At 63.0% G+C, this 56,987-nt stretch carries 49 protein-coding genes, 4 tRNA genes and 1 pseudogene (1 of these 54 running past the window's edge); 34 read left to right on the top strand and 20 right to left on the bottom strand.

Going from position 1 to position 56,987, the window contains the following annotated elements; all coding sequences use genetic code 11:
• The 8 genes from KO539_RS27250 to KO539_RS27215 all read left to right on the top strand — a co-directional run.
• On the top strand, window positions 1–453 hold the end of the coding sequence (locus KO539_RS27250) for a winged helix-turn-helix domain-containing protein (RefSeq protein WP_219313241.1). It extends 831 nt beyond the left edge of the window; only the last 453 of its 1,284 coding nucleotides appear in the window; its start codon lies off the left edge, out of view; the stop codon is at window positions 451–453.
• Window positions 450–1,442, top strand: a complete 993-nt coding sequence (locus KO539_RS27245) for a DUF2804 domain-containing protein (RefSeq protein WP_219313239.1) — start codon at window positions 450–452, stop codon at window positions 1,440–1,442. Before KO539_RS27250 ends, KO539_RS27245 begins: the two co-directional genes overlap by 4 nt.
• Window positions 1,443–1,555: 113 nt before the next feature.
• Window positions 1,556–4,222: a bifunctional acetate--CoA ligase family protein/GNAT family N-acetyltransferase gene (locus KO539_RS27240; protein WP_219313237.1), complete on the top strand. Its 2,667-nt coding sequence runs from the start codon at window positions 1,556–1,558 to the stop codon at window positions 4,220–4,222.
• A 116-nt stretch (window positions 4,223–4,338) separates the two neighbouring features.
• Window positions 4,339–5,019 carry a hypothetical protein gene (locus KO539_RS27235; protein WP_219313236.1) on the top strand — a complete coding sequence of 227 codons (681 nt, stop codon included), beginning with the start codon at window positions 4,339–4,341 and terminating at the stop codon, window positions 5,017–5,019.
• A 193-nt stretch (window positions 5,020–5,212) separates the two neighbouring features.
• On the top strand, window positions 5,213–7,798 hold the full coding sequence (locus KO539_RS27230; protein ID WP_219313234.1) for a DUF349 domain-containing protein: 2,586 nt from the start codon (window positions 5,213–5,215) through the stop codon (window positions 7,796–7,798).
• Window positions 7,795–8,268, top strand: a complete 474-nt coding sequence (gene moaE, locus KO539_RS27225) for a molybdopterin synthase catalytic subunit MoaE (protein WP_219313232.1) — start codon at window positions 7,795–7,797, stop codon at window positions 8,266–8,268. Before KO539_RS27230 ends, moaE begins: the two co-directional genes overlap by 4 nt.
• Before the next feature lie 121 nt (window positions 8,269–8,389).
• Window positions 8,390–10,996 (top strand): ATP-dependent chaperone ClpB, encoded by a 2,607-nt coding sequence (clpB, locus tag KO539_RS27220; RefSeq protein ID WP_219313230.1) that lies wholly within the window; start codon window positions 8,390–8,392, stop codon window positions 10,994–10,996.
• Between the two features lie 162 nt (window positions 10,997–11,158).
• Complete coding sequence (locus KO539_RS27215) at window positions 11,159–12,280, top strand: polyamine ABC transporter substrate-binding protein (protein ID WP_219313228.1); 1,122 nt, start codon at window positions 11,159–11,161, stop codon at window positions 12,278–12,280.
• A gap of 81 nt (window positions 12,281–12,361) precedes the next feature.
• Here the strand turns inward: KO539_RS27215 and KO539_RS30445 are convergent, their stop codons facing one another.
• From KO539_RS30445 to ppk1, 3 genes are all read right to left on the bottom strand, one after another.
• Complete coding sequence (locus KO539_RS30445; protein ID WP_255206302.1) at window positions 12,362–12,487, bottom strand: hypothetical protein; 126 nt, start codon at window positions 12,485–12,487, stop codon at window positions 12,362–12,364.
• A gap of 298 nt (window positions 12,488–12,785) precedes the next feature.
• Complete coding sequence (sixA, locus tag KO539_RS27210) at window positions 12,786–13,244, bottom strand: phosphohistidine phosphatase SixA (RefSeq protein ID WP_035817346.1); 459 nt, start codon at window positions 13,242–13,244, stop codon at window positions 12,786–12,788.
• Window positions 13,245–13,269: 25 nt separating this feature from the next.
• The gene (gene ppk1, locus KO539_RS27205) at window positions 13,270–15,363 is read right to left on the bottom strand and encodes a polyphosphate kinase 1 (protein WP_219313226.1); all 2,094 of its coding nucleotides are present in this window, start codon (window positions 15,361–15,363) and stop codon (window positions 13,270–13,272) included.
• A gap of 271 nt (window positions 15,364–15,634) precedes the next feature.
• Here ppk1 and pstS point away from each other — a divergent pair, with 271 nt between their 5' ends.
• The 16 genes from pstS to KO539_RS27125 all read left to right on the top strand — a co-directional run bounded on the left by pstS (window position 15,635) and on the right by KO539_RS27125 (window position 31,016).
• Entirely contained in the window at window positions 15,635–16,684 is a 1,050-nt protein-coding gene (pstS, locus tag KO539_RS27200; protein WP_099380133.1) for a phosphate ABC transporter substrate-binding protein PstS, read from the top strand.
• A gap of 293 nt (window positions 16,685–16,977) precedes the next feature.
• Window positions 16,978–17,949: a phosphate ABC transporter permease subunit PstC gene (gene pstC, locus KO539_RS27195; RefSeq protein WP_233516317.1), complete on the top strand. Its 972-nt coding sequence runs from the start codon at window positions 16,978–16,980 to the stop codon at window positions 17,947–17,949.
• Window positions 17,946–18,833 carry a phosphate ABC transporter permease PstA gene (pstA, locus tag KO539_RS27190; protein ID WP_099402744.1) on the top strand — a complete coding sequence of 296 codons (888 nt, stop codon included), beginning with the start codon at window positions 17,946–17,948 and terminating at the stop codon, window positions 18,831–18,833. The genes pstC and pstA overlap by 4 nt, the downstream gene beginning before the upstream one ends.
• A gap of 38 nt (window positions 18,834–18,871) precedes the next feature.
• Window positions 18,872–19,654: a phosphate ABC transporter ATP-binding protein PstB gene (gene pstB / locus KO539_RS27185; protein ID WP_010396817.1), complete on the top strand. Its 783-nt coding sequence runs from the start codon at window positions 18,872–18,874 to the stop codon at window positions 19,652–19,654.
• A gap of 50 nt (window positions 19,655–19,704) precedes the next feature.
• Window positions 19,705–20,415 carry a phosphate signaling complex protein PhoU gene (gene phoU / locus KO539_RS27180; protein ID WP_034778131.1) on the top strand — a complete coding sequence of 237 codons (711 nt, stop codon included), beginning with the start codon at window positions 19,705–19,707 and terminating at the stop codon, window positions 20,413–20,415.
• A gap of 5 nt (window positions 20,416–20,420) precedes the next feature.
• Entirely contained in the window at window positions 20,421–21,110 is a 690-nt protein-coding gene (locus KO539_RS27175; RefSeq protein ID WP_034755074.1) for a response regulator, read from the top strand.
• Window positions 21,111–21,121: 11 nt separating this feature from the next.
• On the top strand, window positions 21,122–22,438 hold the full coding sequence (phoR, locus tag KO539_RS27170) for a phosphate regulon sensor histidine kinase PhoR (protein ID WP_099402745.1): 1,317 nt from the start codon (window positions 21,122–21,124) through the stop codon (window positions 22,436–22,438).
• A 76-nt stretch (window positions 22,439–22,514) separates the two neighbouring features.
• A complete protein-coding gene (senA, locus tag KO539_RS27165) occupies window positions 22,515–23,711 on the top strand; it encodes a selenoneine synthase SenA (protein ID WP_257626506.1) in 1,197 nt (398 codons plus the stop codon).
• Window positions 23,712–23,744: 33 nt separating this feature from the next.
• On the top strand, window positions 23,745–25,691 hold the full coding sequence (locus tag KO539_RS27160; RefSeq protein ID WP_219313224.1) for a UvrD-helicase domain-containing protein: 1,947 nt from the start codon (window positions 23,745–23,747) through the stop codon (window positions 25,689–25,691).
• Window positions 25,692–25,786: 95 nt separating this feature from the next.
• Window positions 25,787–26,701, top strand: a complete 915-nt coding sequence (locus KO539_RS27155) for an NAD-dependent epimerase/dehydratase family protein (RefSeq protein ID WP_219313222.1) — start codon at window positions 25,787–25,789, stop codon at window positions 26,699–26,701.
• A gap of 394 nt (window positions 26,702–27,095) precedes the next feature.
• Window positions 27,096–27,479: a LiaI-LiaF-like domain-containing protein gene (locus KO539_RS27150; RefSeq protein WP_225240719.1), complete on the top strand. Its 384-nt coding sequence runs from the start codon at window positions 27,096–27,098 to the stop codon at window positions 27,477–27,479.
• Window positions 27,469–28,284 carry a LiaI-LiaF-like domain-containing protein gene (locus KO539_RS27145; protein ID WP_219313220.1) on the top strand — a complete coding sequence of 272 codons (816 nt, stop codon included), beginning with the start codon at window positions 27,469–27,471 and terminating at the stop codon, window positions 28,282–28,284. The genes KO539_RS27150 and KO539_RS27145 overlap by 11 nt, the downstream gene beginning before the upstream one ends.
• Before the next feature lie 6 nt (window positions 28,285–28,290).
• Entirely contained in the window at window positions 28,291–29,367 is a 1,077-nt protein-coding gene (locus tag KO539_RS27140; RefSeq protein ID WP_219313218.1) for a sensor histidine kinase, read from the top strand.
• Between the two features lie 11 nt (window positions 29,368–29,378).
• On the top strand, window positions 29,379–30,107 hold the full coding sequence (locus tag KO539_RS27135; protein WP_219313374.1) for a LytTR family DNA-binding domain-containing protein: 729 nt from the start codon (window positions 29,379–29,381) through the stop codon (window positions 30,105–30,107).
• A 57-nt stretch (window positions 30,108–30,164) separates the two neighbouring features.
• Window positions 30,165–30,566, top strand: coding sequence for a type II toxin-antitoxin system RelE/ParE family toxin (locus KO539_RS27130; RefSeq protein WP_176389755.1), 402 nt, complete (start codon window positions 30,165–30,167; stop codon window positions 30,564–30,566).
• A 33-nt stretch (window positions 30,567–30,599) separates the two neighbouring features.
• Window positions 30,600–31,016 (top strand): XRE family transcriptional regulator, encoded by a 417-nt coding sequence (locus tag KO539_RS27125; RefSeq protein WP_219313216.1) that lies wholly within the window; start codon window positions 30,600–30,602, stop codon window positions 31,014–31,016.
• A gap of 7 nt (window positions 31,017–31,023) precedes the next feature.
• Here KO539_RS27125 and KO539_RS27120 read toward each other — a convergent pair whose 3' ends face one another.
• The 3 genes from KO539_RS27120 to KO539_RS27110 form a co-directional block, all read right to left on the bottom strand.
• Window positions 31,024–33,288 (bottom strand): ATP-dependent DNA helicase, encoded by a 2,265-nt coding sequence (locus KO539_RS27120; RefSeq protein ID WP_219313214.1) that lies wholly within the window; start codon window positions 33,286–33,288, stop codon window positions 31,024–31,026.
• Window positions 33,285–34,937, bottom strand: a complete 1,653-nt coding sequence (locus KO539_RS27115) for a VRR-NUC domain-containing protein (protein ID WP_219313212.1) — start codon at window positions 34,935–34,937, stop codon at window positions 33,285–33,287. The genes KO539_RS27120 and KO539_RS27115 overlap by 4 nt, the downstream gene beginning before the upstream one ends.
• A gap of 94 nt (window positions 34,938–35,031) precedes the next feature.
• Complete coding sequence (locus KO539_RS27110) at window positions 35,032–35,736, bottom strand: SMI1/KNR4 family protein (protein ID WP_219313210.1); 705 nt, start codon at window positions 35,734–35,736, stop codon at window positions 35,032–35,034.
• A 160-nt stretch (window positions 35,737–35,896) separates the two neighbouring features.
• On the opposite strand from KO539_RS27110, the gene KO539_RS27105 reads away from it, so the two are divergent.
• Window positions 35,897–37,114: an MFS transporter gene (locus KO539_RS27105; protein ID WP_219313208.1), complete on the top strand. Its 1,218-nt coding sequence runs from the start codon at window positions 35,897–35,899 to the stop codon at window positions 37,112–37,114.
• A gap of 2 nt (window positions 37,115–37,116) precedes the next feature.
• Window positions 37,117–37,740: a metalloregulator ArsR/SmtB family transcription factor gene (locus tag KO539_RS27100; protein WP_219313372.1), complete on the top strand. Its 624-nt coding sequence runs from the start codon at window positions 37,117–37,119 to the stop codon at window positions 37,738–37,740.
• A gap of 55 nt (window positions 37,741–37,795) precedes the next feature.
• Here KO539_RS27100 and phaP read toward each other — a convergent pair whose 3' ends face one another.
• The 4 genes from phaP to KO539_RS27080 form a co-directional block, all read right to left on the bottom strand.
• Window positions 37,796–38,407, bottom strand: a complete 612-nt coding sequence (gene phaP / locus KO539_RS27095; protein WP_219313206.1) for a TIGR01841 family phasin — start codon at window positions 38,405–38,407, stop codon at window positions 37,796–37,798.
• A gap of 107 nt (window positions 38,408–38,514) precedes the next feature.
• Window positions 38,515–38,709, bottom strand: a complete 195-nt coding sequence (locus KO539_RS27090) for a hypothetical protein (protein WP_219313204.1) — start codon at window positions 38,707–38,709, stop codon at window positions 38,515–38,517.
• 47 nt (window positions 38,710–38,756) lie between these two features.
• Window positions 38,757–40,997, bottom strand: a complete 2,241-nt coding sequence (locus tag KO539_RS27085; RefSeq protein ID WP_219313202.1) for an ATP-binding protein — start codon at window positions 40,995–40,997, stop codon at window positions 38,757–38,759.
• Window positions 40,998–41,099: 102 nt separating this feature from the next.
• Window positions 41,100–41,525, bottom strand: coding sequence for a helix-turn-helix domain-containing protein (locus KO539_RS27080; protein ID WP_219313200.1), 426 nt, complete (start codon window positions 41,523–41,525; stop codon window positions 41,100–41,102).
• A 116-nt stretch (window positions 41,526–41,641) separates the two neighbouring features.
• Between KO539_RS27080 and KO539_RS27075 the strand changes: the two genes are divergently transcribed.
• Window positions 41,642–42,493: an SDR family oxidoreductase gene (locus KO539_RS27075; RefSeq protein WP_219313198.1), complete on the top strand. Its 852-nt coding sequence runs from the start codon at window positions 41,642–41,644 to the stop codon at window positions 42,491–42,493.
• Between the two features lie 91 nt (window positions 42,494–42,584).
• Here KO539_RS27075 and KO539_RS27070 read toward each other — a convergent pair.
• The 3 genes from KO539_RS27070 to KO539_RS27060 form a co-directional block, all read right to left on the bottom strand.
• Window positions 42,585–42,669: transfer RNA gene (locus KO539_RS27070), tRNA-Leu, on the bottom strand.
• A 68-nt stretch (window positions 42,670–42,737) separates the two neighbouring features.
• Window positions 42,738–42,822 (bottom strand) — tRNA-Leu (locus tag KO539_RS27065).
• Window positions 42,823–42,891: 69 nt separating this feature from the next.
• Window positions 42,892–42,976, bottom strand: a tRNA-Leu gene (locus KO539_RS27060).
• 107 nt (window positions 42,977–43,083) lie between these two features.
• Here KO539_RS27060 and KO539_RS27055 point away from each other — a divergent pair.
• On the top strand, window positions 43,084–43,248 hold the full coding sequence (locus KO539_RS27055) for a hypothetical protein (protein ID WP_219313196.1): 165 nt from the start codon (window positions 43,084–43,086) through the stop codon (window positions 43,246–43,248).
• Window positions 43,249–43,277: 29 nt separating this feature from the next.
• On the opposite strand, the gene KO539_RS27050 is transcribed toward KO539_RS27055, so the two are convergent.
• Window positions 43,278–43,362: transfer RNA gene (locus KO539_RS27050), tRNA-Leu, on the bottom strand.
• A 388-nt stretch (window positions 43,363–43,750) separates the two neighbouring features.
• On the opposite strand from KO539_RS27050, the gene rnr reads away from it, so the two are divergent.
• The 4 genes from rnr (at window position 43,751) to KO539_RS27030 (ending at window position 48,663) form a co-directional block, all read left to right on the top strand.
• On the top strand, window positions 43,751–46,300 hold the full coding sequence (gene rnr / locus KO539_RS27045) for a ribonuclease R (RefSeq protein WP_219313195.1): 2,550 nt from the start codon (window positions 43,751–43,753) through the stop codon (window positions 46,298–46,300).
• Between the two features lie 15 nt (window positions 46,301–46,315).
• The gene (rlmB, locus tag KO539_RS27040; RefSeq protein ID WP_058048541.1) at window positions 46,316–47,059 is read left to right on the top strand and encodes a 23S rRNA (guanosine(2251)-2'-O)-methyltransferase RlmB; all 744 of its coding nucleotides are present in this window, start codon (window positions 46,316–46,318) and stop codon (window positions 47,057–47,059) included.
• Between the two features lie 133 nt (window positions 47,060–47,192).
• On the top strand, window positions 47,193–47,942 hold the full coding sequence (gene cysE / locus KO539_RS27035) for a serine O-acetyltransferase (protein WP_046684715.1): 750 nt from the start codon (window positions 47,193–47,195) through the stop codon (window positions 47,940–47,942).
• A gap of 10 nt (window positions 47,943–47,952) precedes the next feature.
• Window positions 47,953–48,663, top strand: a complete 711-nt coding sequence (locus KO539_RS27030) for a YceH family protein (RefSeq protein WP_128139835.1) — start codon at window positions 47,953–47,955, stop codon at window positions 48,661–48,663.
• A 207-nt stretch (window positions 48,664–48,870) separates the two neighbouring features.
• Here the strand turns inward: KO539_RS27030 and KO539_RS27025 are convergent, their stop codons facing one another.
• Both KO539_RS27025 and KO539_RS27020 read right to left on the bottom strand, forming a co-directional pair.
• Complete coding sequence (locus tag KO539_RS27025; protein ID WP_219313192.1) at window positions 48,871–49,059, bottom strand: hypothetical protein; 189 nt, start codon at window positions 49,057–49,059, stop codon at window positions 48,871–48,873.
• 7 nt (window positions 49,060–49,066) lie between these two features.
• Window positions 49,067–49,516, bottom strand: a complete 450-nt coding sequence (locus tag KO539_RS27020) for a DUF4240 domain-containing protein (RefSeq protein ID WP_219313190.1) — start codon at window positions 49,514–49,516, stop codon at window positions 49,067–49,069.
• A gap of 193 nt (window positions 49,517–49,709) precedes the next feature.
• On the opposite strand from KO539_RS27020, the gene KO539_RS27015 reads away from it, so the two are divergent.
• Together KO539_RS27015 and udk are read left to right on the top strand one after the other, a co-directional pair.
• The gene (locus KO539_RS27015) at window positions 49,710–50,213 is read left to right on the top strand and encodes a DUF2199 domain-containing protein (RefSeq protein ID WP_219313188.1); all 504 of its coding nucleotides are present in this window, start codon (window positions 49,710–49,712) and stop codon (window positions 50,211–50,213) included.
• 59 nt (window positions 50,214–50,272) lie between these two features.
• Window positions 50,273–50,917 carry a uridine kinase gene (gene udk, locus KO539_RS27010; protein ID WP_034756921.1) on the top strand — a complete coding sequence of 215 codons (645 nt, stop codon included), beginning with the start codon at window positions 50,273–50,275 and terminating at the stop codon, window positions 50,915–50,917.
• A gap of 12 nt (window positions 50,918–50,929) precedes the next feature.
• On the opposite strand, the gene KO539_RS27005 is transcribed toward udk, so the two are convergent.
• The 4 genes and pseudogenes from KO539_RS27005 to KO539_RS26990 form a co-directional block, all read right to left on the bottom strand.
• Window positions 50,930–52,099 carry an HlyD family type I secretion periplasmic adaptor subunit gene (locus KO539_RS27005; protein WP_099402763.1) on the bottom strand — a complete coding sequence of 390 codons (1,170 nt, stop codon included), beginning with the start codon at window positions 52,097–52,099 and terminating at the stop codon, window positions 50,930–50,932.
• Window positions 52,096–54,228 (bottom strand): ATP-binding cassette domain-containing protein, encoded by a 2,133-nt coding sequence (locus KO539_RS27000; RefSeq protein ID WP_219313186.1) that lies wholly within the window; start codon window positions 54,226–54,228, stop codon window positions 52,096–52,098. Before KO539_RS27000 ends, KO539_RS27005 begins: the two co-directional genes overlap by 4 nt.
• Before the next feature lie 28 nt (window positions 54,229–54,256).
• A complete protein-coding gene (locus KO539_RS26995) occupies window positions 54,257–55,528 on the bottom strand; it encodes a TolC family protein (RefSeq protein ID WP_219313184.1) in 1,272 nt (423 codons plus the stop codon).
• A 139-nt stretch (window positions 55,529–55,667) separates the two neighbouring features.
• A pseudogene (locus tag KO539_RS26990) lies at window positions 55,668–56,987 on the bottom strand (hypothetical protein); the annotation flags it as partial.

The raw sequence follows: 56,987 nt of genomic DNA, 5'->3' as shown, positions 1-56,987 counted from the left end.
GACCATGCGCAATTGCTGCGCGACGCGGCCGCCGGCAAGCTGGCGCCCACCCTGACGACGATTTTATCTCCGTTCGATCCTGTCGTCTGGGACCGGCGCCGCGCGCTGGAATTGTTCGGCTTTGACTACCGGCTCGAATGCTACACGCCCGCTGAAAAACGCCGCTATGGCTACTTCACCTTGCCGATCTTGCGCCGTGGCGCGCTGGTGGGACGCCTGGACGCCAAGGCGCACCGCGCGCAGGGGCGCTTCGAGATCAAGTCGCTGGCGCTGGAAGTGGGCGTGCGTCTCAGTGCCCGCCTGGTGCAGGACGTGGCCGGCGCCGTGCGGCGCCTGGCGCTCTGGCATGTCTGCCCGGAGATTGATATTGCGCAGACACAGCCTGCAGCCTTCGGCGCCCAGCTGGCCGAGGCGCTGCACGACGGCGGCGCTGCCGCAAGGCAGGCCGCATGACGCTGCCAGCTGCTCCTTCCCACCTGCTCGACGCTGATGGACTTCCATGCTTCGGCCGCTACACGGGCCAGCTGGACGCCTTCGACTGGGCCGCGCTGGCGCCGCCCTACGCGCGTGGCGCCCTCTGGCGGCAGTTCCATCACAAGCGCTGGCATTACGTGGCCCTGTCCACGCCCACCCTGTTTTGCGGCGTGGCCATCGTCGACCTGGGCTGGACCAGCACGGCGTTCGCGTATGCCTTCGACCGCCACAAGGGCAAGATCGTGGCGGCCTTTTCGCAGGATGGCGTGCCGGGCCTGTCCGCTACTGTCGCGCCGCACGCGGGCGCCAGCAGCCGTTTCCGCTTTCTTTCGCAAGTGATCTTCATCGAGGCCCTGCCGCAGCAGCGCTACCGTTTGCGGCTCGATTGCGGCCATTTCGGCATCGACGCGGAATGCGGCCCGCCCGTGGCGCCCACCCTGCTGGCCGTGGGGCCCGTGGGCGAGGGTGGCAGCGTGCATGCGACGCAAAAGTCGGGCGGCTTGCCCTTGTGGGGCACCGTGCGCTGCGGCGCCATGGGCTACAGCCTCGATGACGGCGTGGCCAGCTTCGATTATTCGAACGGGCTGCTGGCGCGCGAGACGGAATGGCGCTGGGCCTCGGCGCACAGCCTGGACCTGGGTTTCAATCTGCAGGCCGGCTATTTCGGCGCGCATGAAAACGCGCTGTGGCTCGATGGCCAGCTGTATCCGCTGGGCCGCGCGCATTTTGACTTCAATCCCGACAACCCGCTGGCGCCGTGGCATGTGTGGACGGACGACGATTTGCTCGACCTGCACTTCAAGCCGGAAGGCGCGCGGCGCGAGGATAAAAACCTGTGGATCGCCGCCAGCCGCTACATCCAGCCGATCGGCACGTTCAGCGGGTGGGTGCGCGCCAGCGCGGAGTCGCCCAAGCGCATCGTGGCGCAATTGGCCGGGGTGACGGAAAGCCACCGCTCGCGCTGGTAGTAGGCGCATGGTTTTTTGTGAAACGCATCGCAAGGTCAAATTTTTTTGGCAACGCATCCTTTACACTGGGGCGTTACCAAGCAAGCCACTCCGGCAATCCATGAGGCCAGAACATGAGCATCCGTAATCTCGACAAGCTGTTCAAGCCGGCCTCGGTGGCCCTGATCGGCGCCACGGCGCGCGAGCGCAAGCTGGGCGCCATTGCCCTGTACAACCTGCTGGGCGGCGGCTACCAAGGGGAAATCTGGCCCGTGAATCCCAAGTACGACGAGCTGATGGGCCTGAAATGCTACCGCAAGCTGGCGCACTTGCCCAAGGCGCCGGACCTGGCCATCATCTGCACGCCGCCCGCCACCATCACGGCCCTGATCCGCGAACTGGGCGCGCTGGGCACGCGCGCGGCCATCGTCATGACGTCGGGCCTCGACCCCGTGCGCGAGCAGTCGCTGCGCCTGGCCATGCTGAAGGCGGCCAAGCCGCATTTGCTGCGCATCCTCGGTCCCAACAGCATGGGGTTGCTGGTGCCGAAACTGGGCTTGAACGCCAGCTTCGCCCATGTCGGCGCGACGAGCGGCAAGATCGCCTTCGTCTCGCAATCGGGGGCGCTGGTGTCGGGCGTGCTCGACTGGGCCAACGCGCACGGTGTGGGCTTTTCCAAGTTCATTTCGCTGGGCGCCAGCTACGATATCGATTTCGGCGACTTGCTCGATTACCTGGCCGGCGACATCGACACGGCCGCCATCCTGCTGTACATGGAAGACATCCAGGCGGCGCGCAAATTCATGTCGGCGGCGCGCGCGGCCGCGCGCAGCAAACCCGTCATCGTCCTGAAAGCGGGGCGCGAGGCGGAAGGCGCGGCCATGGCGGCCTGGCATACGGGCGCGCTGGCCGGTTCCGACGCCGTGTACGACGCGGCCATCCGCCGCGCCGGCATGCTGCGCGTGTATTCGGCCGAAGAACTGTTCGACGCCGTGGAAACCCTCACGCACATCCGCTCGCAACGCGGCGAGCGCCTGGCGATTTTGTGCAACGGCGGCGGCCTGGGCGTGATGGCCACCGATGCGCTGGTGAGCAGCGGCGGCAAACTGGCCGAACTGTCGCCCGATACCGTCATCGCGCTGGAAAAGGCGCTGCCACGGGGCTGGTCGCACGACAACCCCGTCGGCTTGCCCGGCGACGCGGCCGTGCAGCGCTATGCCGACGCAATCAAGCCCTTGCTCGACGAGCCGCAGGCGGACGCCTTGCTGCTGCTGCATGCGCCCACGGCCATGGTGTCGTCGATCGACATCGCCGAAGCCGTCACGCCGCTGATCAAGGCGACCTCGCGCACGGTGCTGTCTTGCCTCTTGGGCGGCACCACCGTGGCGCCCGCGCGCCAGGTCTTCAACCGGGCCGGCATTCCCACCTACGACACGCCGGAAAAGGCCGTGCATGGCTTCATGCAGATCGTGCAGTACCGGCGCAACCAGGAAACCCTGATGCAGGTGCCGGCGCAACTGCCCATGTCGGCCACGCCGCGCCGCGCCAGGGTGCGCGAAATCGTCGCCGCCGCGCTGGCGGCCGGCCAGACGGTGCTCGGCGAATGCCGCTCGAAAGAGATTTTGGCCGCTTACGGCATTCCCGTCGCCACCACGCGCATGGCGGCCGATGTGGAAGAAGCGCTGGCCGTGGCGGCGGACATCGGCTATCCCGTCGCGCTGAAAATCCATTCGCCCGACATCGCCCACAAATCCGACGTGGGCGGCGTGGCGCTCGACCTCGACACGCCCGACATCCTGCGCACGGCCGCCGCCGCCATGCTCAAGCGCGTGCGGCGCATGCGTCCCGACGCGCTGATCGACGGTTTTACCGTGCAGCAGATGGCGCGCCGGCCGCAATCGCATGAATTGATCGTCGGCGTCACGACGGACGCCGCCTTCGGCCCCGTCATATTGGTGGGGCAGGGCGGCATCGCCGTGGAAGTGACGGCCGATCACGCCATCGGCCTGCCGCCGCTGAACATGGTGCTGGCGCGCGACATGCTGGCGCGCACGCGCGTGTCGAAACTGCTGGCCGGCTACCGCAACCAGCCGCCGGCCGACATCGACGCCATCTGCTACACCCTGATCCAGGTGGCCGAACTGGTGGCCGACATCGGCGAGCTGGCCGAACTCGACATCAACCCGCTGGTGGCCGACGCCGACGGCGTGATCGCCCTCGACGCGCGCATCCGTTTGCAGCCGGGCCAGCAGCGCGACCGCCTGGCCATCCGCCCGTATCCGCAGGAGCTGGAAGAGCAGGTGACGTGGATGGACCAGCCGATTCTGCTGCGTCCCATCCGCCCGGAAGACGCGCCGCAGCACATGGACCTGTTCCACGCGCTGGACCCGGACGACGTGCGCCTGCGCTTTTTCACGTCCATGCGCGAGCTGCCCGTGTCGCAGCTGGCGCGCCTGACGCAGATCGATTACGACCGCGCCATGGCCTTCATCGCCACGCACACGGGGCCGGACGGCAAGCCGGAAACCCTGGGCGTGGTGCGCGCCGTGGCCGACCCGGATAACATTCACGCCGATTTCGCCATCGCCGTGCGCTCGGCCCTGAAGGGCAAGGGGCTGGGACACATCCTGTTTGAAAAGCTGGTCGACTACTTCCGCAGCCGCGGCACGGAAGCGCTGGTGGGCGAGGCCATGGCGCGCAACAAGGGCATGCAGCGGCTGGTGAAAAGCTTTGGCGGCGAAGTCACGCCGTCGGAAGAGCCTGGCGTCGTGAACCTGCATATCGGCTTGCGCGCGCCGTAAAAGAAAGCGCGGCTGGCCCGCCACGGGTTTGTGCAGGATCAAGCCCACCCCTGTCGGTAGTCTTTACACTTTCACTTCCAGGATCAGACATCCAGCGCGTTTTCGGGAGTGAGTGCATGCTTACGGCAACATATATATTGGTTTCCCTGTCGGTGGAACAGGCCAGCATCCGCATGAGCTTGCTGGCTTTTCAGAAGTACATGCATGTGCAGCTGCGCCATCAGAGCCAGCTCAGCCTGGCGCAACTGCAATATGCGGGCGACTGGCTGAACCGGCTGTACCAGGGAGGCTACTGGCGCAAGGTGGAGATGTATCTGATCCCCGCCATCCGCCAGGCCGCACCGCATGCCGACGGCTTGCTCAATGAGCTCAATGGCTTGAACCATGCGGCGCTGGAAAGCATCAATGTGGTGCAGCAGCGCGCGGGCGCCGCCATCGACCATTCCGAATTGCAGGCCGGGCAGCTGTGCGCCGCCATCGACGCCTTTTGCGCGGCCTTGCTGCAGCGCCTGGAAAAGGAAGAGCGCGAGCTGTTCGCGCTGGCGCGCAAGGTCATCGTCGGCGAAGCGTGGTTTGCCATCGCCTACCAGTTCCTCGCCCACGATGCGCGCGCGCAGGAGGCGCGCCGTGGCAGGGCGCAAGTGCTGCCCTTTGTGTTGCCAGCGCCCTTGCCAGCGCCCTTGCCAGCGCCTTTGTCAACGCCCTTGCAGGCAGCCGGCGGCAGCGCTGAAACGGCAGCGGATGGCGCCGCGTCCGCGCCGCCCGTGCCGCTGCAGCCGCTGCGCGCGCAGGCTTGAATGGGTAGCAAGCGCACACCCCGCCAGGCAGTATCTGCCGGGGGTGTTTTTTGTGATGCTGACTGGCGCGCCGTCATAGGGAAAAGATATAGGGAAAGATTCGCTTTATTCATTTGATAACTTGTTCAGTCCTGTCCGATGCAATACCCGGGGCTTTGTTATGATGGTGGTTTTGATCCACGCGAAACCCGTCATGTTCGAATTTCTCTTCAAGCGTTCTGCCAGCAAGACTGCCGCACCCGATCCTGTCGTGGCAGAACAGGCCGCCGCCTCGGCGCAGAGCGCATCGCGCCGCGCTGAACAGGTTGCGCGTGCCCATGCCGTGGCCGGCGACGAAGCCGCAGCTGCCGATTTCATCCTGTCCAGCGAATTTGCCGATGCCCGTCTGATCGCGGCCGAACACGTTCATGCCTTGCCTTTGCTGGAAAAAGTCCACCACGCCATGCGCAACACGGACCGCCGCGTGGCCAAGCTGATGCAGGGCCGCATCGACCTGATCCGCCACCAGGCGGCCGAGACGCAGCGCGCCCAGGCCAGCATCGACACGGCCCAGCGCCTGTTGAACGATGAAAAGCTGAGTCCGAACCAGGTAGCCGAGCTGGACCGCCAATGGCAAGTCATCAAGGCCACGCCCGAGCTGGCGACGGCGTTTGCCGCCGCGCGTGCCGCGCTGGCCGCCCGCCTGGAAGCGCAAGTGCTGCTGCAGCGCGCCGTGATCGACGCCGTGGGTGCCATGCGCGCCCTGGCCAGCAAGGGCCAGTCCGCCGACGAGTTGGCGCAGGCGCTGGCCCGCCTGGACACGGACCATGCGCAGCATGCGCAATCGCCCGAGCGCGCTTCCTTGCCGAAACACCTGGAAAGCGATTTCAGCCAGGCGCGCGAGCAGGCGCAGTCCGCCCTGCAGGCGCTGCAGCAACACCAGGCCGTGTTCGACGCGCGCCAGGCCGCGCTGGCCGAATGGCAGGCGCAAGACGCCGCCAGCCTCGACGTGGATGTCTTGAAACGCACGTGGCAAGCCCTGCCGCGTCTGCCCGAGTCGCCATTGTCCGACAGCCTGCAGCAGCAATTTGCGGCCCTGCTGGCCAGCGCGCCGGCGCCCGTGCAGACGGCAACAACAGAGGCTGCAGCGGCCCATGCCGAGCCTCTACCTGTACCGCGCAAGCCGCGCCAGGAACACGCGCCCGTGTCGAAAGAAGCGACGGAGCAATTCTTCAAGGTGCTTGACGCCATGGAAGCGGCCCTGCAGGATGGTTTGCTGCACGTGGCTTCGGAACACGACAAGACCTTGCGCGACACCAAGCACGGCCGTTTGACGCCGGCGCAAGCGGATCGCCTGGCCCATGTGCGCGGCGAATTCAAGCGCCTGGCCGACTGGGCGCGCTGGGGCGGCAACGTCTCGCGCGAGGAACTGGTCAAGGCGGGCGAGGAATTGCCGGCGCAAGAGTTGCCAATGGCCGAGCTGGCCAAGAAAGTGGGCAGCCTGCGCGAGCGCTGGAAGTCGCTCGACACCCTGTCCGGTCCCGCACCGAAGTCTTTGTGGGAGCGTTTCGACGCGGCATGCAGCGTGGCCTATGCGCCAGCGGCCCAGCATTTCAAGCAGCTGGCCGAAGAGCGCCACGGCAATGCGGCCAAGGCCCAGGAATTGATCGCGGAAACGGCGGCCCTGGCGGCCGAAGAGAGTACCGACTGGAAACACGTCGCGTCCGCCTCGCAGCGCTTGCGCCAGGCGTGGACGCGCCTGGGCACCATCGACCGCAAGGAAAAGAAGCGCCTGGACGCGGAATTTGGCGCCGCGCTGGACGCCCTGTCGAAGCCGCTCGATACGCAGCGCCAGATCGAGACGGCGCGCCGCGAACAATTGATCGTCGAAGTGGGCTTGCTCAAGCCTTCGGAGCGCAACACGGTCGACATGCTGAAAGCCTTGCAGGATAAATGGCAGGAACTGGCGAAAGCCCTGCCGCTCGAGCGCCGCGCGGAACAGGCGCTGTGGCAGCGTTTCCGTGCCGCCTGCGACGACATCTTCGCCCGACGCAAGGAAACGGCCCACGCGGCCGACCACGAGCGCCGCGAACACCTGCATGCGCGCGAAGCGCTGTGCGCCGCGCTGGAAACGGCCGTCGTGCCCGAGGGCGACGACAAGAGCCGCTCCGCCTTCATCAACCACTTGCTGCGCGACACGCGCGCCGCCTGGAACGCCACGGGCCCCGTGCCGCGCGCCAGCGAAGCGAAGATCGAGCAGCGCTACCAGGCGGCCGTGGCTGGCGTGCAAGCGCAGGCGGACGCCATCGCCGAACGGGCCGGTGCGGCCCAGGCCAATGCCCTGCGCGACAAGCTGCGCCTGGTGCAATCGCTGGAAGCGGCGCTGCTTGACGCCGGTGCCGCCACCGACACGCAAGCGTGGAGCGAGCGCTGGAGCGCCTTGCCACCACTCGACGCCCAGTACGAACGCAGTCTGCAGCAGCGCTTTGCCGCGGCCCAGGCCGCGCTGGGCGAAGGCAGCGCCGCCTACGTGCAGCAATTGCAATCGAATCAGGAGCGCTTGCTTGAGGAAGTATTACGACTGGAAATCGTCGCCGGTGTCGACAGCGGCGCCGAATTTGCCCGCGACCGCCTGAAAATGCAGGTGGAAGTGCTGCAATCGTCGCTCAAATCAGGCCAGAAGCCGCTCACGCAAGCGTCGCAGCTGATGCAGTTGTGCGCGATTGCCGCCGCCACCGATGCGCGCACGGCCAGCCGCATCGAAACCTTGCTGCGTCGCATTGGAGGCCATGCCAAATGAGTACCAGCGTCCGCATCCAGCAAGCCGATTTTGACTTGAGTCAAGAAATCGCACAATTGCGTGCAGGCAACCCCAAGGTGGGAGCCGTCGTCGGCTTCGTCGGCACGGTGCGCGACATGAACGAAGGGCTGGACGTGGCCGCCATGGAACTGGAGCACTATCCGGGCATGACGGAAAAGTCCATCGTCGCCATCGTCGAGCAGGCGCGGGAACGCTGGCCCCTGTCCGGCGCGCTGGTGATCCACCGCGTGGGGCCGCTGCTGCCACAGGAGCAGATCGTGCTGGTGGCGGTCTCGTCCGCCCACCGGGGCGAGGCGTTTGCCGCCTGCGAGTTCATCATCGACTACCTGAAGACGGAAGCGCCATTCTGGAAGAAGGAAGACACGCCCGAAGGGGCGCGCTGGGTTGATGCACGCGACAGCGACGAAACGGCGCTGGACAAATGGGTGTCGAAAGCCGGTCCCGTCTGACGTCTGGTTGCCGCGCACGCTAGTATTTTCCTATGTGCAGCGGATTTCTGCTTTGTGTATGCTTGAAAAGTACTGCCTCACCCCAATTTGGTTAACAACTAATTAACCGGGAGCGCTTTTCATGCGACAAGACAAACTCACTACCAAATTACAGGAAGCCCTGGCCGATGCGCAAAGCTTGGCCGTGGGCAACGACAATCCCTATATCGAACCAGTCCATTTGCTGACGGCCCTGTTGAACCAGGACGACGGCGGCGCCCGCTCGCTCCTGCAGCGGGCTGGCGTCAACGTGGGCGGCCTGTCGAAGGCCCTGGGCGCGTCGATCGAACGCTTGCCGAAAGTGTCGGGCACGGGCGGCGACGTGCAGGTTAGCCGCGAATTCGTGGCCTTGCTGAACCTGGCCGACAAGGAAGCGCAAAAGGCAGGCGACCAGTTCGTGTCCAGCGAAATGGTCTTGCTGGCCATGACGGACGACAAGTCCGACTGCGGCAAGCTGGCGCGTGAAAACGGCCTGACCCGCAAGGCCCTGGAAGCGGCCATTGACGCCGTGCGCGGCGGCAACAAGGTCGACTCGCAGGAAGCCGAAGGCCAGCGCGAAGCCTTGAAAAAATACACCCTGGACCTGACGGAACGGGCGCGCAAGGGCAAGCTCGACCCTGTTATCGGCCGCGACGATGAAATCCGCCGCACCATCCAGATCCTGCAGCGCCGCAGCAAGAACAATCCCGTGCTGATCGGTGAACCGGGCGTCGGCAAGACGGCCATCGTCGAAGGCCTGGCGCAGCGCATCGTCAATGGCGAAGTGCCCGAGTCCCTGAAAGGCAAGCGCGTACTGGCGCTGGACATGGCCGCCCTGGTTGCCGGTGCCAAGTTCCGCGGCGAGTTCGAAGAGCGCCTGAAGTCCGTGCTGAAGGAACTGGCCATGGATGAAGGGCAAACCATCGTCTTCATCGACGAGATGCACACCATGGTGGGCGCGGGCAAGGCCGACGGCGCGATGGATGCCGGCAATATGCTCAAACCGGCGCTGGCGCGCGGCGAACTGCACTGCGTGGGCGCGACCACGCTTGACGAGTACCGCAAGTACATCGAAAAGGATGCCGCGCTGGAGCGCCGCTTCCAGAAAGTGCTCGTCGACGAGCCGACCGTGGAAGCGACGATCGCCATCCTGCGCGGCTTGCAGGACAAGTACGCGCTGCACCACAAGGTGGAAATCACGGACGCGGCCATCATCGCCGCCGCCGAGCTGTCGCACCGCTACATCACCGACCGTTTTTTGCCGGACAAGGCGATCGACCTGATCGATGAAGCGGCGGCGAAGATCAAGATCGAGATCGACTCCAAGCCGGAAGTGATGGACAAGCTGGAACGCCGTCTGATCCAGCTGAAAATCGAGCGCGAAGCCGTCAAGAAGGAAAAAGACGAAGCCTCGTTGCGCCGCCTGGGCCTGATCGAGGAAGAGATCGTCAAGCTGCAGCGCGAATACAACGACTTCGAGGAAATCCTGAAGGCGGAAAAAGCCGTGGTGCAAGGCAGTACGCACATCAAGGAAGAGATCGAGCAAGTCAAGCTGCAGATGGAGCAGGCCACGCGCGAGAGTAACTGGCAGAAGGTGTCGGAGCTGCAGTACGGCAAATTGCCGCAGCTGGAAGCCCAGCTCAAGCAGGCTGACAGCGGCATCCCGAAACTCGACCCGGATCAGCCGAAACTGCTGCGCACGGAAGTGGGCGCCGAGGAAATCGCGGAAGTGGTGTCGCGCGCGACGGGCATTCCCGTGTCGCGCATGATGCAGGGCGAACGCGACAAGCTGCTGCACATCGAAGAGAAGCTGCATGAGCGCGTCGTGGGCCAGGATGAAGCGATCACGGCCGTGGCAGACGCCATCCGCCGCTCGCGCGCCGGCTTGAGCGATCCGAACCGTCCGTACGGTTCCTTCATGTTCCTGGGGCCGACGGGCGTCGGCAAGACGGAATTGAGCAAGGCGCTGGCCACTTTCCTGTTCGATACGGAAGAGTCGATGATACGCATCGACATGAGCGAGTTCATGGAGAAGCATTCCGTGGCCCGATTGATCGGCGCGCCACCGGGCTACGTGGGCTACGACGAGGGCGGCTACCTGACGGAAGCCGTGCGCCGCAAGCCGTACAGCGTGATCCTGCTCGACGAAGTGGAAAAGGCGCATGCCGACGTCTTCAACGTGCTACTGCAAGTGCTCGACGATGGACGCATGACGGACGGCCAGGGCCGCACGGTGGACTTCAAGAATACCGTCATCATCATGACCTCGAACCTGGGTTCGCATAAGATCCAGGCGATGGATAGCGATGATCCCGGCGTCGTGAAGCTGGCCGTGATGGCCGAGGTACGCTCGCACTTCCGTCCCGAGTTCGTCAACCGCATCGACGAAATCGTCGTGTTCCACGGCCTCGACGAGAAAAACATCGGCGCGATCGCGAAGATCCAGCTGAAAATCCTCGAAGAGCGCCTGGCGCGCATGGACATGCAGCTGAGCTTGACGGACGCGGCACTGCAGCAAATTGCCGAAGCGGGCTACGACCCGGTGTATGGTGCCCGTCCTTTGAAACGGGCGATCCAGCAGCAGATCGAAAATCCGCTGTCGAAGCTGATCCTGGAAGGTCGTTTTGGCCCGAAAGACGAGATCCGCATCGACGCCCAGAACGGCAACCTGGTGTTTACGGGCGCGCAGGTGGGGCTGGATAAGGTGTAATTCGTGCCCCCAACGGCGAAAGGCCGGGGTCGGACCCTCAGGGTCCGACCCCAGTCTTCGCTTTTGGGTTGAATCTTAGCAAGGGCGCGATCAGGCTAGACCTGATCGCGCCCTTCTTGCTATCATCGTCACTATTTTCTGACTAATTCCGGAGGCGGTACGATGGCAAACACATGGCAAGCAGGGCGGCGCATTGGAGTGGGACTGGCCTTGGCGGCGGCCGCACTGGCCTTGTCTGCGCAAGCTCAGGCTCAGGAAGAGAAAGTCCTGAACATCTATAACTGGTCGGACTATATCGGCGACGATACGATCAAGAATTTTGAAAAGGAAACGGGCATCAAGGTGCGCTACGACGTTTTCGACAATAACGAAATCCTCAATGCGAAACTGGTGGCGGGCAAGTCCGGTTACGACATCGTCGTGCCGACGGCCCAGTGGGCGCGCCTGCAGATCGATGCCGGCCTGCTGCGTAAACTCGACAAGAGCAAGCTGACGAACCTGGGCAACCTGGACCCGAACCTGCAAGCCAAGCTGTCGAAGATCGACCCGAACAACGATTACCTGGTCGACTGGCTGTGGGGCTACACGACGGTGGGCATCAACGTCAACAAGGTCAAGGCCGCGCTGGGCGGCATGGCCATGCCCGACAACGCGTGGGACCTGATCTTCGACCCGAAATATGCGGCCAAGCTGAAATCGTGCGGCGTGTCCTTCCTCGACTCGCCGTCCGAAGTGCTGCCGGCCGCCCTGCAATACCTGGGCAAGCCCGCCTACTCGAAAACGGCCGCCGACTATCAGGAAGCGGGCAAGGTGCTGCAGGCGATCCGTCCTTACGTGACTCTGTTCAGCTCGTCCGGCTACATCAATGACATGGCCAACGGTTCCGTCTGTGTGGCGCTGGGCTGGTCTGGCGACATCAATATCGCCCGCCAGCGCGCCATCGACGCGAAGAACGGCAACGTGATCCAGGTGCTGGTGCCGAAGACGGCCGCCCTGATGTTCGACACCATGGCGATTCCCGCCGACGCGCCGCACCCGACCAATGCGCACCTGTTCATTAACTACATTTTGCGCCCGCAAGTGCATGCCAGCCTGAGCAACAAGGTGTTCTATGCGAATCCGAATCCGGCCAGCATCAAATATGTGCGCAAGGATATCGGCGAGAACAAGGCCATCTTCCTGTCGGACGCGGACAAGCAGCGCATGGCCGCGCCGGAAGCGACCACAGCCGATATTCGCCGCTTGATGACGCGCATCTATACGAAGTTCAAAACGGGAGTGTAAGGCGGGAGTGTAAATACAAGGATGGCGCGAGGGACGGGGATATGCCGTCGCTGGCGCCATTCGATATTGCCGAGGTGAACACTACTCGTGGTAGCGGTCCATCAGCTTGTGGTGACTGCCGCGCATTTCTTCGACCAGTTCAAAGGCGACGAAGCCGATGATGGCGGCGAAGATGGCGATGAAGAGAAAAACGAGGAAGGTTAACATGGTCTTTCAGCCGCCGTTGGACGGCTGTCCGCTGGGTTGCTCAATGTGCCAGAGCAGCGCTCCAACACGTAGTTGATGCAATTAAACTCTAGCAGATCGGCAGCGCTTTACAAGGCTGCCGTGTTGTAATTTCTGCCAGTATTTGTCCCAGCGCACTTTTTGCGCATTTCCCTTATTTCACCACAAGGTCATGCGCCATCACGGCTTTTAAGTAGACGCTGATCGGGTCGCCCGGCTCACGTTGGGAGAACCGGTCCATTCTTGCGCTGGCCTTGCGCATTTCCCTGCTTGAGCAGCCCTATTTCACTACAAGGTCATGTGCCATCACCGCCTTGAGATAAACGCTGATCGGGTCGCCCGGCTCACGTTGGGAAAACCACCACGCGCTGGCCTTGCGCATTTCCCATTCCTGCTCCTCGCCCGTCAATAGCAGGGCGGCCGCCTGGCCCAGCGTGGGCTGGTGGCCGACGATGAGCACGGTTTCCTTGCCGCCGGGCCAGTTGGCCGCCTTGAGGATGTCTTCCGCCTCGGCGCCGGGCGCCAGTTCCGGCATCAGCTTGAACTTGCGCCCCAGCGCTTCCGCCGTTTGCAGGGTGCGCAGGGCGGGGCTGACGAGGATACGGCAATTTTCCGGTAGTTGCGAGGCCAGCCATTCGCCCATGCGGCGCGCCTGTTTCTGGCCTTTGACGGTCAGGGCGCGTTCGAGGTCGGGAACGCCCGGCTCGGCTTCTGCGTGTCGCCACAAGATGAGATCCATGCTGTACTCCTCTGTGTAGAATTGCCTATTCGCCGACCTCCGCGCCCGGCGTGCCCAGTGTATGCATCAAATATTGCTGGGCGCTGAACGGCGTTTGCTTGCCGCGCGGCTTGCGGCGCGCGTAATGGCCCGTCGGCTCCAGTTCCCATGCATTGGTATTATCCTTCAAATACGGATTCAGGCCCTCGGCGATCACGCGCCGTTTCAGCGCCCGGTCAAGTACCGGGAAAGCCACTTCCACGCGGCGGAACAGGTTGCGGCTCATCCAGTCGGCGCTGGCCAGGTAGACATCGTGCGCCAGGTCGTTGCGGAAGTAGTAGATGCGGCTGTGTTCGAGGAAACGGCCGATCACGGAGCGCACCTTGATATTTTCCGACAGGCCCGGCACGCCCGGCTTCAGGGTGCAGGCGCCGCGCACGATCAGGTCGATCTTCACGCCATCGGTCGAGGCCGCATACAGGGCGCGGATCACGGATTCGTCGACCAGCGCGTTGACTTTCACGATAATGCGCCCGCGCCGGCCCGAGCGGGCGATCTTCGCCTCGTTGCGGATGGCCTTGATGATCTCGCTTTGCAGGCCGAACGGCGCCAGCCACAAATGGTTCAGGTTGTGCGGCTTGGTCAGGCTGGTCAGGTGGATGAAGACCTCATTGACTTCCACGGCCAGGTCCTGGTTCGCCGTCAGCAAGCCAAAATCCGTGTACAGCTTGGTGGTCGTGGGGTGGTAGTTGCCGGTGCCCAAGTGGGCATAGAAGCGCAAGCTGCCTTCCTCGCGGCGGATGACGAGCGCCACCTTGGCATGGGTTTTCAATCCCACCACGCCGTACACGACCTGTGCGCCGGCTTGCTCGAGTTTGTCGGCCCAGTTGATATTGGCTTCTTCGTCGAAACGCGCCATCAATTCCACGATGACGGTCACTTCCTTGCCCATCTTCGCCGCCGTGATCAAGGATTCCATCAAGTCCGAATTCATGCCCGTGCGGTAGATCGTCTGCTTGATGGCGACGACGGACGGATCATAGGCGGCGCTGCGGATGAAGTCGATCACCGTCTGGAACGATTGATACGGGTGGTGCAGCAGGATGTCGTGCCTGGTCAGCGCGGCAAAGATGTCGTTGCCGATGGCTTTATGCGCGAGGCCGGGGAAGAAGGGCGGGAAGCGCAGCTCCGGCTGCTTGACGTGGTCGATCATTTCCGACAGGCGCACCAGGTTCACGGGGCCGTTGACGCGGTACAGCCGGCTTTGATCCAGACTGAACTGGTCGAGCAGGAATTGCGACAATTCTGGCGGGCAATTGCGTGCCACTTCCAGGCGCACCGAGGTGCCGAACTGGCGCCCGACCAGTTCGCCTTTTAATGCCTGGCGCAAATTCTTGACTTCGTCCTCGTCGACCCACAGGTCGCTGTCGCGCGTGACGCGGAACTGCGAATAGGCAATCACCTCGCGCCCGGCGAACAGGTCGGAAATGTGCGCATGGATAACGGACGACAATAAACAGAAGGACACGCCATCGCCGGAAATCTCGTCCGGCAGCTTGATGACGCGCGGCAAGACGCGGGGCGCCTTGACGATGGCGATCGCCGTGCCGCGGCCGAACGCATCCTTGCCGCTCAGCGAAACGATGAAATTGAGGCTTTTATTCACCACTTGCGGGAACGGGTGGGCCGGGTCGAGGCCGATCGGCGTCAGCAGGGGCCGCACTTCGCGGTCGAAGTATTGCTTGACCCACGCGCGCTGCGCTTCGTTGCGGTCGCTGTCGCGCAGCAAATGCACGCCTGCTTCGCGCAGGGCCGGCAAGACGTCGCTATTTAATATCTCGTACTGGCGTTCCACCAGCGCATGGCACTCCTTGCCGATGCGCTCCAGGTTGGCCGCCAGGGCAGGGTGGCCCGCCAGCGTACCGCCGATGCTGCCGGCCGCCAGCAGGCTGGCCACGCGCACCTCGAAAAACTCATCCATGTTACTGCTGACGATGCACAGGTAGCGCAGGCGCTCGAGCAGCGGAATGTTCGGGTCTTCCGCCTGGGCCATCACGCGCCGGTTGAAAGTCAGTTGCGACAGCTCGCGGTCAAGCAGGATGCCCGATTTGGTCACTTCCGTGTGCAGTTCAGGTTTCATATTCTTTTGTCTTTGCAGATAGTTAATTCTAGCCGTATTTCATCATGTATGACGCGTTGTGAGTGTAATCATGAAATATGACGTAAGCGTGACATAAGCTGTCATAAAGCGTCGCCCGTCCTGTCATTTTTCATGCCGAAAATGGCCATCCTCGGGGCGTAGGCAATTATTTCAGGATTTTTTACCCATGTCATAAAGCTGTCATATTCGCTTGCTAGACTGCGCAGCATTCAACCGGGACTTTGAGCCCTAACAACCCTGAGGACTTGATATGCAAATGAAGCAAATGTTCAAATTTATCGTCGTGGGTGCTTCGGCAGCGATGGCATTTTCTTCCGCTTCCGTCATGGCGGCAGATATGACAGGTGCTGGCGCAACCTTCCCGTACCCGATCTACGCCAAATGGGCCGAGACGTACAAAGCCAATACGGGCAACGGCCTGAACTACCAGTCCGTCGGTTCCGGCGCTGGCATCAAGCAAATCAAGGCCAAGACTGTTGAATTCGGCGCTTCGGACATGCCTTTGAAGGCGGAAGAGCTGGAAGAAGCGGGCCTGATGCAGTTCCCGGCCATCATGGGCGGCGTGGTCACCATCGTCAACCTGGACGGCGTAACCCCAGGCCAGCTGAAAATGACGGGTAAAGTCGTTGGCGACATCTACCTGGGCAAGATCACCAAGTGGAGCGCGCCTGAAATCGCCGCGCTGAACAGTGGCGTCAAGCTGCCGGACACGGAAATCACCGTGGTGCACCGCGCCGACGGTTCGGGCACGTCCTTCCTGTTCACCGACTTCCTGTCGAAAACCAACCCGGAATTCAAATCGAAAATCGGCGCTGGCTCGGCTGTGAAATGGGCCGTGGGCGTGGGCGGCAAGGGTAACGAAGGCGTCGCCGCCAACGTACAGCGTATCAAGGGTTCGATCGGCTACGTCGAGTGGGCTTACGCCAAGAAAAACAAGATGTCGCACACCCAGCTGCAAAACAAGGACGGCAACTTCCTGCAGCCTGACGACGAAAACTTCAAGGCAGCAGCCGCTTCGGCACCTTGGACGCAAACCCCAGGCTTCGGCGTGGTCCTGACCGACCAGGCTGGCAAGAACAGCTGGCCTATCACCGGCGTGTCGTTCATCCTGATGCACAAAGTTCAGGCTGACGCAGCCAAGGCCAAAGAAGTCCTGAAATTCTTCGACTGGGCCTACAAGAACGGCGGCGCCGCTGCCGTTGAACTGGACTACGTGCCGATGCCGGCATCGGTCATCAAACTGGTGCAGGAATCGTGGAAAGCTAACCTGAAAGATGCATCGGGCAAGTCGATCTACTAATAAACCTACTGCGCGGCGCTATTTGCGGCCTGCGATGCTCACTGTGCTAAAGCACAGCTCCGCTTCTCAGCCACAACTAGTTGCCGCTCGCTACGATTTATTCAAGCAAGAATGTCCTTGTCCCCGCCAGCAACACGGCGGGGCAGGGAGTTAGCCAGGACCGCCCGCAAGCCCTTGCAGGCGTTCCTGGCTAAAAGAGCACGATAAAAATAGCAGTACCTGCAGTACCACCCATATGGCACACTATGAGCGCACAATCTACCTCCTCCACGATCCCCATGCCAGGCGGCACCATGACCGATTCCATCAGTCACGCGCAAATGCTTTCCACCATGCGCAAGCAGCGCTTCCAGGATTTCATGTTCCACAAGGTGACGATGCTGTTCGCCCTGTCGGTGCTGATCGTCCTGGTCGGTATCATCATTTCGCTGATCATGGAATCGATACCGGCCTTCAAGACCTTCGGCCTGCATTTCATCGTGTCCGCGGAATGGGACCCCGTCAATGACCAGTACGGCGCCCTGATCCCCATCATCGGCACCCTGGTGACCTCCGTTATCGCCCTGCTGATCGCCTTTCCCGTCAGCTTCGGCATCGCCCTGTTCCTCACGGAAATCTGCCCGGCCTGGCTGCGCCGCCCGCTGGGCACGGCTGTCGAGCTGCTGGCCGGCGTGCCATCGATCATCTACGGCATCTGGGGCCTGTTCGTGTTTGCGCCCCTGTTTGCCGACCACGTCCAGCCCCTGCTGAAAGCCACCCTGGGCAACGTACCGGTCATCGGCCAGCTGTTCAGCGGCCCCATGATGGGCATCGGCCTGCTGACGGCCGGCCTGGTGCTGGCCATCATGATCATCCCTTTCATCGCTTCCGTGATGCGCGACGTGTTCGAGATCGTTCCTGCCGTGCTGAAAGAATCGGCCTACGGCCTGGGCTGCACGCGCTGGGAAGTCGTGCGCAAGATCGTCTTGCCATACACCAAGACCGGCGTCGTCGGCGGCGTCATGCTGGGCCTGGGCCGCGCGCTGGGCGAGACCATGGCCGTGACCTTCGTCATCGGTAACGCGAATAAACTGTCGTGGTCGCTGTTCGCCGCCGGTAACAGCATCACCTCCCTGCTGGCGAATGAATTTGGCGAAGCGCAATCCGAACTGCACGTGGCCTCGCTGTTCTCGCTGGCCCTAATCCTGTTTGTCATCACCTTTATCGTCTTATCCGCCGCCAAGCTGATGCTGGCAGGCATGTCCCGCAAGGAAGGCACGAAATGAGCCAAGTAAGCACTCTCGACGCTCCGGCCAAGCCGGCCATGAATCCCGTCTACCGCAAGCGCCTGCTGATGCACCGCATCGGCATCGCCCTGTCGGTGGCCGCCATGGCCCTGGGCCTGGCCGTGCTCGTGTGGATCCTGTTCACCCTGGTGATCAAGGGCTTCGGCGCCCTGTCCGTCGACCTGTTCACGCAAACGACGCCGGCTCCCGGCAGCGAAGGCGGCGGCTTGATCAATGCCATCGTCGGCAGCGCCCTGATGGTGGGCCTGGCGACTGTCGTCAGCACCCCGATCGGCATCCTGGCCGGCATCTACCTGGCCGAATACGGCGAAGAAAACAAGCTGGCGCAAGTGACGCGTTTTGTGACGGACATCATGCTGTCGGCGCCATCGATCGTCATCGGCCTGTTCGTGTATGCGCTGTACGTGGCGCACGTCAAACACTTTTCCGGTTATGCCGGCGCCATCGCGCTGTCCCTGATCGCCGTGCCGGTAGTGGTGCGCACGACGGACAATATGCTGCGTCTGGTACCGAACAGCCTGCTGGAAGCCGCGTTTGCTCTCGGCGCGCCGCGCTGGAAAGTCGCCACCCTGGTACGCTTGCGCGCCGTCAAGGCGGGCGTCATCACCGGTGTTCTGCTGGCATTGGCCCGCATCGCCGGCGAAACGGCGCCGCTGCTGTTCACGGCCCTGAATAACCAGTTCCAGAGCTTTAACATGAATGCGCCGATGGCCAACTTGCCGTCCGTCATCGCATCGTTTGCGATGAGCCCGTACGACAACTGGCGCTCGCTGGCCTGGGGCGGCGCACTGCTGATCACCTTCAGCGTGCTGGCCTTGAATATCCTGTCGCGCACCGTGTTCAGCCAAAAAGTCCCTAATTAAACAGATACCGAGCGAAGCGAACCCATATGAATACGCAAATGAATCCAGCACAAGACCTGGCACCAAAGAAAAAAACCATCGAGATTTCGGGCCTGAACTTTTTTTACGGCAAAACGCAAAGCTTGCATAACGTCAACCTCGATATCCACGAGAAAAAGGTCACGGCCTTCATCGGCCCGTCCGGTTGCGGCAAGTCGACCCTGTTGCGCACCCTGAACCGCATGTACGACCTGTATCCGGGCCAGCGCGCGGAAGGCTCGATCCTGTACCGCGGCCGCAACGTGCTTGACGCGGACCAGGACGTCAACATGCTGCGCGCCAAGGTTGGCATGGTGTTCCAGAAGCCGACGCCGTTCCCCATGTCCGTGTACGACAACATCGCCTTCGGCGTGCGCCTGTATGAAGACCTGTCGAAGGGCGAAATGGACGAGCGCGTCGAGTGGGCCCTGAAAAAGGCGGCGCTGTGGGGCGAGGTCAAAGATAAACTGTCGAAGAGCGGCCTGTCGCTGTCGGGCGGCCAGCAGCAGCGTTTGTGCATCGCGCGCGGCGTGGCCGTCAAACCGGACGTCTTGCTGCTCGACGAGCCGACCTCGGCGCTGGACCCGATCTCGACTTCGAAAGTGGAAGAACTGATCAGCGAACTGAAACAGGATTACACGATCGCCATCGTGACGCACAATATGCAACAGGCGGCGCGCTGCTCCGACTACACGGCCTATATGTATTTGGGCGAGCTGGTGGAATTCGGCGAAACGGACCAGATCTTCATGAATCCGGCCCGCAAGGAAACGCAGGATTACATCACGGGCCGCTTCGGCTGATCCATCCCGCATAGCTATACATACAAGACAACTGAATACGGAGAGACGGCATGATAGGCGAACATTCATCCAAGCAATACGACAACGAACTCGAAGCGATCCGCTCGAAAGTGCTCCTGATGGGCGGCATCGTTGAAACCCAGTTCCTCGACGCGATGACGTGCTTCCGCATCGGCAACCCGGAACGCGCCGACCGCGTGATGCGCGAAGACGACGTCGTCAACCAGCTCGAAGTATCGCTGGACGACGCCTGCAGCCATCTGATCGTGCGCCGCCAACCGGCCGCCAACGACTTGCGCACCATCATGGCCACCATCAAGGTGATTACCGACCTCGAACGCGTAGGCGACGAGGCGACGAAAATCGCCCGCGTGGCGAAGAATCTGCACAAGCGCGGCAACGGCGTCGTCAACCATTACGAGATGGTGCGCGGCATTGCCAACACGGCCACCGACATGCTGCACGACGCGCTGGACGCGTTCGCGCGCAACGATGGCAAGCAGGCCTTACAATTAATTGCACAAGATGCCATCATCGACCATGAGTTTCGGTCTATCATGCGCAACTTGATCACCTTTATGATGGAAGACCCGCGCACGATTTCGGCGGCGCTCGATACCCTGTGGGTGGCCAAGGCCATCGAACGGATCGGCGACCATGCGAAAAACATCGCCGAATACGTGATTTACGTGGTTGAAGGCAAGGACATCCGCCACACCAAGGTGGCTGCTCCCGCCATTTCCGAGGAGCTCCCTGAGTAAGCTTTATGGCATCTGATAAAACCACGGTATTGATTGTTGAAGATGAGCCGGCCATCGTTGAACTGGTCACCTATTCGCTGCGCGAATCCGGCTGGAATTGCTGTTCCGTACAAAACGTCGCCGATGCCTGGGAATTCATCCAGCACCGCACGCCGCATCTGATCCTGCTGGACTGGATGCTGCCGGACCAGACGGGCTTGCGCCTGCTGTCGCGCATCCGCGCCGACCGCAATTTCGCCGCCATCCCCGTCATCATGCTCACCGCCAAGAGCATGGAAGAAGACAAGCTGGCCGGCCTGAACAGCGGGGCCGACGATTACGTCACCAAGCCGTTCTCGCCGCGCGAGCTGCTGGCCCGCGCCAAAGCTCTCTTGCGACGCAAGAGTCCGGAACACGCGCAGGCGCCCATGCGCGCCGGCAACGTGGCCCTGGATCCCGTCAGCTGCACCGTGATGATGGATGAACAGAAGATCGATATCGGCCACGCCGAATACAAGCTGCTGAAATTCTTGCTGGCCCATCCGGAACGCGTGTTTTCGCGCAGCCAGCTGCTCGACAAGGTGTGGGGCGACCATGTGGTGATCGAGGAACGCACGGTCGATGTCCACGTATTGCGCTTGCGCAAAGCCTTGAAAGAGGCGGAAAGCCTGATCAAGACGGTGCGCAGCGTCGGCTACATGTTGTCTGAAAAGTAAAGCTTGACTCTATGAATCCGAAATTGCTGTTCTGGGTACCGGCCGCCTTGCGCATGGTGCTGGCGCTGCTGGGCGTGGCCGTCGTCTGGTATCTGTTTGGCGCCACGTATGCGCTGGGCATCGCCTTCGTGCTGATGGCCATGATGGTGTTCGTGCAGCTGTCGTATCTGTTCCAGCTGAGTAACTGGCTGGACAATCCGCAAAGCGCCAAGCTGCCCGACGGCTGGGGCGCCTGGACCAGCATTTTTGCGCGCCTGTACCGCATGCGCCGCGACGACGAGAAAAACCAGGCCGAGCTGACGGAATGGCTGGCGCGTTTCCGCCAGGCCATGCACCTGTTGCCGGACGGCGTCGTCATCATGGACGACGTGCTGTTCCTCGAATGGTGCAACCCGGCCGCCGAGAAACACCTGGGCCTCACGCACGAGCGCGACAAGGGCATGCGCGTGACCAACCTGATCCGCAGCCCCGAGTTCATGGATTACATCATCCTGGGCCGCTACGACCAGCCGCTGACGATCACTTTCCGCAACCGCAAGCTGATCGTGCAGATCATTCCATTTGAGAACCGCCGCCAGATCCTCGTCACGCACGATGTGACGGAGACGGAACGCATTGAAATGATGCGCCGCGACTTCATCGCCAACGCCTCGCACGAACTGCGCACGCCGCTCACCGTCATCGTCGGCTTCCTGGAAATCGCTTCCGCCGAACTGGACCTGGACGCCACCACGCGCGCCTCCCACCTCAAGCTGATGACGGAGCAGGGTCACCGCATGCAGCATCTGATCGAGGACATGCTGACGTTGTCGCGCCTGGAATCGGTCGACTACCCGCTGCGCCCCGAGCCCGTGGACGTCAAAAAGCTCATGCAGCAAGTCTTGCGCGACGCCAAGGGGCTGTCGGCCGGCAAGCATGAAGTGACCATGGAATGCAACGGTCCCGACGTGCTGGGCAGCTACGACGAGCTGTATAGCGCGTTTGGCAACCTGGCGTCGAACGCCGTGCGCTACACGCCAGCGGGCGGCACCATCACCTTGCGCTGGCAGGATGGCCCGGCCGGACCGCAATTCATCGCGCAAGATACGGGCATCGGCATCAGCCAGGAACATATCTCGCGCCTGACGGAGCGTTTCTACCGCGTCGACAAGAGCCGTTCGCGCGAAACCCAGGGCACGGGCCTGGGCCTGGCCATCGTCAAGCACGTTCTGCTGCGCCATGGCGGCACCCTGGCCATCCAGTCCGTGGCCGACAAGGGCAGCAGTTTCATCGTCAGCATGCCCAAATCCGTTGTCACGCCGCTACAGGGCGAGCTGCTGGTCAAGTAAGCCGCAAGGGGGATAGTTTCCCCCTTGTTTCCCTGGCGACTGGTGCAAGCTTGGCATAAGTCGTTACAATCAGGCCATGACTTTAATCAACGCCTCTTTTCGCCATGCCGGCGCGCAGCAACTGGCCCAGTCGCTGCAAGCCGCGCGCCAGAATACGCTTTCCCTGTTCGACTGTTACGTCACTGCCGGCCTGGACGTGGTGGCCGGCTTGCCGCGCCATCCGCGCCTCGTCCCGCCCTTGTGGCAACTGGCGCAGATCGCCTGGTTTGCCGAGTGGTTCATCCTGCGCGAAGCCGCTACCAGCCATCCGGCCGACGCCATTTATAACTCCCTGCTGACGCGCGGCGACGACTTGTTCGACGCCAACATGGTCGAGCACCGCGCGCGCTGGAAGCTGGAATTGCCCAGCCCGGGCGCCGTGAAGACGTATTGCCGCGAAGTACTCGATCGGGTGCTCGATAAACTCTCGCGCGAAGCCAATGTCGACAATGCTCTGGCGCCGTACCGCCTGGCTTTGGCGCATGAGGACTTGTGCGGCGAAGAAATGCTGGCCGGCTTGCAATGGCTGGGTCTGGAAGCACCGGAATCGCTGGCTGCCAGCCCGGCCTTGCCGCCAGGCGCGGGCGAGATCGCTTTTCCTGGCGGCAGCATCGAACTGGGCTCGCCGCGCGGGGCCGGTTTTGCCTTCGACAATGAATCGCCGCCCTACAGCTGTTACGTGGCGCCGTTTTCCATCGATGCCTGCGCCGTATCGAACGCCCAGTTTGCCGATTTTGTCGCCGATGGCGGCTACCAGAACCGCCAGTTCTGGAGCGCGGCCGGCAGCGCCTGGCTGATGCGGCAGGAGCGCTCGTCGCCCCTGTACTGGCTGCGTGAAGCAACGCAGTGGCGCACCATGCGTTTCGGCCAGCGCACGACCTTGCCGCCAAACGAAGCCGTGCGCCACATCAACCTGTATGAAGCGCAGGCGTACTGCGCCTGGGCGGGGCGCCGCCTGGCGACCGAGGCGGAATGGGAGTATGCTGCGCTGTCCGGCCACCCGCGCTTTCACTGGGGCCAGGTGTGGGAGTGGACGGCGACGCCGTTCGAACCGTATCCGGGCTTTGCGGTGGATGCCTGGCGCGAATATTCCGCGCCGTATTTCATGCAGCACCAGGTGCTGCGCGGCGCCGCCTTCGCCACGCCGGCGCGCCTGCATTCGCCCCGCATGCGCGCCTTCCATGCGCCCGAACGGGGCGACATCTTTGCCGGCCTGCGCACCTGTGCCTGGTAGCGCGCCGAAAACAGACATCATTTCAGGATACCCTTGAGTACAGATAACGCCCCGCAATTCATTCCCAAACGCATCACGCCCACGCCGGAGCAGATCGCCATCCAGACGGCGCAAAAGAAAGTGGTCTTGATCGACGCCAATGCCGGCGCGGCCAAGACGACGACCCTGGCCCTGCGTCTGGCCGAGGCGCTGCACCGCGGGCGGGCGCCCGAACGCATGCTGGCCCTCGTGTTCACGGAAGCGGCGCGCGTGGCCCTGCGCCAGCGCTTGCTGGAAGTGGGCGTGCCGCTCGGCGTCGTCAAGCGCCTGACGGTCGACACCTTCGACGCGTTTGCCGGCAAGGTGCTGCTGCAGCTGGAAAACATGCAGGTGGCATCCATGCGCAGCGATGAAGAGCTGCGCCCGGTAGCCTGGGAAGCGCTGGAAGTGGTGTCGGAAAAGTATGCTCACCGTTATCCGCTGGAAATCAACACGACCAACGGGGCGATTGCCGAGTTCTTGAAATTGCAGTTGCGCACCAAGGCGCGCCTGGATTTTCAACATCCTGACTTCGAAAGCAATTCCCTGGACGACAACCTGGAAATGCTGGGCATGTCGCGCACGCATTATCTGTGGCTGCGCGAATACGAAGGCTTGCGCGGCGCCGACACGGGCGATATCCAGTTCCGCGCGCCGTTCGACGCCACCTACGACCTGGTGCGCATGCTCGATGGCGACGAGCCGCTGCGCCAGCAATTGCCGGCCTTCCAGATCATCGTGGCCGATGAATTGCACGACTTGAACGAAGCGTCATTCCGCCTGCTGACCATGCTGATACGCCGTGGCAACGCGTTTTTCTGCGGCGCCGGCGACAAGGATCAAGTCATCTACACGTGGTCGGGCGCCGACCACCGCTTCCTGCGCCAGCGCTTCGAGCAGGAGTTCCCGGCCTTGCAGCGCCTGCCGCTGACGGCATCCTACCGCTACGGTCCGCAGCTGGCGCAGGCTGTCGGCGTGCTGAAAAACAAGGCCAGCGTGTCGGCCCTGTCGCGCGCCACCCACATCGAAGTGTTGCAATACGAGCATACGCAGCCGCAAGCGTGCAGCGCCCAGCTGATCGCGGCGCTCGAACATGCGCATGCGGGCACGACGGCGATCTTGCTGCGTGACCGCGACCAGGCCATCCGCGTGGAAACGGCACTGTTCCAGAGCGGCATCGCGTATGGGCTGGTGGACATGAACAGCTATCTGCTGAGCCTGGAAGTGCTGATGTTGCGCGGCATGGTTGCCATCGCCCGCAAGGATTTGCACGCGATCAAGAGCGGCCCGCGCCGCGGTGAAATCCTCGAAGCCCTGGTGGCTTTCGCGGAAATCCCTTTTACGCGCGCGGAATTGCAGCAAGCCAAGGCTGACGTGGCCAACTATCCCGACTTGCTGGAAGGCTTTTTGACGAACCAGCTGGCCAAGTCGCAGAACCAGGACAAGGCGGCGCTGACCCTGGCCGCCGTCGATTACCTGCGCGCGCTGCCCCCCGACGCCCTGGCCGGTGACGCCCTGCAGCACATCTTTGGCCTGATGCAGCTGGAACAGACGGCGCGCCGCATCTATGTCGACCCGGCCCAGGCGCGCGTCGTCGCCCGTTCCCTGCACGGTTTTATTGCCGTGTGCCGCGAAGCGGGCGTGGCGCTGGGCGGCTTTGCCGGCTGGCTGGGCGAGATGGAAGAAGCCGTGACAGTCTCGACCGGCAAGGCCAAGCTGGTCATCGCCTGCATCGACCAGATCAAGGGCCTCGAATACAACCACGTGATCTTGCCCTACCTGGCGGTCGATGAATTCCCGCGCAGCAAGACCGACCCGCTGGAAGAGGAAAACCGTTTTTATGTGGCCGCCACCCGCGCGCGCGACAGGCTCACCTTGCTGACGCCGGAAGACCCTGCTTACCAAAGCCGCTACATTGCCGCCCTGCAGCTCAAGCAGAAGATTGTTGCGCCGAAGTCATAGATCTTTTGCTGCCTGGCTGCTTTTTGCGAAAGACGAAAGCGGGCATACTTTGCTGGTGTGATTGATTGCAATCTGAACCAACAAAGGAGCAAGACATGAAGGTATTTGTTACGGGCGCAGCGGGATTTATCGGTAGTTCCATCGCGGCGGGCCTCGTGCGCGCCGGCCATCAGGTCACGGGCCTCGTGCGCAAGCCGGAGCAGGTGGCCGAGCTGGCCAAGGTCGGCGTGTTGGGCGTACACGGCGATTTGAACGACCGCGCATTGCTCATCGAGCAGGCGAGGGCGGCCGATGCCGTCATCAATGCGGCCAGCAGCGACCACCGTGGCGCCGTCGAAGCCATCCTTGAAGCGCTGGCCGGCACCAACAAAGTGTTTTTGCACACCAGCGGCTCGTCCATCGTGGGCGACGCCTCGGGCGGTGAGGGTACGGAACAGATCTATTATGAAGACAAGCTGCCGGCGCCCACGGCCGACAAGGCGGCCCGCGTCGCCATCGACGACCTGGTCCTGGCCAGCGCAAGCCAGGGCGTGCGCGCCAGCGTGCTGTGCAACACCCTGATCTACGGCCATGGCGCTTTGCCGCGCGACAGCGTGCAGTTGCCACGCCTGCTGAAACAGGCGCGCAAGAGCGGCATCGTGCGCCACGTGGGGCCGGGCCGTAACATCTGGTCCAATGTGCATATCGACGACGTCGTCAGCCTGTATCTGCTGGCGCTGGAAAAGTCGCCGGCCGGCACCTTTTACTTTGTCGAATCGGGCGAAGCGGCTTTCCGCGACATGACGGCCGCCATCGCCGCCGCGCTGGACCTGGGGCCCGCGCAGGACTGGCCGCTGCCCGAGGCGATTGCCGAATGGGGTTATGAGATGGCGTCGTATGGCCTTGGCTCCAACAGCCGCGTGCGCGGCGAGCGGGCACGCAAGCTGCTGGGCTGGCAGCCGCAGGGACCGTCCGTGCTGGCATGGATCGAGAAGGACATGCTCAAACCGCCGCACGCCATCACGGGTTGATGCAGCTCAGCAAAACTCCATCAGTGTGCGCTAGCGAACGGTGCTGTCTGACGATCGGGAGTATGATGTCTCTGCTTGGTTGAGACGCACTGCCGTGAGGTTGGCGGCATGTTCGATCTTCCAGCAGGTCAGCCGGTCGCCTCGAGGATCGGCACCAGATTTCTGTTCGCGTTTGCGCCCTGCGCCACGCGGCTGTGCACTGCAACTCCAGGTCGCGGTGTGGACTGCGAACCCCTTCAAGGCCGGCCTAGCCGGTCTTTTTTTTGCCTGTTTTTTGCCCGTCATTTCCAGCGTTGCGCCATTCACCGCTGTCTTTCCGCCATTCGCCGAAGCGTTGTTTTCTCCTCCCCGAAATCCGCGTATCTTTACGATCAACCAACTTCAAGGGGTGACCGTGAAACCTGAACCAGCCTATTGCCGCCGTACCCAGCTGCTGTGGGGCGTGCTGCTGATCGCCATCGGCGCCATCGTCCTGCTGGACCGGCTCGATGTGATCTATCTCCACGATTACTATTCACTATGGCATTATTGGCCGGTGATACTGGTCGTCTTCGGCTTGAACAAGCTGCTCACGCCCGTGTCCGCCAAGCAGGTACTGAGCGGCCTGTGGCTGATCTTTTTCGCCGTCTGGTGGTATGTATCGTATGAAGAACTGTGGAACTTGCATTTTTACAATAGCTGGCCCGCCTTGCTGATCGCCTGGGGCGTGGGTTTGGTGCTGGAACCGCTGCTGAACAAACATTTTATTGCCTACCGGGAGTCCGAGCATGAAAAATAAACCGCCGCTGCACTCGCCATCGCAGATCGTGCTGGGCGTCATCGTCATCGGTCTGGGGCTGCTGTTTCTGCTCGATAACCTCGGTTTCATCGATGTGCGTTATACCTTCCGCTTCTGGCCCACGGCGCTGATCGTGTTTGGCCTGCTGAAACTGTCGCAAAGCCGCAGCGCGAACGGTTATTTATTGGGCGGCATGCTGGTGCTGCTGGGCGTGGCCTGGACCCTCAAGCACATGGGTATCTTCTACATGAACTGGGACTTGCTGTGGCCCTTGCTGATCATCGGCCTGGGCGTGGCCGTCGTGTCGAAATCCTTGCCCGGCGCGCAGCAGCGCCAGCGCCGCCGGCGCTTTGGGGCGCAGCAGGATGGCCCCGCAGCGCCTGACTCGTTCGGCCAGGCCAGGAATGGCGCCGTGTCGCTCGACAAGGATGCCGCCGCTGCCACAGCAGCGCCCGGCGCCAGCGGACAATCGGACGATGACAGCATCATCGAAGTGACGGCCATCCTCGGCGGCTATGTGCGGCGCATGTCGTCGCAGCGCTTCAAGGGCGGCGATATCAATGTCATCATGGCTGGCTGCGAAATCGACTTGCGCCAGGCGTCGATTGAAGGCGAAGCCGTGCTCAACGTATTTGCCCTGTGCGGCGGCGTCACCATCAAGATTCCGCCCGACTGGAGCGTCGTGCTGCAGGGCACGCCCATCCTCGGCGGCTTCGAGGAAAAGACCATCGTGCCGCCGAACCAGGCCAAGCGCCTGTACGTGACGGGCTACGCCATCATGGGCGGCCTGGAAATCCGCAACTAGGCGCGCATGTCGGGGCCCTTGTCGAAGCGGCGTGGCGCCGTGGTGGTGTTCCTGGTCTGCATCGCGCTGGGCCTGGCCTTGGCCTCCATCCTGGCCAGGGTGGCGCACGCGCCCTGGCTCAATGCCGTCGTGCTGGTGGTGCCCGCCACGCTCGTGTATGCGATCGGTTCGGGTTTTTCCGCGTACTACCTGTGCCGCGCCTATCCCTTGCACGCCCGCCATCCATTCGCCATCGCCGGCGTGATGGGCGTGGCGGCGCTGTTCGCGGGCTTGCTGTGGGCCACCCTGCTGCAATTTTTGAACAGCGTCAGCCTGTTGCTGGAGCTGCGCTGGCTGGGCGTGAACCTGACGCAATCGCTGCTGGCCCTGTTCTTCGGCCTGGGCGCGCTGCTCTATTGCCTGGCTGCCGCCGTACATTATTTGTTGCTCGAATTCATGCGCGCCAGGATGGCCGAGCAGCGGGGGCTGGAAGCGCAACTGACGGCGCAGGAAGCGCAGTTGCGCATGCTGCGCACGCAGATCGATCCGCATTTCCTGTTCAACAGCCTGAACTCCATCAGCGCCCTGACGTCTATCGATGCGAAGGGCGCGCGCCAGATGACGGTGCAACTGGCCAGTTTCTTTCGCCAGAGCCTGAGCCTGGAAGCGCACAAGCACATTACCGTGGAGCAGGAACTGGTGTTGATCCGCCACTTTCTCGCCATCGAGCACGTGCGTTTCGGCGCACGCCTGCAAGTGGCGGAAAGCCTCGACACTGCCGCGCTGGCGTGTCTGCTGCCACCCATGCTGATACAGCCGCTGGTGGAAAATGCCGTCAAGCATGGTATCTGCGGCTTGACGGAGGGCGGCCTGATCGCCATCGAGGCGCGGCGCGTAGGCAGCCTGCTGCAGCTCGCCGTGCGCAATCCGGTGGATGCGGATCAAGGGCCAGAGCGCGGCAATGGCGTCGGCCTGGAGAACGTGCGCCAGCGCCTGGCCGGCGCGTATGGCCATGAGGCCAGCGTGCACTGGGGCCGGCGCGACGGCCATTTCGAAGTGATGATTTCCATGCCGGCGCAGACCGGCGACACGGAGGAAGCATGATGCAGGCAAGAATGCGGGTGGCCATCGTCGATGACGAATTGCTGGCGCGCAGCGTGTTGCGCGAATACCTGGCGCGCCACGACGATATCGATATCGTGGCCGAGTGCGCCAACGGCTTCGAAGCCGTCAAGGCCATCGCGGACCTGGCACCGGAACTGGTGTTTCTCGACATACAGATGCCGCGCCTCGATGGTTTTGAAGTGGCGGAGCTGATCGGCGCCAAGACGCGTTTGATCTTTGTCACGGCCTACGACCAGTACGCCTTGAAGGCGTTCGAATGCCATGCCCTCGACTATCTGCTGAAACCATTCAGCGAACAGCGCTTCGACCAGGCGCTGGCCCATGCGCGCGCCCACCGCAGCTTGCCCGAGACTGTGCTGACGCTGGCACGCGAGGCGGCCACGCGCAGCGCGCCGCTGGACCGCGTGCTGATACGCGATGGCGCCAAGGTCCACGTGATCGCCAGCGCGCGCATCGACTACATCGAGGCGCAAGATGACTACATCAGCATCCGTTCCGAGGGCAAGTCCTACCTGAAAAGCCAGACGCTGGCGGAACTGGAGACCCAGCTCGATCCCGCCAAGTTCCTGCGCGTGCACCGGTCGTACCTGCTCAATATCGACGGTATCCGCCGCATCGAGGCGGCGACGAAAGACAGCCACGTGGCCATCTTGCGCGATGATACGAGGATACCCGTGAGCAAGGCGGGGTATCAGAAGCTTAGATTATTGGTGGGTTAGCATTTTCGCTGGCGTAGATGCATAATCATCTACGCATGATATCATCTGGAGGTGATAGTGAATGCGCCGAGGACATGGCCGGTCACGTTTCACGATGACTTCGATGCGGAATTCGATGCTCTGCCGGTAGATGTTCAAGATGAATTGCTGGCGAGTGCCGATGCGCTGTCGAAGCTGGGCCCGGCTGCCGGGCGTCCTCACGTTGGGACGTTGAAGAATCCCAAACACCCGAACATGAAAGAGCTGCGTTTCAAGGCCAATAACGGGGTAGAGGTGTGGCGCGCGGTCTTTGCTTTCGATACGAGGCGTGAGGCGGTCATTCTGGTTGCGGCGGCCAAGCAAGGTGTCAATGAGGACAAGTTTTACAGGGATTTGTTATTCAAGGCAAATGCTCGCTATGAGCAACATCTCACCAACCTGGCTGCGGCGAAGGCAAGGCAGGACAAAGGCAGTAGATGATTTCAGGAGCAGGAGTTTGTCATGGGAAGAAATGTGAACGACGTCATCCACAGTTTGCCGGCCGAGCGGCAGGCAAAAATTGCGGCTCTATCCCAAGAAAAGATGCAAGAAATGATAGCGTACGCCACCACGCTGACGGATTTCCGCAAGGCAGTAGGCAAGACCCAGGCGGAAGTTGCGAGGGAACTGGGGATTCAACAGCATGCCATTTCCCAACTGGAAAAGCGTACCGATACTTATGTCTCGACCTTGCGCCGGTTTTTGCAATCGCTGGGCATGACATTGGAGATGTCGGTCGTTGCGCAAAACGGCGTGCGTATCGAACTGCAAAATTTTCTGCGCAGCCAGGAAGTTGATGCCGATGCCCATGATATTGCACTTGCTACGCCTGCGACGCCCCCAGGAAAGCGGAAAGCCGGCGTGTCGCGCAAGCGGGCTGGCAACGCCTGAAGCTGTTTTACCCAGTAGCTAGCTGCACATCCCACCACGTCGGCAAGAGCTGGCGGATTTCCGGCCGTGAAAAACGGTCGTCGATCAGGTAGACGACGCCCTTGTCCGACTGCGTGCGGATCACACGGCCGGCCGCCTGCACCACCTTTTGCATGCCCGGATACAAATATGTGTAGTCGTAGCCGGCGCCGAAGATGTCGCCCATGCGCTGGCGGATCTGCTCGTTGACGGGGTTGATCTGCGGCAAACCGAGGGTGGCGATGAAGGCGCCGATCAAGCGCGCGCCGGGCAAGTCGATGCCTTCGCCAAACGCGCCGCCCAAAACGGCAAAGCCGATGCCGCGCGTGTCCAGGCCGAAACGGCCCAGGAATTGCGCGCGGGCAGTATCGTCCATGCGGCGCGGCTGCTGCCAGATGGGCACGTCAGGGTAATGCTGGGCAAACAGGGTGGCCGTCTTTTCCATGTAGTCAAAACTGCTGAAGAAGGCCAGGTAGTTGCCCGGCGTTTCAGCGTATTGCTTCGCCATCAGCTGGGCGATGGGCAGCAAGGAGGCGGCGCGGTGCTGGTAGCGTGTGGAAATGGTATCGGCCACGCGCACGGACAATTGTTCCGCCTGGAACGGCGATTCCACGTCGACCCAGGCCGTGTTGGCTGGCATGCCCAGGGTGTCGCTGTAGTAATTCCATGGGCTCAGGGTGGCGGAAAACAGGGCCGTGCTGTGGCTGGCCGCGAAGCGTTCCTTGAGAAACGGCGCGGGGACGATGTTGCGGATGCAGACGGTGGAACCCGTCTCCGTTTTGCTGACGTCGAACAGCGAATGCGCGCCGAAGCTTTCCGCCAGGCGGTTGATCAGCAGCACGTCGAAATAAAAGCGCTGCAAATCTTCATCGAGCGCGGCCGCGTGTTCGGCCATGTAGTCGCCGATGGCCGTCGCCACCCCTTGCAGGGCGCCAAAGAATTTGTCGGGCAAGGCGGGATGCACGTGGTAGTCGCCATCCTGCTCTTTTAATAATGCCGTCCACTGGCGCGAGAGGCGGTCGAGCGGCTTTTTCAAGGCGTCGGGCGCGAACTTGCGCAGCATTTTCAGGTCGATCTGTGCCAGCTCGGCGGTATACATGCTGCGCGCGCGCGACACCATATTGTGCGCTTCGTCGACCAGCACATTGACTTTCCAGTCGTGGGCCAGGGTCATGCCGTACAGCATGGCGCTGAGGTCGAAATAATAATTGTAGTCGCCGATGACGACGTCGCTCCAGCGCGCCAACTCCATGCCCAGGTAATACGGGCAAATACCCTGCTGCAAGGCGATGGCGCGCACGGCTTCCTTGTCGAGGATCAAGCCGCTGGCCAGCGCCACCTCGCGCGCCAGTGGCAAGCGGTCGTAAAAACCCTTGGCCAGCGGACACGATTCACCGTGACAGGCCTTGTCAGGATGTTCGCAGGCGCTGCTCTTGGCGCTCAGTTCCAGCACGCGCAGCGGCAGCAGCGGGGCGCTGTCCTTGAGGATGGCGCAGGCGTCGAGCGCCATTTGCCGGCCCGGCACCTTGGCGGCGAGAAAAAACAGTTTATCGAGGCCATGCGCGGCCGTCGCTTTCAACATGGGAAACAGGCTGCCCACCGTCTTGCCGATGCCGGTCGGCGCCTGCGCCAGCAAGCCGCAGCCACGGCTGCTGGCCTTGTACATGGCTTCGGCCAATTGCCGCTGCCCCGGGCGGAAGTCCGCATGGGGAAAGGCCATGCTGGTAAGTTGCGTGTCGCGGCTGGCCCGGTGCGCCATTTCCTGCTCGGCCCAGTCGAGAAACAGCGTGCAATGCTGCTCGAAGAACAGATGCAGCGCCTCGGCCGTGCATTCCTCGTGCATGACGGTTTCCTTCTGGCTCACGATATCGAAATACACGAGCGCCACGCGCAGCATGGGCAAGTTCAGCTGCTGGCACAGCAAATGGCCGTAGATGCGCGCCTGCGCCCAGTGCAGCTGGCGGTGGTTGGCGGGCATCGCGTCGAGTTCGCCCCGGTAGGTCTTGATCTCTTCCAGCTGGCGCCGCGCCGGGTCATAGCCATCGGCGCGGCCGCGCACATGCAGGGGGCCGAAGTCGCCGGAAAGACTGATTTCACGCTGGTAATCATCATCGCGCCGGCTAGTGACGGTGGCGTGGCCGGCCATGCCTTCCTGCGCCGTGGGGGACGGCGTGAAACGCAAGTCCAGGTCGCCCACCTTGGCCGTGAATTCGCACAGGGCGCGCACGGCGATGGTGTAAGTGTTGCGGCTCATGCTGCCGCCTGCCATTGCAGGTAGCACACGCTGACGGGCATGGCGTGCTCGGCGCAATACGCGATCCAGCGCAGCTGGTTGTCTTGCAGGCGGTCGCCCGGACCCTTGACTTCGATCATGCGGTAGCGCCGTTCGGCAGGCCAGAACTGGATCAGGTCGGGAAAGCCGCTGCGGTTACTTTTGATGTCGAGCAAGATGCGCTCGAACGCCTTCTTCAGGTGGACTGCCGGGATGCAGGCCAGGGCCAGGTCCAGCAAGCCGTCGTCGAGTACGTCCCAGCTGACGAAGGGCGAGACGATGCCGTGCTTGGCGGCAAGCGTGGCGCGGATGGCGGCGTGGTAGCTGCCATCGTCCAGTTGCGCCAGGCAGACGGCAAAGTCCAGGCTGCGGCGCTGGTAAAAATCGGCGCTGTGCAAGTCGGCTGGTCCACGGTGGAACGGGTGGAAGAAGGCGCCCGGCATGGCCTTGAAGATGGCGGGCCAGCACAGCAGGCCGAACAGCGAGTTGATCAGGGTGTTTTCCACGTAATACACGGGGGCGTCGTCCTGCATCAGATGTTGCTGCACCACCGCTTCCACGTAGCACGCCTGTTCCGGGCAGGGCAGCAGCAGGTCGATGCGTTCCACGGCGGCCGCCGCGCTGGCCGCCTGCTTCGCATGGCCCAGCTTGCGCCGCAAACGGGGGGCCATGCGCAGCAGCAATTGCTGTTCCGCTTCGCTTTCCGGCGCCGCGAGGGCGATCATCAGGCGCTCGTAGGCAGCTTGCGGCTGCTCATCTTTCTCCAGCACGCGGATGGCGCGGCCACGCGCGCCCGGATAGCGGCAATCGGCGTAGGCGCGGTAGGCTGCCGGCCAGTCCTGGCATTTTTCCAGGTGCTGGGCGATCTGGAAGCGCAGCTTGTCGCGCCGGCTGGCCAGCCAGGTGTTGTCCTCGGACAAGGGCAGCGCAGCCAGTTCCTGCAGCACCTCGTCGGCCGGCGCGCTGTCGTTGTAGCGTTCGCGGCACTGGTGCAGCACTTCATAGTGCTCGATATCCTGGCGCGTGCGAAAACCGCGCGACTGCGGCGAGAATTCCACTTTTTCGTATTGGTACACGCCGAGGTCGGACAGCACGAATTCCGACCAGTCCTGATGATAATTGCCAAAGTAAATCAGGCGCAGGCGGTCGCACAGCGCTTGCAGGCCGATGCGGTACAGCAAATCAGTGGAAGCCGGATGCCAGGCGGAAAACGCTTTATTTTCCCCATGCTGCTCGCGCAAGGCGTCCAGTTGTTCCGCCTTGCGCGCCGCCTTCAGGGGCGCGTCGAGGTCGAAGGCCTGGGCGATTTCCGCTTTCAGCAGCAGGTCGAACAGTTCATCGAGCGAAATGGCAGGATCGGCTTCCACCCAGCTAGTTGCCAGCAAGGGCAGGGCGGCGGCGCGCGTGTCGCCGATTTCCGGGTAATTGAGCTTGCTGGCGCGAAACAGGCAGCCCTTGCGCATGACGAGGCGCACGAACAGGGCGCGCGATGGTTGCGGCAGGGCGCCGAAGGCGGCGATGAACTGCCTTTCTTCAGGACTCAGCAGATCGGCGTAACGCGCGCCGATCCAGTTCAGCACATCCTGGAAATTATCCAGATAGTACAGGGGATTTTCCAGGACTCTCAACATGGGGATGGCAATAGGGCAAGATGCAAGGTGATCGGTTTTACTGTGTTTATATACAGTTTAAACCTTCAGCCGCCGCTTGCCCAGCGAATTATGTTCAGTCAGCCGTGCTGTAGGCAAAACCGCTGTCGAACTTTTCGTAGGGAATCAATTCCGCGCGCAGGCTGGCCAGTTCGATGTCGGTCAGCAAGCCCCGGTGCGCTTCCGTGCGTCCCTTCGGCAGCGCCATGTCGTAATCGATGATGTCCCGAGCCAGCAGGCCCTGCAGCACGTCGGCTTGCCGCGCCGTCAGGTAGCGTGCATGCGTGCCCAGGGTTTTCGTCAGTTGATCCTTGAATGCCTCGTCGCTGACGTCGTTGTATGTGTCCTGGTCGGCCATGCTGTTCAACAACATGTGAACCATGAAATCTTGCAGATTTTTCGCCAGGTACTGGGCTTCATTGTCGTCATGCCACAGCAGCACGATGGGCATCTCGCCGTCTTGCTCGCTTGAGGCGAAAAAGCAGTAGTGGTCGCCCGCGCCCGTTTGTGCGAACGGGATGAACTGGAAGGCGGGATCGATCTGCCGGTAATCGTCCGTATCCAGCAGCGCTTCCACTTCCGCGGCAACGGCCTCGATGTTGAGCAATTCGAAATCGTCCGCATGCAATAGCAGGGTGGGCCGGTCCGTCAAGGTGGGATAGACCAGCTTGTACCAGTCGGGCCCATATTCGCCCACGGCCAGCATGCCGTCGCGCTCCAGCTGCCGATACAATGTGGGATAGGTGAAGCCGTGTTGCCGTTCAATTTCTGACAGTGTCATGTTTGCCCCGTTAAACGTGAGTGATGGGCAAATGATAGTCGAGGCGATGGCGCGCACGGTTGGCGCCATGGCAGCAGTGATGGACATAATTAATAAACATTTTAGTTTACTTATGTGGCGTGCTCACGTAACCTTGCCAGACTATATCCATCGAGTCCGCATGAAAAACATCATATTAATTTCCGCCGCTTGCCTGCTGGCGCTGTTGTCGACCATCGGCGCCTCCCTGCCATACCCGATCCTGCCGCCTTTGTTTGCGGCCGAGGCGCCGAATGCCTTCAACAATTTCCTCGGCTTGCCGTCGAAATTGCTGTTCGGCCTGGCGCTGACCATCAATCCGCTGGGCTTGCTGATTGGCTCGGCCTTGCTGGGCCCCTTGTCCGACCGTTATGGCCGCCGTCCCTTGCTGATGCGCACTGCCGTGGGTGCCGCCATCGGTCACGCCATCACGGCCTGGGCGCTGGTGATCCAGTCCTATCCGCTGTTCATCGTCGCCCGTTTCATCACGGGTTTGCTTGAAGGGAACGGCGCCGTGGCGCGCGCCATGCTGGCCGACCAGCTGACGGGGCCGTTGCGCCTGCGCGCCATGTCATGGCTGAACGGCGCGTTTTACCTGGGCTGGCTGGTAGGCCCGATCCTGGCGGGCGCGACCCTGCATTGGGGCGTGACGGTGCCATTCTGGATTGCCGCCGCCGCCCTCATGCTCGTCGCCGTGCTGGTGGCCGCCGGCTTGCCGCGCGAAACGCCCTCGCTCTTGACGACGTCATGGTGGCAAGTGGCGCGCGACCGCCATTCGCTGAACCTGCTGCGCCACGACGAGCTGCGCACCCTGTTCATCGTGCAACTGGCGCTGACCTGCGGCGTGGCCAGCTTTTACGAGTTCTATCCGCTGTGGCTGGTCGAAACGGCCAATTACCACGCACAGGAGATTGCCTGGGTGAATGTGGGACTGTGCGGCACGATGACCATCACGTCCTTGCTGGCGGGCGGTCCCAGCCGCCATGCGCCGCTGCTGCGGGCCAGCTGGTATGCCTGCGGCGTGGCGCTGGCCGTGGGGATCTTGGCATTGGGTAATATCTGGGTGGGCATCGCAGCCATCGTGCTGTTCGGCATTCCGAATGCGCTGTACAACACGGTGATCCAGGGCTGGTGCGCGGAGCGTTTCAGCGCGCACGGACAGGGCGCCGTGATGGGCTTGCTGGCCACCACCTTTTGCATCGCCAACATCGTCGTCGCCCTCAGCGGCTCCGTGCTGACCCTGATCGATACGCGGCTGATCCTCGTCGCGGGCGCCGTGTCCGCCGCCTGGGCCGCGTGGCGCATGGCCGCCTGGCGGCGCCAGCTGGCTGGCGCCGTTGACGCGAAGGCGGTGGCATGAGCATGAGCACGTCGGAGCAGACGCTGTTCCTGCTGAAGATGCGCGGGCCGCAGACGGCGCAACAGCTGGCGGCCTTGCTCGATATCACCTCCATGGGCGCGCGGCGCCAGCTGGAAGCGGCGCTCGAGCGTGGCCTGGTGGCTTTCGAGGACGTGGCCGACAAGGTGGGACGCCCGTCGCGGCGCTGGCAGTTGACGCAGCAAGGCCACGCGCGCTTTCCCGACCGGCATGCCGACCTGACCCTGGAATTGATCGCGCAAGTGAAAACCCTGTTCGGCGACGAGGGCCTGGATAAATTGATCGGCGCGCGCGAACGCAGCAGTGAAGCGGCCTACGGCAAGCTGGTCGACCCTCGGCTTGACTTGGCGCAACGAGTGGACAGCCTGGCGCGGGCGCGCGATGGCGAAGGTTACATGGCCCATGCCGAGCCGCAGGACGATGGCAGTGTCTTGCTGGTGGAAAACCATTGCCCGATTTGCGCGGCGGCCACGGCGTGCCAGAATTTTTGCCGCTCGGAGCTGGCCATCTTTCAACGGGTATTGGGGGGCGATTGCACGGTGGAGCGCAGCGAATATCTGCTGGAGGGGGGAAGGCGCTGCGTGTACCGGATTGTGCCGGTGAGATGAACCCAAGCAAAGGCTGGGGTCAGACCCGGCGGGTCTGACCCCACATTGAGTGACCTTATTTTTTGGCCGCCTTCGGCTTGGCGGCAGGCGCGGCCTTTTCAGCTGTTGCCGTAGCGCCGGCCGTCGCCTTTTCCGTTGCCTGCGCTACTTGCGCGCTGGCCTTGGCGATCTGCTCTTCCACTGTTTTGACGGCCTGTTTCGTGGCCTTGGTCACTTGTTCGTAACCGAGGAAGGCGTTGTCGATGGCGGCCTTGACGATGGCGACGGCGTTTTCCGAGCCTGGCGGCACGTTTTTCGTGACGTCGTAGATCAGGGCGCTCAGATTGCTTTTCGCTTCGGCCACATGGGCTTCGGCGGCCGTGGTGAATTCCGTGTGGATTTCCTTGATGATGTCGTCGAGTTGCTGTTTATACGCTTTCGCGCCGGCCACGCCCGGTTGCAGCTGGGCGGCGGCGGCGGCCATGGCGGCTTTCGGATCCTTGGCCTGGCTGATTTCCTTGCCGGCGGCAAGGCCATCCTCGATGCCGGACCTGGCGGTGGCCATGTTCAGCGCCAATACCTGTTCCACGCCTTGCACGGCCTTCGAGGTGAGGGTGTTGAAGGTCATTAGCTGGAATTCAAACAGGGCCTTGGTGGCCGTTGCGAATTGTTCGGGATTCGTAAACATGTGGTCTCCTCGGTTTGAATAGATACGTTCTTATCGTTCCATACTCTTTCGACGCCGCAATGCCATCGCTTGATCTCAAGCCGGTGCCCCGTGTGGTCATGGCCCCATTATTTAACAAGCGCCGGTTTTTCGCAACGGCTATCTTTGTACGGTCCCGAGGCCAGTTCCCAGCCAAATCCCAGGGTCGATTGGGCGCACGACAGGGTGCCGTCGATCTTGCTGCGCCATTTGTACCAGGGGGCGGGTCCGGCCATTGCGCCGGCGCAAACTGCCAGCAGGGCGGCGGCGGTCAGGTATTTCATGGGTACTCCGAAAGAAATGCTTGCTGGCATTGTAGCGCGCTTGCCCCTCAGGGGGCGGGCGCTTGCGGCGCGGCGGCCGGCAGCTGCAGGGTGAAGGTGGTGCCGCTGCCGGCGCCGGTGCTGCTGGTGGCGTCGATATGGCCGCCCAGCACGCCCGTGACGATGTTGTGCGCCACATGCAGGCCCAGGCCCGAACCGCCGGAACCGAGCTTGGTCGTGAAGAAGGGGTCGTAGACGTGCACGAGGTCGTCGGCGGCGATGCCCACGCCCGTGTCGGCGATGGACATGGTGATCGTCTTGCCGTCGTCGCTGCCACGCGCCCTGATGTGAATGGTGCCGCCGCTGCGGCCCTCGAAGGCGTGGCGCAGGCAGTTTTCCAGCAGGTTGCTCAGCACCTGGCCCAGTGGACCGGGATAGCTGTCCATGGCCAGGCCGTCCGGTACATCCTGCGTCAGGCTCAGGCCGGCGGCCTTGAGCGGCGTGCACAGGGGCAGCATCAGTTCGGCGACGAACTGGCGCAGCAGGAAGTGGCGGCGCTGCGAGCTGGCGCGGTCGACGGCGATCTGCTTGAAGCTCGACACGAGGTCGGCCGCGCGCTGCAGGTTGCGCAGCATGATGGCGTCCGCCTCGCTGGCCTGGGTCAGGTAGGCGCCCAGTTCGGAGCGGCGCAGGCCGTCAAGGAAGCTGGCCTGGATTTCGCGCGTGCGTTCGGCCATGGTGGTGGCCACCACCAGGCCGTTGCCGATCGGCGTATTGAGTTCATGCGCGATGCCGGCCACCAGCGCGCCGAGCGCGGCCAGCTTGTCGCGGCGCACCAGTTCTTCCTGCGTGATGGACAGGTTTTCCAGCGCGGCGGCCAGTTCCAGGTTCGTTTGCTCCGAGTGTTCCTTGGCCAGCGTCAGGGCCGCCGTGCGTTCGGCCACCAGGTCTTCCAGGTGGGCGCGGTGGCGCTGCAGTTCGCGTTCGTGGCGCATGCGGCCAATCGCGATGCCGGCCAGGTCGGTCGCCGTGTCGATCAGTTCCAGGTCGCGCGCGTCTGGCTTGCGCACTTCGCGGTAGTACATGGCGAAGGACCCGAGCACGGCGCCATCCTGGCCGAAGATGGGGCGCGACCAGCAGGCGCGCAAGCCGAACGGCGCCGCCAGTTCGCGGTAGGGCGCCCACAGCGGATCGTGCATGATGTCGGTGACGACCACCGGTTCGCGCAGGAACATGGCCGTGCCGCAGGAACCCACGCCGTCGCCGATGGCCACGCCTTCGAGCAGGGCCATGTACTCGGGCGGCAGGCTGGGGCCGGCCGCGCTGTGCATGTGGACGCCGTCGTCGTCGAGCAGCATGATGGAACAGAGCACGCCGCGCGACTGACCTTCGATCAAGAGCAGCAAGTGGTTCAGGGTGGGGGTCAAGGGCGCGCCCTTGGCGACCATTTCCAGCAGGGCGCTCTGGCCCGAGCGCATCGCTTCGGCGAGGTTGCGTTCGGTCAAGTCGATGATGCGCGCATGCACCAGCTGGCGGCCTGGCACGGACAATCGCATCAGGCGGATTTCGCAGGCGATCGGGTGGCTGTCGCGGTGGCAGCAGCTGGCGCGGAAGACGACGATCTTGCCTTGCAAGGTATCGCGGATCTTTTCTTCCAGCAATTGCGGCGAGGCGCGGCCATCGCCCTGATGCTTGGGGAACAGCGGCTCCATGCCGCCTTGCAGCAGCTCGGCCAGCGGCATGCCGAACAATTCCTCGGCCAGGTGGTTGGCGTCGATCAGCAGGCGGTTGTCGATATCGAACAGCAGCACGGCGTCGGGCGAACCGGCCAGGATGGAGTGGTAATTGACTTCCAGCGTTTGCGGATGCAGGGGGCGCGGCGGCGTGACGGCATGCGGCGCGGGCGCCTCGGCCCTGTGCAGCGCCAGTTCCATGAGGATTTTTTCCGCCACGTCGCGCGCATTGAAGGGCATCTTGATGTAGTCGGAGGCGCCGGCACCCACGCTGCGGCCCTGCTCCTCGGCACTGGGGGTGGCCGACATCAGCAGCAGGGGCACGCTGTGGCGTCCGCCCGCATTGCGCAGGCGCATGCAGGTGGCGCCGATATTCGAGCCGGCCAGGGCCGCGTCAAGCAGGATCAGGTCCGTGCCGCCGGCCGCCAGTTCCACGCCTTCGTCGATATCGCCCGCCAGTCCCGTGCCCAGGTTATGCCGGTCCAGCACATACAGCAGTTCGCGCACATCGTTCGGCGAATTGCTGACCAGCAGCACATTGGCCCGGTCGGTGATGGAAGAAATCAACTGATTCATGGTATCGCGCCCTTACGCGTTTCATGGGCCTAGTATTACATCAAGGCAAGTAGGAGTAAACGATAATTCTTGATGACCAAAAGCAAGGGTCGCAGCACTCGTTCAGGCGGCGTTTTGTGCGGCCTGCGGCGCCAGATCGGCGCGCGCTTGCTCGATGCGCGGGTAATTATCCTCGATCCAGTCGACCAGCACGGCCAGGCGTTCGGCCGCTTCGCGTCCCAGCGGCGTGAGGCTGTATTCCACCTTGGGCGGGATCACCAGATACGCCTGGCGCAGCACGAAGCCGTCGCCCGCCAGCGCGTCCAGGGTTTGCGCCAGCATTTTTTCGCTGACGCCGCCCACTTCGCGGCGCAGTTCGCTGAAGCGCCGCGTGCCGCTCAGCAGTAGCACCAGCACCAGCACGGCCCAGCGGCTGGTCAAGTGGCTGAGCACGGCGCGCGACGGGCAGGCGGCCGCCAGCAGGTGCGCGCCCTGGGTTTGCCGGGCGAGGGCGGCGCGCAGGCTGGCGCCGGGAGTGTCTGTGGACATGATAGTTGGCCTTGTTAATTGAGATTTTACTCATACTTACCAAAAGGTACGTACTTACAATAAGTAAGTAATAGTCCTATTATAGGGTTTTACCACCCACGTACCAAGGAGAAATCATGATCGTCATCACCGGTGCCACAGGCAATCTGGGCCAGCACGTCATCGCCAGCCTGCTCAAATCCGTTCCTGCAGCCAACATCATCGCCGCCGTGCGCAACCCGGCCAAGGCCGGCAATCTGGCCGCCCAAGGCGTGCAAGTGCGTCAGGCCGACTACAACGATGGCGCCAGCCTCGATGCGGCATTCAAGGGCGCCACGAAAATCTTGCTGATTTCGTCGAGCGAAGTGGGCCAGCGCGCGCAGCAGCACCAGAACGTCATCGATGCGGCCAAGCGGGCCGGCGTCGCCCTGCTGGCCTACACCAGCGTCTTGCGCGCCGACACGTCGCCGCTGGGCCTGGCCGCCGAGCACGTGATCACGGAGGCGGCGATTCGCGCATCCGGCCTGCCGTACACTTTCCTGCGCAACGGCTGGTACCTGGAAAACCATACGGAACACCTGGCGCCCGTGCTCGAGCATGGCGTCGTGCTGGGCGCGGCGCAAGACGGGCGTTTCTCGTCGGCCGCGCGTCTTGATTACGCTGCTGCCGCCGCTGCCGTGCTGACAGCGGATAAACCGCAAGCCATCTATGAGCTGGCGGGCGACCAGGGCTTTACCCTGGCGGAATATGCGGCCGAAGTGGCGCGCCAGTCGGGCAAGCCGATTGTGTATAAAGATTTGCCGCAGGCGGACTTCAAGGCGGCGCTGGTGGGCGTGGGTGTGCCGGAAGGCTTTGCCGACCTGCTGGCTGATTCCGATGCGGGCGCGGCCAAGGGCGGCCTGGAAGACCATGGCAAGCAATTGAGCGCGCTGATCGGCCGTCCGACGACGAGCCTGCTTGACGCCGTGAAGGCGGCGCTGGCGAAGTAAGGGGAGGGAGGATGCCGTGGCAGCACGGCATCCGGAAATGAAAAAAGCCGCAAACTCGTGAAAGTTTGCGGCTTTTTTGCGAATTAGGTAATGGTGCCCACGAAGGGACTCGAACCCCTACACCCGAAGGCACATGGACCTGAACCATGCGCGTCTACCAATTCCGCCACGTGGGCACTGATGCTGCTTACAACGATATCTCACTACTGTACTGCGGACTACAACGAAAACAACTCGTTGCTGGTGGTGCCCACGAAGGGACTCGAACCCCTACACCCGAAGGCACATGGACCTGAACCATGCGCGTCTACCAATTCCGCCACGTGGGCATTGTGCTGCTTGTTGCTGCTATCTTACTACTGTACTGCGGATCACAACAATGAACAACTTGTTGCTGGTGGTGCCCACGAAGGGACTCGAACCCCTACACCCGAAGGCACATGGACCTGAACCATGCGCGTCTACCAATTCCGCCACGTGGGCATTGTTACTGCTTGCTGCTTGTCGCTGCGTGTTCTGTAGCGAGGACAAAATCATAAGGGCTGGCGCGCATTCGGTCAATCAACATTTTGCACTTTTCTTCAAGAAACATGTTTTTTCGCCTGAAAAGGGCTGTTCCCTATGAAAAATGGCTGGATCTGCCTCTTTTTTCAGCGCTTTTCCGCAGCTTTCCGTCCGTGCGCGTGTCAGGTGATCCGGCTGCCTGGAGGGGAGTGCTTTTTGCTGCGGAAATGAAAAAAGCCGCAAACTCGTGAAAGTTTGCGGCCTTTTGCGAATTAGGTAATGGTGCCCACGAAGGGACTCGAACCCCTACACCCGAAGGCACATGGACCTGAACCATGCGCGTCTACCAATTCCGCCACGTGGGCACTGATGCTGCTATTACTACTTGTTGAAAAATAACTTCACAACAATTCTGCTATTATAGCGACTTGAAGAGTTTTGCGCCAGATGAGCTTTCGCTCCATACTGCACATCAACCCTGTACCGCTTTCCTGCAACTGCATTCCCGTGAAGGTTTGTCGCTGCAAGAGACCGAGATTATAGAGCAATATTTGCCGAAGTCAAATGCATTGCGCAGCTTTTCTCCTTTTTTTCATCGGCGGGGCACTTGTTCGGTTTCCGCTACGCTGTCCGTTAGGCAAACCAAGGCGTCCTCCGGTACACTACCGGACATCACCGTGTCAATATTGACGGTGATGTCATCGGTCTTTGTCTTCCGTTTGATCACTGTCAATAACAACTATAGAAATACTTTTGAGCCAAAATACCCACACCATCCCCAGCCGGGAGGACATTCTCGGCATATTCCGCAGCGTCAACGCGCCTCTCGACCCGCAGTCTCTCGGGAAAACGCTGCAAGTGCATGCCGATTCCATGGATGTCCTGGTCCGTCGCCTGAAGGCGATGGAGCGCGACGGCCAGCTCAAGTCTGACGCCAGCGGTGTTTTCAGTCTGGCCGACCAGAGCGCGCTTGTCGCCGGTCGCGTCACCAGCCACCGCGATGGCTTCGGCTTCGTCATTCCCGACGACGCCAGCGCCGACCTGTTCCTGCCCGAGAAAGAAATGCAGAAAGTACTGCATGGCGACAAGGTCATGGCCCGCATCGTCGGCACGGACCGCCGCGGCCGCCCTGAAGGCACGATCGTCGAAGTCACCTACCGCGCCAACACCCACGTCATCGGCCGCCTGATCCATGAAAACGGCACCTGGGTCGTGGCGCCGGAAGACCAGCGCATCGGCCAGGACATCCTCGTCACCGGTTCGGTCGGCAAGGCAAAAGCCGGCCAGATCGTCAGCGTCGAACTGACCGAGCAACCGATGCGCTTCAAACAGCCGGTCGGCAAGATCGTCGAAGTGCTCGGTGCGCTTGATGATCCCGGCATGGAAATTGAAATTGCCGTGCGCAAATTCAACGTGCCGCACATCTTTTCCGCCGCTGCCCTCAAGCAAGCTGAAAAGCTGCCGTTCGAAGTGCGCGCCGCCGACCTGAAAGACCGTGTCGACCTGCGCGACGTGCCTTTGGTGACCATCGATGGCGAGGACGCGCGCGATTTCGACGATGCCGTATATTGTGAACCCGTCAAGATTGGCCGCGCCAACTGCTTCCGCCTGATCGTGGCGATTGCCGACGTCAGCCATTACGTGAAACCGAACGACGCGCTCGATATTGACGCGTTGGAGCGCAGCACGTCCGTCTACTTCCCGCGCCGCGTCATCCCGATGCTGCCGGAAAAGCTGTCGAATGGCCTGTGCTCGCTGAACCCGGCCGTCGACCGCCTGACCCTCGTCTGCGACGCCGTCGTCAGCGACAAGGGCGAGCTGAAGGCTTACCAGTTCTACCCGGCCGTGATCCACTCTGCCGCGCGTCTCACGTATGACGAAGTCGCTGCCGTGCTGGGCAACACCAAGGGACCCGAAGCGGCACGCCGCGCGGACATCCTGCCGCACCTGCAGAATCTGGAAGCCGTCTACCGCGCCTTGCTGAAAGCGCGCACGGAGCGGGGCGCCATCGATTTCGAGACGACGGAAACCTATATCGTCTGCAATACGGCTGGCAAGATCGAAAAGATCATCCCCCGCACGCGCAACGAAGCGCACAAGATCATCGAAGAGTGCATGCTGGCGGCCAACGTCTGCGCGGCCGATCTGTTGCTGCGTAACAAGCACCCAGGCACCTACCGCATCCACGCCAGCCCGACCAAGGAAAAGCTCACGCAAGTGCGCACCTTCCTGAAACAGGTTGGCCTGAACCTGACGGGCGGCGACACGCCATCGGCATCCGATTACCAGACCCTGATGCAGCAGATCAAGCAGCGTCCCGACGCGGCCCTGCTGCAAACGATGTTGCTGCGCTCGATGCAGCAAGCCGTCTACAGCCCGGACAATATCGGCCACTTCGGCCTGGCGTACGAGGCGTATGCCCACTTCACCAGCCCGATCCGCCGCTATCCCGACCTGCTGACGCACCGCGCCATCAAGGCCATCTTGCAAGGCAAGAAATACGAGCCGAAGCTGTCCGAGAAGACCGTGCTGAACACGAACGTGTCGAACGCCACGCGCAAGCAGCAGGCGAAGGACAAGGCCGACGGCAAGCCGAAGAAGACGGATCTGACCATCTGGGACGCGCTGGGCGTGCATTGCTCGGCCAACGAGCGCCGCGCCGACGAAGCGTCGCGCGACGTGGAAGCCTGGCTGAAGTGCTACTTCATGCAAGACAAACTGGGCGAGGAGTTCACCGGCACGATCACCGGCGTGACTACCTTCGGCGTGTTCGTGCAGCTCGACACCCTGTTTGTCGAAGGCCTGGTGCACGTCACCGAGCTGGGCACCGATTACTTCCAGTACGACGATGCGCGCCATGAATTGCGCGGCGAACGCACGGGCAAGCGTTATCAATTGACCGACCGTCTGACGGTGCAAGTGGCACGTGTCGACCTGGAAACGCGCAAGATCGACCTGCGTCTGGTGACCGATGCGGAACTGGCGGGCGAAGAAGCGCCAGCCAAGCAAGCTGGCGGCAAGCGCAAGGGCGAAAAGAAATCGATGGTCAAGCCCGGTCCCGCGACCGAGCAGCGCCACGAGATCAAGGCCAGCGTCAACACCGGCGGCAACAACGGTGGCAAACCCGGCAAGGGTTCCGGCGGCCGCTCCAACGGCGCCAAGTCTGTTGCCAAGGAAGTCCCCAAGGCGGCAGTCCCCAAGGCAGCCGCGCCGAAGCGCAGCAAGAAACCAGCCGCGGCACCCGCTGCGGCGGCACCACGTGCAGCAAAAACTGTATCAAAATCAAGCAAGAACAAGCGATAAAAGAAACGATAACAAATGAAGAATAAAATGATTTTCGGCTTCCACGCCGTCACCTCGCGTCTGCGTCATGAAGCGTCGTCCGTGGAAGAAATTTTCGTCGATGCCAGCCGCGTCGACGGCCGCATGAAGGACATGATCGCCGCCGCCAAGGCTGCCAACGTGCGCGTCATGCCCGTCGATTCGTCGCGTCTGGACAAGATCGTCGGCACGCGCCGCCACCAGGGCGTGATCGCGTTTGCCTCGCAACTGTCGCTGGCGCGCAATCTCGATGAGCTGCTGGACGCCATCGACGGCCCGCCGCTGCTGTTGATTCTCGACGGCATCACCGACCCGCACAACCTGGGCGCCTGCCTGCGCGTGGCCGACGGCGTCGGCGCACATGCCGTCATCGTGCCGAAGGACCGCGCCGTGGGCTTGAACGCCACGGCCGCCAAGGTCGCCAGCGGCGCCGCCGAAACCGTCCCGTACATCACCGTGACGAATCTGGCGCGCACCATGCGTGAACTGAAGGATCGCGGCATCTGGCTGATCGGCACCTCGGACGACGGCGAAAAAGGCTTGTACGAAGCCGATTTCACGGGCCCGACGGCTCTCGTCATGGGTTCCGAAGGCGAAGGCATGCGCCGCTTGACGCGCGACACCTGCGACATCCTCGTCAGTATCCCGATGTTCGGCTCCGTCGAGAGTCTGAACGTGTCGGTCGCTTCCGGTGTGTGTCTTTACGAAGCCCGCCGTCAGCGGATTGCTTTAGAAGCATAAGCTAGCGTCACTTGGGGTCAGACCCGTCGGGTCTGACCCCAGCTTGCCGTTGAGGAACCTCTCGACGTCAGCCCCTCCAGCATTCCCTCTCCGAATACGCTACCATTTGCGTTCCACCTTATCCATTGTCATTATGTTCCACCACCTGCGCGAAGACATCAACAGCATCATCGAACGTGACCCGGCCGCTCGCAATGGCTGGGAGGTGCTGACCTGTTATCCCGGCTTGCACGCCATCGTCATGCATGGCTGGGCGCACTGGTGCTGGACGCGGCACATGAAGTGGGTAGGGCGCTTCATTTCCTATATCGCCCGCATCATCACGGGCATCGAGATCCATCCGGGCGCCGTCATCGGCCGGCGCGTCTTCATCGACCACGGCTTCGGCGTGGTGATCGGCGAGACGGCCATCGTCGGCGACGACTGCACCATCTACCAGGGGGTTACTTTGGGCGGCACCTCGCTGCACAGCGGCGCCAAGCGCCATCCGACCCTCGAGCGCGGCGTCATCGTCGGCGCCGGCGCGCAGGTGCTGGGCAGCTTCACGGTGGGCGAGTACGCCAAGGTGGGTTCGAACGCCGTGCTGTTGAAACCCGTGCCGTCCGGCGCGACGGCCGTCGGCAACCCCGCGCACATCGTGCAAAAGGATGTCAGCGCCCTGCGCGAGGGCAGCACGGCCCACCTGTTCGCCGCGTATGGCGTCACGCCCAACGGCGACGATCCGCTGTCGAAAGCCCTGCAAGGCCTGATCACGCATGCCGTGGCACAGGAACAGCGCATCGAAACCATCCTCGCCACCCTGAAGGCGGCCGGTATCTGCTGCCAGGGCGTGCCCGAGTGTGATAAATTCGATTCCGAGCAAATGAACAAGCTGGTTGATTAAGGATACAGGCATGACTACAGACGCAAACATAGCTGAAAACGCAGCAGAAAAAAGCAGCGACAATCCGAATCTGCTCGACCCTTTCGAGATCCGCGTGCTGGCCGTGCTGGCCGAAAAGGAAGCGCTGACGCCGGACAGCTATCCGCTCTCGCTCAACGCGCTGACGAACGGCTGCAATCAGCTGTCCAGCCGCGACCCCGTCATGGCCCTGTCCGAGGAAACCGTGTACGACGTGCTGCAGCGGCTGATGCAGCGCAAGTTCGTCAACGGCATCACGCAGGCGGGCGCGCGGGTCGCCAAGTATGAACACCGCATGCGCATCAAGTGGTCGCTGGAACAGGACAAGCTGGCCATCCTGACGATATTGATGCTGCGCGGCTTGCAGACGGCGGGCGAAATCCGCAGCCGCAGCGGCCGCGTACATGAATTCAAGTCCGTGGCGGAAGTGGAATCCGGCCTGCAATTTTTGATCGACAAATACCCGCCGCTGGTGGCCAAGCTGGCCGTCGCGCCTGGCGCCAAGGAGCCGCGCTACGGACACTTGCTCGGCGGTGAAGAGGCGCTGGCGCAGATCGAGACGGCGGCAGGCTACGCCGGCGCCGTCAGCGCCCCGCAGCAGGGCAGCCGTGTCGCCCAGCTGGAACAGGAAGTGCTGCAATTGCGCAGCGACTTCGATGGACTGGCGGCGCAGTTCGAGGCGTTCCGCAAGCAGTTCGAATAATTTTCGGGCAAGCGCCTATTGGGCCTGCGGGTCGAAATAGGCGGTCCAGGTCAGGCTCGAAGGGGCAAGGCCCTGCGCCTTGCCAAATTGCGCCATGGCCTTGCGCGGTTTTGCCAGTCCCGCCAGGGCCACCCCCAGGTTGTAATGCGTATGGCTGTCTGTCGAGCCCAGCTTGAGCGCTGTTTCCAGTACGTTGACGGCTTCCCTTTACTTGCCCTGGTCGCACAGCACGGCGCCTAGGCAAGTGATCAGGGCGGTATTTTGCCGATCCGCTTGCGGGGCTGCTTGCCAGGCGCTGCGCAACACGGCTTCAGCTGCCGCCATGTGCGCATTCCATTGCCCGGCATCGCTTTCGGCCAGTTTGATATATGCCTTGCTTGCGGCGATGGCGTGCATGGCCGCCTTAGCCGGGCCAGGCGGCGGAATTGCTTCCGGTTTCATAATCGACGCTGGCGGTAAATTCCCAGTCATCGGTATCGCGCCCAGTCTTTTCGGACCAGGCCTCGGCAGCGACGCTCAACAGTTCTTCCAGCCAGTCGTCCGTTTGGTCGGGCATCAGGGTGGGGTCGGCCAGCACGCTGTCATACGTGGCCTTGCCCGAGCCGACGACGAAACAGCGCGCATACAGGAAGCCGTCATCCGACTTCCCCGAGTTGCCGGCATGGTCCGCAAACACCTTGCCATCGAGCTTGTACAGTGCCTGAGCCAGGCACTCTTCGAAGCCCTTGATATCATTGACCGGCAACTCGGCGAGCGCTTCGGTCAATGGTTCCACCGCGGCATCGGCGTCGCCGTCCTCCAGGGCTTCACGGTCGATTTGCTCTATCAGCTGCCAAAACTTTTCTTCGTTCATTGTGAATCCCTGGTAAATAGTCAATCGATACTGAAAGAGGTCAGGCATGCAATGCAGGTGGCGCGAGTCGTCCCGTCTGTGCATCCTGAGCTTGTTTAGAATATCATTTTGCTAGAATACCAAGCGCACAGTTTCCCTTAGTAACTATTTAGCATTCAACACCACAAACAATTCGAATAAACGGCCTTCACGCATGACTTTTTCCTTCCTGTGCCGCTCCTGCGGCGAGACCCACACGGGCATGCCCAGCTTCGGCGCCGATGCGCCGTGGCTGTATGAGCAGATGGCGCCGGCCGAGCGCGAAGCGCGCTGCCAGCTCGACAGCGACGCTTGCATCGTCGATGAAGCGCACTGTTTCGTGCGCGCCACCATCGACATCCCCGTGCATGGCTCGGATGAGCCGTTCAGCTGGGGCGTGTGGGTGTCACTGAGTGGCGAGAGCTTCGACTCCTGGGATGCCTGCTTCAATGACGCGCAGCGGGCGCACATCGGCCCCTTCTTCGGCTGGCTGAGCACGCAGCTGCCCGTGTACCCGGCTACCCTGAACCTGAAAACCCGCGTGCACCTGCGCGACGATGGCGTGCGCCCATCCATCGAGCTGGAGCCGACGGAGCATCCGCTGGCCATCGAACAGCGCGACGGCATCACGGCAGAGCGGGTGGCCGAGCTGTATACGCGGCTGGTGCATGGCGCGTGACAGGCCCGGCTTTGCAGCCGCTCCCTGTCAGTCCGCTCATGTTTCCGGTATCATTCGGCATGAATACTATTTCCTTCCAACCGTTTGTTATTGGTGTCGCTGGCGGAAGCGGCAGTGGCAAGTCCACCGTATCCCAACAAGTGCTGGCGTCGTTTGGCGCCGACATGGTCTCGGTCGTGATGCAGGACGACTACTACTGCGACCAAACCCATCTCTCCCCTGAAGTCCGGCGCCAGCAGAATTACGACCATCCGCAGGCGTTCGAGTGGCCATTGCTGGTGCAGCACATCCAGGCCTTGCGCAATGGCGAAGCGATCGAGATGCCCGAGTACGACTTCACGCTGCACAATCGCTCCAGCCGGACCATACCCGTCAAGCCGGCGCCGGTGATCGTCATCGAAGGCCTGTTCGCCCTGTATGACGAGAACTTGCGCGACATGATGTCGCTGAAGATCTTTGTCGACACCGCCTCCGACGTGCGCTTCATCCGCCGCATGCAACGCGACATCACGGAGCGCGGCCGCTCGGTGGAAAGCGTCATCGAGCAGTATCTGGAAACCGTGCGCCCGATGCACAAGCAATTCATCGAACCGACCAAGCGCAATGCCGACGTCATCTTGCCGCATGGCGCGAATGGCCCCGCGGTCGACATGATCACGGCCAAGGTGGCCAGCGTCATTGGCCGCCTGAAGCCGGCCGGCTAAAAGGCCGCCGCGTCAGCGCTCCCCCATCGACTCCGAAAACGTCTTGGTGATCGGTTTCGTCAGGTAGCGCAAGACCGTCTTGCGGCCCGTGTTGATTTCCACCGTGGCCGTCATGCCGGGCTGGATCAGGATAGGCTCGCCATTCTTGCCCATCAGATTACGCCCGCTGGTCTTGATCTGCACACGGTAGTAGGGCTGCTCGTTGCCCTTGTTGTCCTCACTTAAGGTATCGGCGCTGATGTAGCTGACGGTGCCGCGCAGGCGCCCGTAGATGCCGTAGTCGTAGGCGTCGAGTTTCACGGCCGTGGGCAGGCCCGGCTTGATGAAGGCGATGTCGGCCGGTTTGACTTTCGCTTCGATGATCAGGTCATCGTCCGTCGGCACGATTTGCAGGATTTCCTCGCCCGGCTTGGCCACGCCGCCCAGGGTAGTGAGGCGCACGTTGCGCACGATGCCGTCCGTGGGCGCGTAGATATCCGTCGAGCCCAGCTGCTCCTTGCGCTGGGTCACCGTCTGCAGCACGCCGGCCAGGTCTTCCTGGGCTTTCACGAGGTCCGTCTGGCTGTCCTGCAGATATTTGTTGCGCCGGTTGGTGATCTGCGCCTGGATGTCGACCACTTGCCGCCGCAGTTTCAGCACCTCGGCGCGGCTCACATCCCCCGTTTCCAGCAGCGGCAGATTCATTTCCAGCTCTTCCTTGATCAGCTTCATGGCGCTTTCCAGCGAGCTCACCTCCGCCTGCACGGCGCCCTGGCGCTTGCTGAACAGGGCCAGCTGGTTGGCGCGAAATTCCGGGAACGCCTGCAGTTCGGGCGGGAACTTCGGCGCGCCGCCAAACACCTCGGCTTGCAGGCGCGCCACGGCGGCCTTCAGACCGGCCGCCTTGGCCGTGCTTTCCAGGTAGCTCGTTTCGGCCCGCGTGCGGTCGAAGCGGGCCAGCAATGCTCCCTTTTTCACGACGCTGCCTTCATGCACGCGCAGCTCGGCCAGCACGCCGCCATCGGCCACCTGGATGATCTGATTGCGCGAACTGGCAATGACCTGGCCATTGGCGCGCGTGACCTGGTCCAGCTCCGCCCACGAAGCCCAGGCGATGACACCGGCCAGTGCCGCCGTGCAGCTCCAGATCAGCACCCGGCCCCGTTTCGCTTCCTCTTTCGCTTCGACCCTGGCCAGTTTCATGCGACGGCTCCTTGCGCCACCGGCGCAGGTGTTGTACTGGGCACAGCCTGCGGCTTGCCCGACAGCTTGGCCAGCACGGCATCGCGCGGGCCGTCGAGCAGTACTCTTCCCGCCTGCAGCACCACCAGACGGTCGAGCAGGGGCAAGAGGGCGTTCTTGTGCGTGGTGGCGACCATGGTCACGCCTTCGGCTGCCAGTTCGCCCAGCAGGCCCACGATGCGCGCCTCCGTTTTCGCATCCATGGCGCCCGTCGGTTCATCGAGCAGCCAGATGCGCGGCTTGGCCAGCAGCAAACGCGTGACGGCGATCAATTGCCGCTGGCCGCCCGAGACGCCGCGTCCGCCTTCCGTGATGCCCAGCGCCAGCCCCCGTGGCTGGCCCAGTATCAGCTCGATCAATCCCGTGCGCTTTGCCGCCGCCAGGATCGCTTCCTCGCCCGGGTCGGCCAGCCCCAACAGCAGGTTGTCGCGCAGGGTGCCGCTGAACAGCCGCGTTTCCTGTGGCAGGTAGCCGACCATTTCACGCACCACGGCCGGCGCCAGCAAGGCCATGTCGACGTCGCCCAGGTAGGCCTTGCCCTCGGCCGGCTGGTACAGGCCCGAGGCCAGTTTCAGCAAGGTGCTCTTGCCCGAGCCGATGGCGCCCACCAGGCCGACCCGTTCGCCGGGGCGGATGGCCAGGCTTTCCACTTCCAGCGCCACTTTTTGCGCGCCGCCATACGTAAAGCGGATGCGTTCGAAGCGCAAGCCCGTATCGAGACTGCGCGGCGTCAGCGCGAACTGCGCGTTGTCCGCTTCGTTGGGCAGGCTGATGACCTGTTCCAGGCCGTCGATCGAGGCGCGCGCATGCGCCCACTGCACCATCACGGCGGGCAGCTGCACGATGGGCATCAGGGCGCGGTTGCTGATGATGGTGCACGCCATCAGGGCGCCCATGGTCATCTGGTTTTCCGCCACGAACCACGCGCCCATGGAGATCAGCGCCACGTTGGTCAGCTGCTGGAAGGCGGCCGTGATGTTTTGCGACAGGGCCGCATAGTCGCGGATATTCTGCTCCGCGTGGCTGCTCTCGGCCACCAGTTCGGCCCAGCGCGCCTGCATCATCCATTCGGCGCTGCTGCCCTTGAGGGTTTCGACGCCATCGACGGCTTCCACCAGCAGGCCCGCCTTGCGGTTGCTGGCGTTGAGGTTCTTGCGCGTATGGCTTTCGATGGCGCGCTGGAACATCAGGCCGCACACGAGGGCCAGCGGCAGGGCCACCAGCGGCACCACCACGAGCCAGCCGCCGATGATGGTGATCATGGCGAGAAAAATCACGGCGAAGGGCACGTCCGTGAGCACGAACAGCGAGGTCGACGTCAGCACGCCGCGCACCATTTCAAAACCTTTGACCTGCGCCGCCAGGGTGCCGACGGAAGCGGGACGCGACTCCATGCGGATGCCCAGCATGCGCTGGAAAAACCACTCGGACAATTCATGGTCGACGTCATTGCACGAGTGGTCGACGATGCGGCTGCGCACCTGCTTGAGGATGAATTCCAGGCCGATCGACAGGGCCACACCCACGACCAGCACCCACAGGGTGCTGAAGCTCTGGTTCGGGATCACGCGGTCGTACACCTGCATGGAAAACAGCGAAGTGGCCATGGTCAGCAGGGTTACCAGCGCGGTGGCCAGCACGGCGTCGACAAACACGCTTTTCTTCAGCCACAGGGCGTTGCGCACCAGCCCCAGGGCGCCGGGGCGGGCGGCGCTTTTTTCGCTGCGGCGCGGCAGGCCCACGCAAGCCAGGCCGGCCAGTGTCGCCAGTTGCAAGGCGCGCCCATCGATGCCTTCGCCGCGCCAGGCACCGTCCGCGCCGCGCGACTGCAGCAAGCCCCAGCCCGTGCTGGCGCTGTAGACGGCGAACGGCAGCTCGCCCGGCGTCGGCTCGTGCAGCGGGCGCGCCGCGCCTTCCAGGCCGGCCGCCTGCCAGATGGTGGTCAGTACCGCGCTGGGCGCGCCATTGCCGTCGGCGTCATCGAGCTGGCGCTGCAGGTCGGCCAGGCGCGCGGCAGGCACGTGCTGGCCCGTCAGGCGGGCGGCCCGCTCGATGAGTGTCAGCAAGCCATGTTTGATGGACGTATCCACGCTGTCTCCTGTGTGCATCATGTCGGTGTCAATTCGCGCGCATCATGCCGGCCGGCGCCGTGCGCCCGGCCAGGGTGCCCGTTTGCGCTGCCAGGCGCAGGCTGGCGGCAATCGCCTGCGCGCGCGTGTCTTCCAGCGAAAACTGCGCCTGGGTCGCTTCGCGCACGGCATTGAGCACGTCGTTCCAGCTCTTGCGGCCGATCACGTACTGGCGCGCATACGATTCGAATACCTGCGTCGAGGTGGTGCTGGCCTCGCCCGCGTTGCCCAGGCGCTGGCGGCTCGCCTCGGCCTCGTTCCAGTCCAGGGTGAAACGCTCGCGCACCTCGCGTTCGGCCACGTCGTGCGCGGCGCGCGCGCCTTCGCGCCGGGCCACGGCGGCATCCACGCCGGCCTTGGCCGACAGGCCTGCGCCCGGCTGCGCCTGCAACACGAGCATGGCGCGCGTGCGGTTGTCGGCATTGATGCCGCCGCCGGTGGGCTTTTCCATGCGCAGCACCACTTTCGGCATGTAGGCCGAGCGCTGCATGGTGATTTCGGAATCGGCTGCCTGCGCCTCGAATTCGAGGCGGTGCAGGGTGGGGGAGTAGTCGATGGCCTGGCGCATGACACGTTCCAGGCTGGCGTCGGGCAGCGGTTCGCCCACGCCGATGCCGCTGGCGGTGACGAGGCGCACGGGTTTGCCGGCCAGTTGCGACAGCTGCGCCAGCGCGTTTTCCAGCGCCTGGCGCGCATTCGATACATCGTTGGCCGCCTGGTAGGCGCGTGATTCGGCCAGGCGCTGGTCCGTTTGCGAGCTGACCGACTGCGCCACGCGGCGCTTGATCATGTCCAGCAGGCGCTGGTGCTCGGCCAGTCCCCCTTCCGCCGAGCGCACGCGCGCCGTCTGGCGTAGCGCTTCCGTGTAGGCGGCGATCACGCGCAGCGAGAGGCTCAGGCGTTCTTCCTCGATGGCGGCGCCGGCCGCATCGACCCGGCTGCCGGCCGCATCGATGCCGGCGTCGATGCGCCCGCCGCTCCACAGCGGCTGCTCGATGCGCACCACGCCGCCCGTTTCCTGCGAACCGGTGGGCACTTCCGCCGACAGGCTGGGATAGCGCTGCCATTGCGCGCCATCGAGTTCGGCGCGCGCGGCCGCCTGCGCCGAACGCCTGCCCTGCACGGCGGGATGGTTTTGCAGCGCCTGCTGCAAGACCTGGTCGAAGCTCCAGGCGGTGGCGCCCTGGGCGCCGGCGAAAGACGATACCGATGCCATGGCCACGGCCGCCAGCAGGGCCGCGATGCGTGGCAGTGAAGACAATGCTGGGAAACCGCGTAATCTCATCCCGTATTTTTCCGCCCCGAGGCCTGACGCATTTCTAGGTGTGGCGGGAGCGCACCGTATTGCGTTGCGCTCCCGCCGCCGTGCCAGGCGCGGCGCCTGGCGTGGGTGCCCGGCTTCAGACGACGAAGTTGGCCGCCGTCAGTTGCGTGATGTTCACCCCGCTGAGCAGCACCAGCGCCGTGTCGATGGCGTTGGCGTTGCTCAGGTCACTCGAGTGATACACCGTCACGGCGCCGCTGTTTTGCGCATCGGCGATGACGATGTAGCCCTGGCCCGACAAGACGCTGTTGTCGGCCGCGATGGCGCTGGCCGCCGCGCCGATCGACACGGACGTGCCGTCGAAGATGAACAGGTTGTCGTTGCCAAAGTCCGTGCTCAGGTTGACGCCCACGGCCACCGCAGCCGTCAGGTCGGCGATGGCCGACATGTCGATCACGTCGCCGCCGGCGGCCGGCAGACCGGTGCTGAAGTCGGCCACCGTCAGCGGGTTGTGCAGGGCATTCTGGCTCAGCACGAACAGCTGGCTCGCGTCCGTCAGGTCCGCTTGCGCCTGCGCCGCCGCCGCCGCCGCGGCATCGGCATTCGCCGCCACCGTCAGCGAGCTGGCGTCCGTCAGGTCTGCCTGCGCCTGCGCCTGCACGGCGGCGGCCGCCGCCGCATCGGCTGCCAGGTGCAGGGCATTGGCGTCCGTCAGGGCGGCCGTCTGCGCCGCGGCCAGCGCCGCTGCCGTTGCCGCATCGGCGGCCTGGGTGAGCGCCACGGCATCGGTCTGGTCGGCCAGCGCCTGCGCGGCGGCAGCGGCGGCGGCGTCCGCATTCGATACGACGGCCAGGGCGCTGGCGTCGGTCTGCGCGGCGAGGGCGTTCGCTTGTGCCAGGACCGCGTCGGCAGCCTGCGCGTCGGCATTGGCCTGGGCCGCTGCCGCGTCGTCCGCATACGCCGCGTTTGCATTGGCGTGCGCTTGCGCCGCTGCCGCTGCCGCGCTGGCGGCGGCCGCATCGTCGGCTTGCGCCGCTTGCAGGGCCAGCAGGGAGGCGGCGGCCTGTGCCTGCGCCAGCGGCGCGGCGGCATCGGCCGCATGGGCCGCCGCAGCCGCTGCTATCGCAGTATTGGCGTTGGCCGTGGCAGCTGCCGCCGCCGCATCGTCGGCCTGTGCCTGCTGCGTGTCGGCCAGCGAGGAGGCAGCCTGGGCGGCTGCGGCCGCGGCAGCGTCGTCGTCGTTCTGCGCTGCCGTGGCGGCAGCCAGTGCGCTCGCTGCCGCGGTTGCCGTACTGACGGCCAGGGCATCGGCGGCGATGGCGGCCGTATGCGCGGCGGTGGCGGCGGCGGCATTGGCCGCTGCCTGGTTGGCGGCCGTGTCGTCGGCCTGCGCCGCCTGTGCGGCGAGCAGCGATGCCGCCGCTGCGGCGGCGCTGGCGGTGGCGGCGGCATCGGC

This window comes from Janthinobacterium sp. NKUCC06_STL, from assembly GCF_019345455.1.
Classification (GTDB): domain Bacteria; phylum Pseudomonadota; class Gammaproteobacteria; order Burkholderiales; family Burkholderiaceae_D; genus Janthinobacterium; species Janthinobacterium rivuli.
Note: the sequence above shows the minus strand (reverse complement) of the source record. Positions and strands in the feature narration are given on the sequence as shown.

Excerpts from the sequence above, each read along its gene's own strand:
- KO539_RS27245 (WP_219313239.1), top strand. The coding sequence starts at position 450 with ATGACGCTGCCAGCTGCTCCTTCCCACCTGCTCGACGCTGATGGACTT.
- KO539_RS27240 (WP_219313237.1), top strand. The coding sequence starts at position 1,556 with ATGAGCATCCGTAATCTCGACAAGCTGTTCAAGCCGGCCTCGGTGGCC.
- KO539_RS27235 (WP_219313236.1), top strand. The coding sequence starts at position 4,339 with ATGCTTACGGCAACATATATATTGGTTTCCCTGTCGGTGGAACAGGCC.
- KO539_RS27230 (WP_219313234.1), top strand. The coding sequence starts at position 5,213 with ATGTTCGAATTTCTCTTCAAGCGTTCTGCCAGCAAGACTGCCGCACCC.
- moaE (WP_219313232.1), top strand. The coding sequence starts at position 7,795 with ATGAGTACCAGCGTCCGCATCCAGCAAGCCGATTTTGACTTGAGTCAA.
- clpB (WP_219313230.1), top strand. The coding sequence starts at position 8,390 with ATGCGACAAGACAAACTCACTACCAAATTACAGGAAGCCCTGGCCGAT.
- KO539_RS27215 (WP_219313228.1), top strand. The coding sequence starts at position 11,159 with ATGGCAAACACATGGCAAGCAGGGCGGCGCATTGGAGTGGGACTGGCC.
- KO539_RS30445 (WP_255206302.1), bottom strand. The coding sequence starts at position 12,487 with ATGTTAACCTTCCTCGTTTTTCTCTTCATCGCCATCTTCGCCGCCATC.
- sixA (WP_035817346.1), bottom strand. The coding sequence starts at position 13,244 with ATGGATCTCATCTTGTGGCGACACGCAGAAGCCGAGCCGGGCGTTCCC.
- ppk1 (WP_219313226.1), bottom strand. The coding sequence starts at position 15,363 with ATGAAACCTGAACTGCACACGGAAGTGACCAAATCGGGCATCCTGCTT.
- pstS (WP_099380133.1), top strand. The coding sequence starts at position 15,635 with ATGCAAATGAAGCAAATGTTCAAATTTATCGTCGTGGGTGCTTCGGCA.
- pstC (WP_233516317.1), top strand. The coding sequence starts at position 16,978 with ATGACCGATTCCATCAGTCACGCGCAAATGCTTTCCACCATGCGCAAG.
- pstA (WP_099402744.1), top strand. The coding sequence starts at position 17,946 with ATGAGCCAAGTAAGCACTCTCGACGCTCCGGCCAAGCCGGCCATGAAT.
- pstB (WP_010396817.1), top strand. The coding sequence starts at position 18,872 with ATGAATCCAGCACAAGACCTGGCACCAAAGAAAAAAACCATCGAGATT.
- phoU (WP_034778131.1), top strand. The coding sequence starts at position 19,705 with ATGATAGGCGAACATTCATCCAAGCAATACGACAACGAACTCGAAGCG.
- KO539_RS27175 (WP_034755074.1), top strand. The coding sequence starts at position 20,421 with ATGGCATCTGATAAAACCACGGTATTGATTGTTGAAGATGAGCCGGCC.
- phoR (WP_099402745.1), top strand. The coding sequence starts at position 21,122 with ATGAATCCGAAATTGCTGTTCTGGGTACCGGCCGCCTTGCGCATGGTG.
- senA (WP_257626506.1), top strand. The coding sequence starts at position 22,515 with ATGACTTTAATCAACGCCTCTTTTCGCCATGCCGGCGCGCAGCAACTG.
- KO539_RS27155 (WP_219313222.1), top strand. The coding sequence starts at position 25,787 with ATGAAGGTATTTGTTACGGGCGCAGCGGGATTTATCGGTAGTTCCATC.
- KO539_RS27145 (WP_219313220.1), top strand. The coding sequence starts at position 27,469 with ATGAAAAATAAACCGCCGCTGCACTCGCCATCGCAGATCGTGCTGGGC.
- KO539_RS27140 (WP_219313218.1), top strand. The coding sequence starts at position 28,291 with ATGTCGGGGCCCTTGTCGAAGCGGCGTGGCGCCGTGGTGGTGTTCCTG.
- KO539_RS27135 (WP_219313374.1), top strand. The coding sequence starts at position 29,379 with ATGCGGGTGGCCATCGTCGATGACGAATTGCTGGCGCGCAGCGTGTTG.
- KO539_RS27120 (WP_219313214.1), bottom strand. The coding sequence starts at position 33,288 with ATGAGCCGCAACACTTACACCATCGCCGTGCGCGCCCTGTGCGAATTC.
- KO539_RS27115 (WP_219313212.1), bottom strand. The coding sequence starts at position 34,937 with ATGTTGAGAGTCCTGGAAAATCCCCTGTACTATCTGGATAATTTCCAG.
- KO539_RS27110 (WP_219313210.1), bottom strand. The coding sequence starts at position 35,736 with ATGACACTGTCAGAAATTGAACGGCAACACGGCTTCACCTATCCCACA.
- KO539_RS27105 (WP_219313208.1), top strand. The coding sequence starts at position 35,897 with ATGAAAAACATCATATTAATTTCCGCCGCTTGCCTGCTGGCGCTGTTG.
- KO539_RS27100 (WP_219313372.1), top strand. The coding sequence starts at position 37,117 with ATGAGCACGTCGGAGCAGACGCTGTTCCTGCTGAAGATGCGCGGGCCG.
- phaP (WP_219313206.1), bottom strand. The coding sequence starts at position 38,407 with ATGTTTACGAATCCCGAACAATTCGCAACGGCCACCAAGGCCCTGTTT.
- KO539_RS27090 (WP_219313204.1), bottom strand. The coding sequence starts at position 38,709 with ATGAAATACCTGACCGCCGCCGCCCTGCTGGCAGTTTGCGCCGGCGCA.
- KO539_RS27085 (WP_219313202.1), bottom strand. The coding sequence starts at position 40,997 with ATGAATCAGTTGATTTCTTCCATCACCGACCGGGCCAATGTGCTGCTG.
- KO539_RS27080 (WP_219313200.1), bottom strand. The coding sequence starts at position 41,525 with ATGTCCACAGACACTCCCGGCGCCAGCCTGCGCGCCGCCCTCGCCCGG.
- KO539_RS27075 (WP_219313198.1), top strand. The coding sequence starts at position 41,642 with ATGATCGTCATCACCGGTGCCACAGGCAATCTGGGCCAGCACGTCATC.
- KO539_RS27055 (WP_219313196.1), top strand. The coding sequence starts at position 43,084 with ATGTTTTTTCGCCTGAAAAGGGCTGTTCCCTATGAAAAATGGCTGGAT.
- rlmB (WP_058048541.1), top strand. The coding sequence starts at position 46,316 with ATGAAGAATAAAATGATTTTCGGCTTCCACGCCGTCACCTCGCGTCTG.
- cysE (WP_046684715.1), top strand. The coding sequence starts at position 47,193 with ATGTTCCACCACCTGCGCGAAGACATCAACAGCATCATCGAACGTGAC.
- KO539_RS27030 (WP_128139835.1), top strand. The coding sequence starts at position 47,953 with ATGACTACAGACGCAAACATAGCTGAAAACGCAGCAGAAAAAAGCAGC.
- KO539_RS27025 (WP_219313192.1), bottom strand. The coding sequence starts at position 49,059 with ATGCACGCCATCGCCGCAAGCAAGGCATATATCAAACTGGCCGAAAGC.
- KO539_RS27020 (WP_219313190.1), bottom strand. The coding sequence starts at position 49,516 with ATGAACGAAGAAAAGTTTTGGCAGCTGATAGAGCAAATCGACCGTGAA.
- KO539_RS27015 (WP_219313188.1), top strand. The coding sequence starts at position 49,710 with ATGACTTTTTCCTTCCTGTGCCGCTCCTGCGGCGAGACCCACACGGGC.
- udk (WP_034756921.1), top strand. The coding sequence starts at position 50,273 with ATGAATACTATTTCCTTCCAACCGTTTGTTATTGGTGTCGCTGGCGGA.
- KO539_RS27005 (WP_099402763.1), bottom strand. The coding sequence starts at position 52,099 with ATGAAACTGGCCAGGGTCGAAGCGAAAGAGGAAGCGAAACGGGGCCGG.